The organism is Paenibacillus sp. SC116 (genome assembly GCF_024733555.1).
In the GTDB taxonomy this organism is placed as follows: Bacteria; Bacillota; Bacilli; order Paenibacillales; family Paenibacillaceae; genus Paenibacillus_B.
On the sequence record NZ_JANIOF010000009.1, the window covers coordinates 1 to 53,595 of the forward strand.

The window sequence follows — 53,595 nt, forward strand, 5'->3', positions numbered from 1 at the left end:
TCACTCGTTGTTCAGTTTTCAAAGAACAATTTCGCTCCAGATCACTCATCTTACGATTCGTTTTCTTTCGCTCTCGTTCGCCGTGTTTCTCAGCGGCGACTCTTATAATATATCATGTTTTCGTTTCAGTGTCAACATCTTTTTTTCAAAAACTTTTTCGTTGTCTTTCGACATCGTTTGTCTTTGTTTTTATGTTTTGTCCGAAGCGACGTTTATTAATTTATCACACACAAGCCCCCTCGTCAACTATAATAGAACTGCCATTTTAAGGAATACAATCCCCAATAATCCGGGTACACCTAATAACCCTACTGTTATTAGGGTAAGAGGGTTAACAGCCACCTCTACGTCCATTCCTAATCCTGTCGAATTAACTAAATACAACACAACAAACGCACCGATTGCATGCAGCATAAACCAGGACATCCTCTTACGTGCTTCTTTGTTTCTTAGGAGCAACCCTAACAAGAGCAGTAAGGACACAGCCAGTACAACGAATACAATCAACCTCACTACGAACACCTCTTTATCAATTGACGATAGGCATTCGTCCGAAGATTATTCTGCTTTGCTCTTTTCAGCAACATAGCTAACCGCTTTTCCGACGCCTCCATTGTAAAGATTGCATAATCCATTTCATCCATACCAAGGGCATATTCAAATCGCACTTGAGCTTGCTTCCACTCCATAAAAGCATCATCGAGATCTTCAATTAGACGCTGATGTTCGAGTTCAAGCTCAACCGATTTTGAATGATTCGTCTGCAAATTTGAATCAGCATGTCTTTTGAATACTTTTCGCACCTGTTTATTGATGTTGTCCCACCAAAGCTTGTTGAACATACTAACACCTCCATAAGCTCGTCTACTTTAAACTTATGGATGAAAACTTCTATATAGAACGAAAACCGATACATGGATTCATAATAGAATCTACGTACCGGTTTATATTAATGTACTGTAGCCACCAAGGTAGTTAAAAGCTATCTATAATTCACGACGTCCTTCTAACGCTTTTGATAACGTAACCTCGTCTGCATACTCCAAATCTCCGCCTACAGGCAATCCGTGCGCAATACGGGTCACTTTAATACCGAAAGGACGGACAAGGCGCGATATGTACATCGCAGTTGCCTCGCCTTCAATATTTGGGTTCGTCGCCAAAATAATTTCCTTAACTCGTTCGTCACTAAGACGTTTTAATAACTCCGCCAATTTGATGTCTTCCGGTCCAATACCCTCCATAGGAGAAATCGCACCTTGCAGCACATGATAATGCCCTTGGAATTCCTTCATTCTCTCCATCGCCACTAAATCTTTCGTTTCCTGCACTACACATATAACAGAAGTGTCCCTTGATTTGTCCTGACAAATTCGGCAAGGATCTGTATCCGTAATATTGCAGCAGACCGAACAGTACGTTAGATTTCGTTTGACGTTGACCAACGCTTTTGCGAAATCAATCACATCATCCTCCTGCATGCGAAGCACATGAAATGCAAGACGAGCCGCTGTCTTGGGTCCTACCCCTGGAAGGCGCGAGAATGCTTCAATTAGCTTCGCTATCGGTTCTGGATAATACATAATCCCGCTCCCTCTTGAACTTGTCCATGATACAAAATAGTGGTGCCCTGCATCCAAGATGGAGCGTGACACCACTATGATCGTTCATTTATTTAGCATTGCACCTAATATCCCTGAATTAGAACAATCCTGGAATTTTCATACCACCTGTGAATTTAGCCATATCATCATTAGCCATATCTTCTGCTTTAGTCAAAGCATCATTTACAGCTGTGATGATTAAGTCTTGAAGCATCTCAATATCGTCTGCATCTACTACTTCTGGCTTGATAGTAATGGAAAGAACTTTTTTGTGACCATTTACTTCAACGGATACAGCGCCGCCACCGGAAGTACCATTAGAGATTTTGTCAGCCAATCCCTCTTGTGCCTTCAACATTTGCTCTTGCATCTTCTTAACTTGCTTCATCATTTGATTCATATTGTTCATCGCCGTACACTCTCCTTTATTCTCCAATTAGGATGTTATTCTTTTATGATAACGAGTTCTTCTCCAAACATCTGGATAGCCTCGTCAATCCACTTTCCCTTTGTATCCTCCGCCCCTTCTTGTTCTAACTGAAATACTTCAGTTGGGGCATCAGAAGGTTTATCCGTCAATTCCCAGTCTTTGAGCATCATCGTATCCAAGCGATAAGGTTTGCCCAACACTTCCTGCAGCACACGCTCAATAACTTCACGATTGGAAGGCTTCTCAGTCGTGTCCCGATGAATTGTGTTCTTGAATGCAACCAGTAGACCATCTTCAAGTATAGATATCGGCTCACCATTAACAAGCCACGCGTGGATGGTTACACCCACTTCTTTAACTCGTTGGAGTACTTGACCCCACTGACCACGAACTTGTTGGAATTGCGGACTGTTACGATTTGCTACATATTGTTCGAACTGCGGCGGCTTTTTAGCATGTACAGAAGTCCGAGCATTCTGACGGACAGCAGCGGCCGTACGCTCACGTGTAGAACTTGCAGCGGACGAACCATCTGTATGAACACCTTGCTTCAAAGCATCATTTAACTTACTTTCAAGCGCGGCCACTTGGCGCTGGAGCTGTTGGACAATGCCAGAGGCTTCAACAGGAATACTTCCAGTTGGCGCTACCGATGAAGAAGCCGATACTGTACCTGAACGTTGAGTCGCAATATGCAATAGCGCAACTTCAAATAATGTCTGGGGCTGTGTCGCATACTTCATTTCCGTTTGATAACGATTCAACGTATCAATGACTACAAATAAGTCCGCAGCACCGTAAGACTCAGCGATATCACGGAACGTATTGACTTGTGTCAAACGCTCTGTCATCACTCCCCCATTGGGTACTAGCTTGACCATCAACAGGTCACGGAAGAAGTATAGCAAACTTTCCATGCATTTGTCCGCACTTTTACCTTCTTGCATCATCTGTTCAATTACAGTTAGTACGGTCGCTACATCTTGCTCACGAACTGCCAGAGCCAACTTAGCGAACTGTTCCTCAGGCATGCCCCCTGTAATATCAAGCACCTGTTGATAAGTGACACGCCCATCTGTAAAGGAAGCCGCTTGATCTAATAGGCTTATTGCATCACGCATGCCGCCATCGGACAATTTCGCAATATATTCTAAGCCGTCTCGATCCGCTTCTATCTTTTCTTCTGAACAGACTTGTGCCAGCCGATCTACTTGTTCCTCAAGTGATACTCGCCGGAAATCAAAGCGCTGACATCTCGATATAATTGTGGCAGGAAGCCGATGCGGCTCCGTAGTTGCCAAAATAAACATCACATGCGCAGGAGGCTCTTCCAATGTCTTCAATAGTGCATTGAACGCCTCAGTTGTCAACATGTGCACTTCATCGATAATGTACACTTTATGACGAACTTCAGTGGGAGCGTATTTAACTTTCTCGCGGAGATCCCGAATTTCTTCAACACCACGATTAGACGCAGCATCGATCTCTACGACGTCCATAACTGCTCCAGCCGTTATACGTCGGCACGCTTCACATTCATTACAAGGCTCAGTGCTCGGACCACGTTCACAGTTAACCGCCTTGGCTAATATTTTGGCCGCACTCGTCTTCCCCGTTCCACGCGGGCCGCTGAACAGATAAGCATGCGAAAAGCGCTGCTCCCGCAACGAATTCTGTAGCGTTTGAATTATGTGCTGCTGGCCAACCATGTCACCAAATGACTGTGGCCGCCATGCGCGATACAATGCGATATGACCCATACTGTAACCTCGAAACGTTTATAATAACATCACTTCTTGCGAAGTCTGTTATATTATACTATATCACAATTACAAAAAAAACAGCCACACCCTCTAACACCTGTTATTGGGTATTAGTAAGGTATGGCTATTGTAAAGGTTGTACCGTATCCTTTGGATGCAACACGGATACCGCCTCCCATATCAGAAATAATTCTCTGACACACGGACAATCCTAGTCCAGTTCCATTAGGTTTTGTCGTAAAGAAAGGATCGAATATTTTGTCTACAAGGAATCCTGGAATTCCAGGCCCAGAATCATGTATATCCACCAGAACACACTTACACGATTCATCTATTTTCAGATAGATTGATAAATGCCCACCATCAACCATAGCCTCAATCCCGTTCTTGGCTATGTTAAGGAATACTTGCTTCAACATCTCCCGATCAGCTACTACAGGCGGTAGCGGCACTGTATGTACCACACGAACATCGACGTTATGCATAACTGCTTCATTTCGGATAATGGGAACAATCTCTTCCATTACCTGTTCAATACGAAGTTGCTCGATGTTCAAATCTTTAGGCTTACTCAAAAGCAAAAACTCACCCACTAATTCATTGATACGATTCAACTCAGTAAGCATGATATCAGCGAACTCAACTTCTTTGTTCATACCGCGCTCCGTTAGTGTTCTTTTGAACATTTGAAGGAAACCTTTAATCGAAGTTAGTGGATTACGGATCTCATGAGCTGTGCCAGCGGCAATTTGTCCAACCATAGCCAGTCGATCATTGCGTTGAACTTGCTCTTCCAATGATTTAAGATTCGTAACATCCTTAAATAGTACATACGCCCCTAAAATATGCCCCTCTTCACATCGAACAACATTCGAATCCATTAACAGCTCATGACGGTAGGTTCCATTCTGCCAGGAAAAAGCATAGTTAGTAACAACTACTCCCCCTAAGAGCGATCGCTTAATCGGATGATGCTCCTTCGGCATCGCTCCAAACAACTCGTTGATACGGTGATTTACTACCTGCTCCCGACTCCATCCTAACAATTTGCAAGCCGTATCACTTATATCAACCAATCTAAATTGAAGATCTATGAGCAGTACGCCTAAATTGACATCACGTAAAAACGTATCAGCAAAACGCTGTAACAATGTCACAGCATCTCGTTCACCAGGAGTAGGAGCAGGAGTTCTTCGCCCTTCTGCCAGTTTCGAGACAGCTTCTTCCAGTGGTGTTGTAGGTCCGTTACGCACGCACTCACCCCATATATATATTTATTGAAGTGTATGTTCAATGATGCATGTTGACTCTGTAGAAACGCCTCTCATCAAGCTTTCATAACATCATTATTCTTATGTATCTTTCATTCACAACCAGTGCCCATCATATATTTACATATAAAAAAACACCGAGCAATATCGGTGTCAACGCGCTAGTCTAAATTATAATATAGAACCGTGCACCTGTTATTGATAATTGCGATCCAAGCGGCACTCCTATGCGACAGCTCAGGCCAGGCTTCCCTCCGGCACATATGCTAACTTACTTATGGCTGCTTCCTTCCGGACCTGACCAGATTCATAAGCGCATATTGCGAAGGACCAAACCGTCAACACCACACATAGGCTCCAGCCTCACATCGACAATACCTCTAACAGGAATTCAACCTCGCTACAGCGGATTGCGAGTTACAGGGCACCGCTACCTCCCCATCTAGCACGGCAACACCTAGTATAGACTATTTAAAGACAAGTTGCAACTCAAGTTAAACATTAACAACCTAATCAAACTATTAATGGTCATAAAAAGTCTTACAATCGTAGATTCTGCACGATCCATGTCAATTCAAGTATACTATCAAACTTCTTCACCACGTAATATTTCAAAATTCAGATTAAATGGATCATCAGGCAGTGTTTGATCCTCGTTTATATATGAATCAGTAACCGGAACCGATTTATCCACCTCTTCTATTCGAATACCATCAACCCAGATTTGACCCTCCCCGCTCAATAAAACGCCGAACGCAATCGCTTCAGCTAAAGAGTCGATATCAAGCACAACATCATATTGCGCCCAATCTTTCGTACCCATAACTGGACGATTCATCATATTGTCAAAGGCTAGCGGCTCCTCGTTCTTACCATCCACACGCATCCACAAGCCAGCCATGTGCACTTCTTTCGTCTTTAGAAATCCGGTTAGTCGCAAGCGTTTATCTTGATACTTTTTAGCCTTGAACATTTGCATCAACGTTCCAAATCCTTGTGGATTCGCATTAGCCAACCCTTTAACGGTTGCGGATACCGTACCGCGATGCACAATTAGTCGATCCAACTCAGCCTGATATTGATTAGGAAACATCCCTGTAAACATCCATCCTACTGGAAGCTTACTCTGAACATTCTGTGTTGCCTGTTGTTCTACATATTCATTGTAGTTTTGCCCGGAACCCGACTGATACTCATTTGTAGACATATAAGAACCAACCTCCTCCTGTGACCGCTGAAACGGCCTAAATCCACTACGATACTGCTGTGGAGTCATTTGATATTGATGCTTGAACGCTCGAGAGAACGAGTCTTGGCCCGCAAAACGATATTCTAAGGCAATGTCCAATATGCGCTTGTTCGTCGAGAGCAAATCCATTGCCGCCAAGGTCAACCTTCGCTCTCTAAGATAGGCAGATACACTAATCCCTACATGCTCCTTAAAAATTCGATGAAAATAGAATCTTGATACTGCTGTATGCTGGACAACGTCTTCGAACTCCACATCTTCTTTCAGATGAAACTCCATATAGCGAATCGCTTCTTGGACCCACTCTTTATGTTCCAGCCACATGAACAGCACCTTCTTTCGATCAAATCCATTCCACAGCATTATCATACATAATCAAGTAGAGATTGTTTTGACATTTTGTGCTTATTAAAAAATGGACAGAAAAAAACTCCCCTGCGCATACACACAAGGGAGTTTGTTCATATAAATTACATGCCGTATTTCTTTTTGAAACGGTCTACGCGACCACCAGCATCCAAGAACTTCTGCTTACCTGTGAAGAATGGATGGCAGTTGGAGCAAACCTCTACTTTAAGGTTTTCCTTAACGGAACCTGTTTCGAATGTGTTGCCGCAAGCGCAAGATACAGTCGTTACGTAGTATTTCGGTTGAATTGCTTCTTTCATCGAATTCACCTCTTTCCGCCCTGAGCCCTTTGCGTTCCCAGAGTTATAAATGACACATAGATGGATTATAGCACACCGATATAGGGTGCGCAACTTGCATTTTATGTTGAAAGGCTTACGTTTTTCGTCCCGATTCGCTCAATGTTATCGGAAACTCTTTTGCAAAAAATGAAGGGAATGCAATCCCATCAATACTTTGCCTTCGCCCGCTGTAATAATTCAGGAGGAACATGTGAGTAAGATCCAATGACGACATCTGGAAGCTCTTCCTTAAAAATATCGATCATGGTCTTCATGCCCAGAATATCACCTTTTGCCTTAGGAATGAGCTCCAAGTAGCTTTCAGGATCGATATTCAAATTACGCATTTGAATAAGGCGCAGCTTCGTGCGACGAGCAAATTCAACCATCGCTTCAACTTCTTCTTCACGATCTGTGACACCAGGGAACACAAGATAGTTAATAGACGTATAAACACCCTGCTCTGATGCGTAGCGAAGCGACTTCTCGACATTAGCCAAATTATAAGCACGAGGACGATAATAAGCATTGTAATGATCATCCAAAGCACTAATTGTACTAACGCGCATTAGATCTAGCCCTGCATCAACAATACCGCGGATATGATCAGTTAAACCAGCGTTTGTATTAATATTGATATAACCCAATTCCGTTTGACGTCGAACTTCCTTAATCGCTTCAATAATAATTTTAGCCTGAGTAGAAGGTTCGCCCTCACAACCCTGACCAAAGCTAATGATCGATTCCGGCGTCTTCAAATGTTCCATCATAATCTCTACAACTTCATCAACCATCGGTCTAAAGTTCATACGCGTCTGCGGAGCAGGGAAACCACTATCGTCCGGCTGTTCCGAAATACATCCATAGCAGCCAGCATTGCATGAATAAGATACCGGTACCGCCCCTTCCCAACGTTGTAAAAAGGTGTTGGAAGCAGTCAAGCATTCATATTGCAGTGCACAATGCGACAAGTGCTGATACAAACGATTGTCTGGATAGCGCTCCAATAACTCAGACACTTGCACACGAAGTTGTCTCGTATCACAATTCAACGGATCCCACTTATGAGGATCATCTGTTGCATGAGCTGCCACATAAAATCCGCCATCTTTCCAGACGACAGCCGTATAACCAAACAGCGGCAGTTTCTGTTCCTTATCTGTCTTCACATAGCTTGGTATGTGCAAGCGAGTATAACCTTGTGGTAGTAGAGCTCCTACTGCCTGTACATCACCTGGTATAACAACCATTTCACCTGTGTCTGGGTCAAGCCCAACTGGACGGGTACTTGGCAAGCCTACAAGCGTAGCCCCTTCCGGCAAAGGGATTAGCTCATCATCAAATATTTCTACAATCATTTCTCCACTACGGGCTAGTCCAATCAAATGATCATGATCGTACATATTCCCATCTTGGTCAGCATATACTACATACATTGTCAGCAAGTCCTCCCTATATATCGGTACATACGTCAGCTGACAGAGGAACTGCGTGTACGGCGAGTTGGTGTTGGATTTTCCTTAGAATCTAATGTTGCTAAGAACTCTTCATTTGTCTTTGTATCACGCATGCGACGAATAAATTGATCAACGAACTCTGGTGATTCATTCATGTTTTTACGAACCGACCATAGTTTGTCCAATTCATCCTTCGTCAATAACATTTCTTCACGACGCGTTCCAGAACGACGAATATCGATAGCTGGGAAAATACGACGTTCAGCCAATTTGCGATCCAAGTGAAGTTCCATGTTACCCGTACCTTTGAATTCTTCATAAATAATATCGTCCATACGAGAACCTGTTTCAACCAAAGCTGTAGCTAAAATCGTCAAGCTGCCGCCCTCTTCAATATTTCTAGCGGAACCAAAGAAACGCTTAGGACGATGAAAAGCAGCTGGATCGATACCACCACTTAGTGTTCTTCCGGATGGTGGAACAACTAGGTTGTAAGCACGCGCTAATCTAGTAATACTATCAAGCAAAATAACAACATCTTTCTTGTGCTCAACTAGACGCAAAGCACGTTCTAGCACTAGCTCAGCTACTTTAATATGGTTCTCAGGCACTTCATCAAATGTAGAAGCAACAACTTCACCTTTGACGGAACGCTGCATATCAGTTACTTCTTCTGGACGCTCATCAATAAGCAATACGAACAATTCAATATCAGGATGATTCGTCGATATGCTATTCGCAATTTCTTTCAATAGCAATGTTTTACCTGCCTTAGGAGGCGCTACAATAAGACCGCGCTGACCTAATCCAACAGGAGCAAGCATATCCATAGTACGAGTTGAAATCTTTTCAGGGGTTGTTTGCAATACGAGCTTCTTCTCCGGATATAGAGGAGTCAAGGCAGGGAAGTGCAGACGCTGTGAGGCTTCATCTGGATTTTCACCATTAACCGCATTAATCTGTAGTAGTCCAAAATATCGTTCATTTTCTTTCGGCGGACGACATTTTCCGGATACGAGATCACCGGTACGAAGGTCAAAACGGCGGATCTGTGATTGGGAAATATAAATATCCTCTGGGCTTGGCAAATAGTTAATAGGGCGCAAGAATCCAAATCCTTCAGGAAGAATATCCAAGACACCTTCCATGAACATAAAGCCGCCCTGTTCTGCTTGCGCGCGTAAAATTGCAAAAATAAGTTCTTTTTTCTTAAGTTGTCCGTAGCTAGGAATCTGTAGCTGCTTGGCCAGCTTATATAGCTCCGTCAATTTCTTCGATTCCAAATCGGAAATTTGCAAATCCATAAATACAACTCCTATTCTATTCAAGAAATAACATTGATGTCTAAGTGAAAACGAGAATGAACTCCACTAGTCGCTCTGTTCCTACTATAGAGCGTCCAATACATTCATTCCAATTATAAAACTTATGGTAGTCTGGATTGATGAAGGGAATAACGGGTACCTATTCGCCTAGTAGAATTCAATCATTCCAATAAGAATGACAGGCGATAGAATGAACAGCGTAGACTATTTATATATAATTACCCGAAATGTGAAAATTTATTCTTATTCCCTCCATATTTCTGCACCTAGCATTGTCAAGTTGGAGACAAGATTATCATACCCGCGGTCGATAAACTCAACACCCAACACCTCGGTCACACCATCTTCTACAAGTAGTCCCGCGATAACCAAAGCAGCCCCAGCACGCAAATCAGCAGCTTTGACTGTAGCAGCATTTAGCTTGGAGCGTTCAATAATGGCTGAACGTCCTTCTACACGAATCTTGGCTCCCATACGCATTAGCTCAGGAACATATTTAAAGCGGTTACTATATACATAATCCGTTAGCATACTCACACCCGATGCCTGTGTAAGCAGACTTGCCATAGGCGACTGCAAATCAGTAGCAAAACCAGGATATATTAGTGCTTTGACATCAATAGGCTCATACTCCGCCTTGCCAATAACACGAAGTGATTCACCTGATTCGATAATTTCCACACCCATTTCTTCCAACTTGGCAGTCAAGGCTTCCATATGCTTAGGAATTATATTGTCAACGAGAAGATCACCTCGTGTCGCTGCAGCAGCAATCATATAGGTTCCCGCTTGGATACGGTCTGGAATAATCGAGTGCCGACAACCATGCAAACTGTCAACTCCCTCGATACGAATCGTACCTGTACCAGCACCTTTAATCTTCGACCCCATCGCGTTAAGCAATGTGGCTACATCTATAATTTCAGGCTCTTTAGCCGCATTTTCAATCGTTGTAATGCCTTTAGCTCTTGTCGCCGCCAGCATAATGTTAATCGTAGCACCGACACTCGCTACATCTAAATAAACTTTAGCTCCGCGAAGCTCTTTCGCATAAATATGAATGGATCCATGGTCATTCGTGACCGTAGCACCTAATGCTTCAAACCCTTTAATATGTTGATCGATAGGACGCGGTTCAAAACTGCAACCACCAGGCATACCAATCGTTGCTTCTCCGAATCGTCCCAATAAGGCGCCCATCAAGTAATAAGAAGCTCTTAGCTTCTTTACAAGGCCATTGTGCATAGGCATAGAAATCATACGAGAAGGATCAATGTACATCGTATTTCCGTCCCAGCTTACATCCCCTCCTAATTCAACAAGGATTTCGCTGTACGTTTCTACATCGCTAATTACTGGCAAGTTCTCCAATACTACTTTTGTCTCTGCCAATATAGCAGCCGGAACGAGCGCAACTGCACTATTCTTAGCCCCACTAATCTGCACAGTACCACGCAACGGACGACCGCCCTGAATCATTATCTTTTCCATAGTTGTAAAATGCTCCTCCTACGCCTTGCATACCTGCTTACCCAGATTGCTCGAAATAACAACTCATATCGTGATCACAGCAACATACTTCTACGATACAACACAACGGAACCCATTACGCACATGTCACTGATTGTAATTGTTCCGTTCTCCAGTCTTCCCTATGAATTCGGTATCTCTACCTATATCTATACAATTGTACTACAATAACTAGCTTTATGAAAAATGTTAAATAAGTAGAAAATGGGAAGAACACTGGAACGTCCCAGTGTCATTCCCATATCCGTTAACGTGCGAATGCGATCATCGCTTGTTATGCTTGGTTGCTGCTTCCGAACAAACGGATTTTTTCACGAACGACTTCAACGATAGATTCACGTGCTGGAGTCAAGTATTTACGAGGATCGTAAACTGTTTCTTGCTTCGCAAGAGACTCACGAATTGTCTTCGTGAAGGAAACTTGGTTCTCTGTGTTCACGTTGATCTTACCTACGCCGCATGCAACAGCTTTTGTGATTGCATCATCAGGAACACCGGAACCACCGTGAAGAACGATTGGAACTGGAATCTTGCTTGTTACAGCTTCCATAATATCAAAGTGAAGCTTAGGCTCGCCTTTGTACATACCATGAGCAGTACCTACTGCGATTGCCAAAGCATCAACGCCTGTCTCTTCATAGAAGCGAATCGCTTCTTCTGGATCAGCCAATTGTGCATGTGCTTCATCAACTGTCAAGTCGTCCTCTGTACCGCCGATTGTACCCAACTCACCTTCAACGGATACGCCCATAGCGTGTGCAGCTTTAACAACTTCTTTAGTCAAACGGATGTTATCTTCGTATGCATGGTGGGAACCATCGAACATAACGGAAGAGAATCCTGCACGGATACACTTCATAGCTACTTCAAATGTGCTACCGTGGTCAAGGTGCAATGCGATTGGCAAGCCGGATTTCTTAGCAGCTGCTTCAGCCATTGCTACAGTGTACTCGATACCCATGTACTTCAACGCACCTTCGGAAACACCGAAGATAAGTGGGGAGTTCTCAAGCATACCAGCTTCTGTGATAGCTTGTACAAACTCAAGGTTGTTGATGTTAAACTGACCTACAGCAAATTTGTTTGCTTTAGCTTTAGGCAGGAATTCGTTCATCGATACTAATGGCATGGTTACTTCCTCCTATGGATTGTCGTCTGTTTCTGTTATGGCTAGCCGACATCTTTACAGTCGTTATTATACCACAATTGCACATCAAAAAATATACAAACTCTTGACAGCAAACGAAGTTTAAAGTCGACTTTGCCAAGGAGTATATGGTTAAAATGACCGTGTTTATATATAGATGGATATTAACCCTAATTATCTCACTAAACTGTATCTAAGTATGCCATTTATAGCGCTTACGAAGATATAGATACCGACGAACCTGAAGAACGCTCTAGTGTCATATTGACAGCAACACGCATTTCATCAATATCAAACGGCTTCGTAAAATGCATCAGTGCTCCAAGATCAGTCGCTTCCTTGATCATGTCGAGCTCACCATAAGCAGTCATCATAATGACATTTAAGTCTGGCTTCATTTCTTTAATTTGCTTCAATATTTCAAGGCCATCCATGCCGGGGATCTTCATATCAAGCAGCACAATGTCTGGTGTTTCGTTGCGCACAAGTTCTAAGGCCAACTTTCCATTGGATGCCTGATAGGTTAAATACCCTTCGCTGCTGAACACTTCCATGAGAAGAACACGTATACCGTTCTGGTCATCTACGATCAATACTTTCTTCTTATCCAACTGGTACCCCTCCCATTGTGTTTCACGAACGAGCAATGGTAGCCAAATGACTATCCCTCGCATGCCACGCCATCTCTTCTTCATAACGGGCAAAAACGTCGTAAAAGTACATATTCGCGTCTTCCCTTAAAATTCCTTCTTTGAAAAAGAAATCGCTTAAAGTTTCCAAAATAATATGAAATGACAACTTAATTGCTATAAAGCCTATGTAATAAAAAAGCGAGTGCATGCCCTCGTAATGACTAGGCAAACACTCGCTTCCGCACTATATATTTACATTAATAATTAACCGCGGTTCTTAATTGCAGCTTTGACGAATTCACGGAATAGTGGCTGTGGACGGTTAGGACGGGAGATAAATTCCGGATGGAATTGAACTGCCAAGAACCACGGATGGCCCGGAAGCTCCACAATCTCAACAAGACGCCCATCAGGAGATGTACCAGAGAATACAAAACCTGCACGTTCCATTTGCTCACGATATTCATTATTGAATTCGTAGCGATGGCGATGACGCTCGTAAACGAGCTCATCCTCGTAGCAATCCATTGCAAGCGTACCTGGTTGCAATTTGCAAGGATACAAACCAAGGCGCATTGTACCACCAAGATCTTCAATATCCTTCTGTTCTGGCAAAATATCAATAACAGGATACTCTGTAGCTGGATTAATCTCAGAGCTGTTCGCACCTTGAAGACCAACAACAGAACGAGCGTACTCGATTACTGCCACTTGCATACCCAAGCAAATACCGAAGAATGGAACCTTGTTTTCACGTGCATAGCGAATCGTAGTTACTTTACCTTCTACACCACGATCACCAAATCCACCTGGTACAAGAATACCGTGAACGCCACCAAGGTGTTCAGCTGCGTTCTCTTCTGTAATTAATTCTGCATCAACCCAACGAACCTTAACATCCGAGTTCGCTTCAAAGCCAGCATGAGACAACGCTTCTACAACAGACAAGTATGCATCATGCAACGCCACATATTTACCAACGATTGCAATCTCAACTTGCTCTTCGAGCGACTTAACACGATCAACAAGTTGCAACCAGTCACCCATATCTGGTTCTGGTGTTTGAAGCTTCAAATGATTAACAACGATATCATCCATGCCTTGTTCACGAAGCATCAATGGCACTTCATACAACGTAGAAGCATCTTGGCATTCTACAACTGCATTTGCATCAATGTCGCAGAAGAGTGCAATCTTCTTCTTCATTTCTTCTGTGATTGGCACCTCTGTACGCAATACAAGCATATTCGGTTGAATACCGATGCTGCGCAACTCCTTCACACTGTGTTGTGTCGGCTTCGTCTTCACTTCGCCTGCAACTTTAATGTAAGGAATTAGCGTTACGTGAATGTACATCACGTTTTCACGGCCTACATCACTCTTGATTTGTCGAATCGCCTCTAGATAAGGCAAGCTTTCGATATCACCAACAGTACCGCCGATTTCTGTAATGACTACATCAGAACCGGATTCTTTGCCTGCGCGGAACACACGCTCTTTAATCTCGTTCGTAATGTGAGGAATAACCTGAACAGTACCACCCAAGTATTCACCGCGACGCTCTTTGGAAATAACCGAAGAGTACACTTTACCTGTAGTTACATTGCTGTTCTTAGAAAGGTTAATGTCAATAAAACGTTCGTAGTGACCCAAATCGAGATCCGTCTCTGCACCATCGTCCGTCACGAATACTTCACCGTGCTGGTAAGGACTCATAGTTCCCGGGTCCACGTTAATGTATGGGTCAAACTTTTGGATTGTAACTTTCAATCCTCGATTTTTGAGCAATCTGCCCAGGGATGCAGCCGTTATCCCTTTACCCAAAGATGATACGACGCCGCCCGTTACAAAAATATACTTTGTCACTGGTGAAACCCTCCTATGATCAAGTGCATTCATGACAAGTCCTCGGGAGGCTTTGATTGCGAATCAGGTTCGATGACATTTGATGCATGTTGTTATCGTAACCCATTTGCAGGTGAAAAATTGATGCTGAGGGACATGAAATTTTTCAGGCCTTCTCCGCTCATTTCCACAAATCAATACCTATAAAAAACAAAAAAGTGACTCCCGTGGTCACGGGGCACTTTATACTCACAATATATATATAATTAATAGATAAATCCAAAGCCCATATGCTAGTTTACTCGTTAGGTTGTCCAATGTCAAGGGAAGGAGAAGGGGAAAAAATAAGTATAAAAAAGCCATCCAACCTACTTGGAGCAACAACGCCCAAATAGTTGGATGGCTCAAGAACAAATAAGGCTTTGTTACCTTTTATTGTTCTTCTTCCTCGTCATCAAATTCCTCTTCAGAGTCCTCATCTTCAGATGCTTCCTCGTCTAGATCTTCTTCTTCAATCATGACTTCTTCTTCTTCTTCTTCTTCGACTTCAGAATCTTCGTCTCTGAATGCATCTTCGCTGTCATCATCTGCGAAGTCAAAGTCCTCATTGTTATAGGAATCGTCTTCCTCTGCGTAGTCATCATCCTCTAGATCATCATCATCATCATTGATAATGCGTGGACGCTTCGTACCACCTGTAATATTCTCATCCGCACGGTCAACTGGATACCAGCGTTTCAAGCCCCACATGTTGCTTCCTACACAAGCGAATCGACCATCGATATTAATCTCGGTATATAACTGAGCGATGACATCAAGAATTTGCTCCTCTGTCAATCCACGAAGCTTCGCTACTTCATTCATAAGGTCACGGTAGTAGAAAGGCGTGTTGGCTGCTTTCAATATTTCAAAAGCAAGATCCACCATCGGCATTTCTTGTACTTTGTCGGGATCCAGCTTCAATTCCAACGGGGTGCTCATACGTACACATCCTCTCGCAAAAGTTCAATAAAACACTGCTTTATCTACAAACATATCCATGTTCACACCTTAGTAAAACCGATTTGAAGTGAAAATGCAAGTTTTCTTATTCCAAATGAGCCGATATGCCAATCTAGGACCATTTACGCTTAAATTCGTCAAAATAAAAGAAACGCGAAGGCTCCCCCTCGCGTTCGACTGTATCCGCGCCGGAGGGCAAGTTGCTGCTCCAGCTATGGCCTGCAGAGCCTAATAAAGCTCTACTCCATACTATGTCCTGAGTCTTCGATTGACACGGAATAAGGCCTAACTTCATTAAAAAAGGCAGCTATACCAGTCCACCTCGCTTCAAATCGCATACGATACATTCACAAGACCTGTCGGGAGGGGAATGCACATTGGATGTGTCTGTCTTTCTCCACCTATTACTTCAAGAGATCTCCTCTGGCGGACAAGGCTTACGCCCATACCTTATCGGCTTCAATGATCGGAGTCTCTACGAGCGCTGTCGGAAAGCCCTAAAAGAGCTACGCTATACCCATCCTGCATTGGCTCACATGGAAGAAAGGCCGATTATCTCCAGCCTGCGTTTTCATTTTCCAAAGGGGTTGGAACAGCGTTGGCGCCCTTTCAAACAAGCGCTCACTGTCGAAGAGGATACTCGTATGATGATCAACACCGCCTTCCGCACGACTTCCACTGGAGAAAGAGGTATTCCTTGGGGAGTGCGCCACATTAAAGCCCCTCTTGCATGGAGTACCACGACTGGTCATCGGATTCGGATCGGAGTTATTGATACCGGAGCTGATTACCACCACCCTGATCTGCGCCACTCACTCTTATCAGGGATCAATTTTGTTCAACCTGGACGCCCTCCACAAGATGATAACGGGCACGGCACTCATATCGCAGGAACAATCGCAGCCGCCAATCAAATGTACGGCATCATCGGAGTGGCGCCGCGCGCGCTCATACACCCCGTCAAATCGTTTGACGAGAATGGGTCAGCCTATGTGTCTGATATCGTGCAAGGCATCGAGTGGTGTGTGCGCAACAAGCTTCACCTTATTAATATGAGCTTTGGCATGAAGACTCGCAGCAAGTCACTGCTGCATGCCGTCACCCAAGCTACCAATGCCGGCATTGCCGTAGTAGCCTCCTCTGGCAATGATGCTAAGCGAAAAACAATCGATTATCCTGCCCGCTACAGCCAAACCATCTCTGTAGGAGCTACCGATAATAGTCGCCGTATTGCACCGTTCAGCAATCGAGGCACCTATGTTGATATATATGCACCTGGAGAGAAAATTGTATCGGCATGGCTTCACGGCAATTATCATGAGATGAGTGGAACATCAATGGCTACTTCCCATGTAAGCGGCGCTATCGCCTTACTGCTTGCGCTTAAACCAGATTTAAAGCCTCCCGAAATTAAGGCCCTGCTTCGTCGTACATCCAACCCTATTCATCCGCTTCGCGGACGCGCTAGCAGCAATAAAGAATATCCAGCAGGAGAAATTGATATTGCAAGATTGCTTAATGAATGTAGATAAGTACCCAACCAAATACCCGTCCCTGTTGGCCCAGTGACGGGTATTCGTTTTGCTTCATTTTTCTTGGATAGTATTCCTGCTATTCAAAAAACTTTGAAATTGGGTTGACTACAAACTTCTCTGCAATCACTTTGCCTTGTCCATTCATTTGGAACCATTGATAAAAATCGCTGCTAAAGTTCGATGTCTGCATCATGGTTTGCATCATAGATGGCCAAGCCTTAGCGTTCACTTGCTCCGCCGTCCAGTAAATGTGCATAAGCATACGATCTTTATGATAAGGATGCTTTACCATATAAGCCCCAGACGTATCTTTCAGCCTCACCACTTTGTTCCAATCCAGTTGAATTGCCTTTGATCCTTTCTGAATGCCCGGCTTCAATGCTTGAATAATCGGATTACTGCTTGGGCTGCCGATAGCAATAATATGGCTCTTCGAAAGTTCCTTTTCCATCTGCTTTTTCACTAATGAGCGCTCTTTTACGATTTTCACGTCAGCTCCACCCATTTGCATCATCGTTTGGATTTGTTCCGCCAACTGCTTTTGTTGTTCCATCGCCTTTTTCGATGCTCCATCGCTAAGCACAATCGTTACAGGTTCCCCATTGTAGGCACGATGATAGATACGAGCAAACACTTCTTGGGGCATGTTAGAGTTCCCATTAAAAATTTGATCATACGTCGACTTCATCATGAGCCCCATAAGACGCTGCTCTTCTTCAGGAGTTAGCTTATATTTATCCGAAATATCAAAGTTGGGTTCATATAACGCTTTGCGCATATGCTCCTGAATGTCTTTGCCAGCGATATCTCCGATAGTTTGCAGCCAGCCTGTGATCGAAGCGTTACCAAGTGCGTAGCGATTGTAATACTCCTGCATAATGCGATCAAACATTTGCTGCCCTACTTGGCGATACAACTCATATACAGCCAAGCGGCCACGTTCGTAATAAAGACCATGTGCATCTTGACCAGCCTCATCGTTCGGAGAAGCAATTGGCTTTTCCGAAGGAGCCGATGCCATACGCATACCGTTAAAGCCTTGCATTTCGTCCTTCTGCTCTTCGTAGAAGTATGAAGTTGCAAAGTTCGTTAGACCTTCATCCAGAAACCCTTCTGTCTCAGAGTCGTTACCGATAATAGCATGGAACCACTGGTGTGCGACTTCATGAATAAATACGGAATCGTCCTCCACCGATTGACGTTCAGAAATCTGACCCATTTGGATCACGCGTGTGTACTCAATGGCGACACCCTCTACATAGGTCTCCTGAATGCGGAAATCTTGATAGGGGTAGGCTCCGAATTTCTTTCCGAAGAAGTCGATAGCTTTTGCCGCTTGATCGATATAACGTTCAGCAACTGCATCTTTTTCCTTGCTATTTCCGAAATAGTACATTTCAATGTTTACGCCGTTCACACGCTTAGACTTCACTTTATAATTCGGACTAGCAAAGAACACAAATTCACGTGTCTTATCCGCGGTAGCAGTAACTACCTTTCGACCACCGCTGGCAACTGTCTCTTGCAGTTGCCCTGGCATGCTTACTTTATAGTTTTCCGGCACATTCAGACTTACTTTATAATCTGAAGACTCAAAATAATCTGTTTCCAATGTCGTGCTGTACGGCAGTCGGCTCCAATCATGCTTTGCCTCGTCATACATAGCTAGAACCGGATAGAAGTGAGCAGCACTAATCAGATCTTTATAATAAGCTAAACGCTGCATGCCAAATGGAAGGTCAACACTATAGTCGAGTTCAATAACAATCTCCTCACCCGGCTTTAAAGTCTTGCCAAGCTTAACGGACAGGGATTGGTTTGTATTTTCGAAAGATAGCTTTCCATCCCCAGACTTATCCGTTACTTGCTTGATGTCTATGCCCCCTAAGAAGTCCTCAGGCTTTTTATCCGAATGCTCCTTGGCAATTTCCTTATTGCGTGTCTGAAACATAGATGTCTGCGTATCGACTGAACGATAGGAATCCGCGAACGTATGGAATACAACCTCAGATAATTCATCTTTGGTTGTGTTGCGAAATAAAACAGACTGTGTACCAGATAGCTTCATTTGTTTCTCATCTAATTTTAGATCGATGGTGTATTGGATAGGGCTTGTCCGTTTCCCATCTTGAACGTACTTCCCTGTGCTTGAAGATACTGTATTACTGGATGCCGCCTTTACTTCTTTTAGACTATTTGAGGCTTCGATAATGGATTGTGGCAAAAGAAACTGCGAAGCGATCGTGATCGATAGTAGACCTGCTGCCATTCGCAATACTCGTGATGATTTATTCATTTTCATGAAAAGTTAACCCCCATGTATGTCGATCTAGTTGTAGATGTAATAAACATTTTCGTTGTACTTGTTGCCTTTATTATAGATGTGCCGAGCATGATGTACCTTAGATTATCCTTGCAGGAAGAGCTATGAAGCTTACATTACTGTCATGTAGGTAGCAAGCAGCTTTAGAAGCATACTCTGAAAGGGAAGTAGTTGGTGATCGCCCGCATTAGGCCAATGTCTATTGAATCAATAACGCGGGAGAGATAGACCTGTAAAGCAAACAGGGCATCTCCGAAGAGATGCCCTGTCAATCTAAGATGACTGTACCTGATGATATATGGTAATTTGGGGTTACCTTTAAGTCACTGATGCCTTTTCTAGTATCGGTCGTGGCATATTCCACATCTGTGTCCATTTCTTAATCGCAGAAATCATAATGATGATTCCAAGTACAAGCATGATGATGGACAATGCTGCGTTTAGAACGCTGTAGCCTTTTGCAGCTTCGTTCAAGTACACATTTTTAATCATCCAGAAGCCTGCATAGTTTACCGTAATGAACAAGTATGCAAGCGGGACGAGGCAAGTAAGTACATACCAACGCTTATCCGCAATTTTCAAAATAACCGTCGCTCCGATAATAAGACCAATCGATGCCATCAACTGGTTCGATACTCCGAACAATGCCCATACCGAGCCAATATCGCCGGAGAAGAGCAAGTAGCCCCACATGAAGCAAGCCAATGCACTTGCAAAGATTGCTCCCGGAACCCAATCTACACGCTTAAGCGGTTTGTAGATTTCACCAAAGAAGTCTTGAATCAAGTAACGAGATACGCGAGTACCTGCGTCAATCGCTGTTAGGATAAATACAGCCTCAAACATAATAACGAATTGGAAGAAGAACGCTGCCAAGTTTTCAAACCAAGGAATTTGAGTGAAAATATAAGTCATCCCTACCGCAAGCGTAACTGCGCCGCCTGTTCTTCCTTCTAGATCCAAGCCAATTTGCTGTGCCAATTCAGGCAAGTGTACGACTTCCATACCAAGTGTCTTAAACACTTCAGGTGTCGAGTTAATTGCAAAGTAGTCTGCTGGCTGCAATGCAGTTGCTGCAATAAGAGCCATAATCGCTACGATACACTCTACCAACATCGCACCGAAACCAACGCTCTTAATATCGCTCCAACGGTTAATCATTTTAGGCGTCGTTCCAGAACCAACAAAAGCATGGAAACCAGAAATCGCACCGCAGGCAATCGTAATCGAGATGAACGGCCATACCGGACCTGCCAGAATTGGACCGCCACCATTAATAAATTCAGTAACAGCCGGGAAAGGAATCGCCGGGTTGATAACAAATACACCGATAATCAAGGCGATAAATACGCCGATTTTCATAAAGCTGCTCAAGTAATCACGTGGTGCAAGCAAAAGCCATACTGGCAATGCTGCCGCAAAGAATGCGTATATCGGCAAGATGACTGCCAATGTGCTCGCATCAAGTGTTAACCAATCGCCAAGCACCGTGCCTTGAATGTAAGGACCAGCGAATACGCCGATCATCATCAAAATAAATCCGACTGTCGTTGCAAGCTTCAAGTTGCCCGTCTTCTTGTGGAACAAACCAACCCCGATTGCAATCGGAATCGTAATCGCAACCGCGAATGTCCCCCATGGATTGTTCTCCAATGCGTGAAGAACAACCATCGACAAACCTGCCATTGTAATCGTAATGATGAACAACATTGCTAAGCCTGTACAGAAACCAGCTACAGGTCCAAGCTCTTCTTTTGCTACTTCAGAAAGTGACTTTCCTTCTTTACGCATCGAAGCGAACAGCACGACCATGTCGTGCACAGCACCCCCGATAACCGCACCGATCAACAGCCATATCAAACCTGGCAAATAACCAAACTGGGCTGCTAATATCGGTCCAACGAGCGGACCTGCTGCAGCGATTGCTGCGAAGTGGTGTCCAAAGGTCACCCATTTATTAGATGGAACATAATCTTTGCCGTCATTTAATTCATGCGCAGGTGTAGGCTTGGAATCATCCAACTTCAATACCTTTGCTGCCATAAATGTTCCATACAAACGATAAGCTATCATAAGAATACATATAGAACCGATTACTATCGTTACCGCGTTCATGGAGATCGACTCCCTTCTAAACTTTCTATACTTGTATTTTATGAGATGAAAACAAAAATAAAGCGTTTTCAAAATAAAATGCGCAAGATTCGCTCCCACTTGCAAAATTCGAGGGTTGAGTTGCAATAAAGTTGAGCTGATATGCAAATATACTATTCAGCCAAATGGGGCGAGATATAAAAAAAGATCGAGATCAGATTCATGAATGAACCTGGACTCGATCTTTTGTTTCTACAATGCACATTTACTATGCAGCTCTCACACCTGCCGAGAAACTACATTTATGCTAGCTTCTATAACTACTTAGTTGAATAGCTACTATTAATGGAATGGGTACCAGAACGTTCCGAAACCCTGTACACGCGCTGTAATACATACAGCCAATATGACAGCACAGACAATGACGACGGCAATATCCACTCTTCCCCACGGAGAAGAGGAGTACCATGTCCGCTTCGCATTTTTGCCGAAGCCACGCAAGTCCATCGCATTCGCTACCGTATCGATACGCGCAAGTGAAGACTGCACAAGCGGGATTGCTATTGCTGCGAAATGCTTTAAACGCTGAACAATCGTCCCTTCCCCTCGCGCCAATCCGACTCCGCGAGCTTGGAGCGCGTTTGAGATACTGAGGAAATCTTGTTTCAGGTCAGGAATATAGCGGAACGCAATATTAAATGCATAAGCGATTTTGTAAGGCACACCTAAGCGGTTCAAGCTGCCAGCGAAGCGAGTCGGATGTGTTGTATAGACAAACAAAACCGAAATAGGCATCAGCGACATATATTTCATCGATAGTGTCAGTATATAAAATACAGTCTCTAGCGTTAGCACTTCATAACCTAAGTCAATAAGTACTGTCGTCGTACCGTTCACCTCACTGCCATATGCAGGCGAAACGAATATCGTAAAAATAGAGTTGAAGATATTAAATACGATAATCACCCATACGAGTAGCCTTATACGCTTCCAAGGAAGCTGAGCACTCATAAGGAGTACAAGCCCTATGATGAAAAGTACAATAAAGACACGAATGTCCTGAAACAAGAAGACGATCACTGTCCAGGCAAGCAGCATAATCAGCTTAACAGCGCCGTCTAATCGATGGAACAGTGTATCCTTCTCGATGTACAGCATTCCCGCTTTACTCATGCTCGCTCACCTGCTTCTTCTGTTTCTCATACTGGATAAAGTGGCGCACCAACGCTTCAGGAGTTGCCACCTCAGTCGAACGAGAAAGCATGCTCAAGGATGTCTCCTTTAAGTTCGCACGATTCATGATCTCCGTATTGGTCAGCACACTAGCTGTAGTACCCGACGCAATAATCTCGCCATTACAAAGTACAGCAGCGCGTTCTGTATACTCTAGTGCCAGATGCATATCGTGGGTAATAAAGAGCAACGAAACTCCTTGCAATGCTAATCGCGACAGGAAGTTCATAAATTGCGTATAATGCTTCAGATCTTGGCCAGCAGTTGGCTCGTCCACAATAATAAGCTTCGGCTCCGTCACCATAATCGAAGCGATCGTAACCCGCTTCTTCTGTCCGTAGCTAAGCGCAGATACAGGCCAATCACGATAGCTGTACAAGCCGCAAATTCGCAGCACTTCTTCTACTTTAGCTGTGATTTCCGCTTGAGGCACTCCTTGTATACGCAGAGCCAAGCCGACTTCATCCCTGATCATCGTTTGGGTAATCATATGATTCGGATTTTGCATCACGTAACCAATCTGCTCGCCACGGCGTCGGATCGACCATTGACGAATGGACTCTCCATTAAACAAAATATCACCTGATGTCGGTCTAACCATGCCTGTTAGCAACTGAGATAAGGTCGTCTTCCCCGCTCCATTGTTGCCAAGGAGCGCAATTCGTTCGCCTGCTCCAATTTTCAATGAAACACCTTTAATCACTTCAGTTCCTTCTCCATAGGCGAAACGAACATCTTGCAGCTCTACTAAGGAAGCATTATCTTTGTCAGTTGAAGAGTTATCGATCACTTCGATCCATTCTCCAAGCACTTGACGCACTTGCTCATTGTTACTCAATTTCTCCAAAGAAGACGGCTGAGCATCTGGCGTCAGCTCACAGCCCGCATACTTCAATGCCGAAATATACAGAGGCTCCCTAAGCCCATTTTCCTGCATCACATTCGATGAAAGAATCTCATCCGGCGTACCAACAGCGACGATTCTACCTTCTGCCATCACAACAATTCGGTCAATAGGCTGTTCGAGCACATCTTCAATTCGGTGCTCAATGATGATTATTGTCTTGCCACTGTCACGGTGAATGTCTTCAATTAACTTCATCGCATGTTTGCCGCTCGCTGGATCCAAATTGGCCAACGGCTCATCAAACAACAGGATATCAACTTCCATAGACATGACCCCTGCCAAAGAAACACGCTGTTTCTGGCCACCAGACAGCTCATGTGGGCTTTGATTCATGTGCTCCTGCATATCAACCATGCTAAGTGCTCGTGCTACCCGCGGCTTCATCTCCTCGGGAGCAACACAATCATTTTCGAAAGCAAAAGCGACATCTTCATCAACAGTCAATCCAATGAACTGACTATCCTGATCTTGCAATATCGTACCGACACTGCGGCTAATCTCAAAAATGCTTTGCTCTGCCGGGCAGCGACCCTTCAACGTATAATCGCCTGATATTTTCCCTTTGTGGGCGAATGGAATTAGCCCATTGATACAATGGGCTAACGTAGATTTGCCGGAACCGCTCGGACCAGCTATTAATATTTTTTCCCCTGGGTAAATATCGAGGCATATGTCATGAAGGGTAGGCTCAGCCAAGCTATTATATTGAAAGCTGAACTGATTAAAAGAAAGAATTGATTCTGCCATCTTATTCATTGCCCCTATTTGCCTTATTCATGGATTACAGCAATCCTATTACTTTGATACTTTGAGATTGGAATTGCTACGATTCATTTTCAACAAACCAAGTACAGCTCCAACACCTAGAATGACATGCACGGTAATGTTAGACAAAGAAGCCGCTATAAATTGCAACAACATTTTATCTGGCGCTTCTCCAAATAGATAAATATCAAGTACGCTAGAAATGCCGAAGCCGACAACCAATGCCAGTGATCCGACAATAGCTAGAGTGGCAATATTTCCTCCAGTTGCACGCCCTTCTTTAATGCTAAATGACTTGCTCATAAATACGAGTCCCATCCCTAGACCGCTAATCGCTGATCCCAATACCCATGACCACCAAATCGTGCCAGAAGATAAATCAAACACAATGTGACCGATAGCTCCGCTCAAAAAGCCAACGATAGGACCAAACAAAGCTCCAAAAACCGTCAAGATTGCAATTGCTGGACGCAGTCCAGTCTGTGGCGCCACCGGAATGGAAACCCAGTTAAGCAAACCGTACAATGCCGCCCCGATTCCAATCGCAACAACTGTCTTCGTGTCCAAGTTGAAAATGGATTGCTTCATCATCTTCACCCTTTCTTCTCCAATATGGATTTATCGCGCGCCTGCTTGAACAGGTAGCATCTTTGGTATACTACAATCTATATGCCGCTCTAGTTGTACATAAAACAAGCCACTGCCTTCTATGGGAAGTGGCTTAGATTGCAAGCATTATTATAGCAAGGCGCGTGTAATTATGCACCAATATTTTGGACGTCCATTTATAGACCAAGCTTCTGTTTCAAGTCTTTCACATACGTGCGGCTGACAGGTATACTTGCACCGTCTTTCATCTTCATCACATACGTAGAGTGGAACCAAGGCTCAATCTCTCTTACATAGTCTACATTGACTAAATAGGACCGATGCACACGAAGCATCGAAGGATGATTCAGCTTACGCTCCAGGACTGTCAATGCTTCACTTACCTTGTATCGCTGCCCTTCCGTCACAACGACTGCCTTGCCTTCTTCAGACTCGATATAAATAATGCGGTCAACATGCAGCACCGCAATTCGCTCATCTACGGTCACGGCTAATCGCTCCGTTCGCTCAGAAGCTTTAGTGGTAGCTGGTGCAGTAGAACCGCTAACCGCAGTAGGTTGAGACGCAGGTACGACTATCCGCTGAACAAGCTTCTCCACCGTTTGCTGTATACGTGCCTCTTCATACGGTTTCAAAATATAATCCGTAGCATTCAACTCAAATGCCTTCAGTGCATATTCATCATACGCCGTCGCAAATACGATAGCAGACTGGCATCCATCTTCCTTGAGCTGCTCTGCAATCTCAATACCTGTTGCATCCGACAACTGAATATCGAGGAAGATCACATCAGGTGTTGTTTCCTGAATACCATCCAGCGCCTCTTCATACGATTCAGCCTCTCCTACAACGTCCACACGCTTCGTTCTGCGAAGCAAATACATGAGCTCATCTCTTGCCAATGGCTCATCATCAACAATAAATGCTCTAATCACGCCTATGCACCTTCCTTCGTGTCATCTCGTGGCAATCTAATGACAACGGTAGTCCCTTCTCCTTGGCTGCTATTAAGCGTAAAAGAAGCTTGGCTGCCGTATATTTCTTGAATCCGACTCCGTATGTTGACAAGCGCCGTTCCCGTACCTTCTTGGGAGGGAACAACTTCCCTACCAAGCGCACCGATGGCATCTGCCGAAATCCCCTTGCCGTTATCTTCGGTTATAAGCACCATCGTATCTCCCTCAGCTTCCGAGCGAATACGCACATGCCCTGTTCCCTTGAAACCTTTGCCAAACCCATGCCGTACTGCATTCTCCACTAACGGCTGTAAAGTAAACGGTGGTACGAGAACTTCCTTTAAAGAAGGATCAATACAGAACTCTATAGTGTACTTGCCCGGAAAACGAGCTTGTTCAAGCGACAAATAAGCCTCTACATGCTCTAACTCTTTGTGAAGCGGAATTAGCATCGAACGAGCCCCTTGAAGATTGCTGCGGAAAAAGACACTGAGCTGCTGCAATAGCTTACGAGCTTGTTCCGGGTTCGTGCGACAGAGTACCGAAATAGTATTAATCGCATTGAATAAGAAGTGCGGATGCACTTGCGCCTGCAGCGCTTTAATCTCTGCGTCCTTTAACAATCTGCTCTGCAGCTCCGCTTCTGCCAACTCCAATTGATTGGAGAACAGCTTACCAAGACCTTCGGCAAGTTCTTTCTCTACCTGGTCTAAACGAGATGGACTTTTAAAATACAGCTTCAATGTCCCCACTGTTTTGTTCCTTACATGCAAAGGTAATACATAAGCCGCCTGCAACGGACATTGTGCACTGGAACATTGAATCTCTTCTCCAGAACTAGCTTTGTGTACAAGCCCCTCGTCCAATACTCGCTGAGTTAGTCTTGTTGTAATCGGCTGCAAAGCAATATGATGATCAACACCTTCGCCTACATGGGCGAGGATTCGTGTTCTATCCGTAATCGAAATGGCATCCGCATTCGTTTCTCTCAAAATAATGAGCGCTGCTTCGCGGCAAGGGCTGGCATTCAAACCTTGACGGAAATAAGGCAGTGTTTGATCCGCAATGTGCAGCACCTTATGAGTTTGTAATGCTCTTGAGCGTTCTTCCTCTTGGAAAATAGATTGGATAATGGTCATGAACAAATACGTTCCGAAACCATTTACCACGATCATCGGTACAGCAATAACCCGAACAAGCGACCATGCCTCCAATGAAGGTTCAGCCACTAGCAAAATAATGCCCATTTGGGCACATTCCATTAAAATACCGATTCCCGCTGCATGCCAAGGCGCATGCGGGTTGCGAATCCGGAATCTGCGTGCAATGAATCCGGTTACAACACCTGCCGCAATGGTGGAAAAGGCGCAGGCAATAGCGGTGAATCCGCCTAGGAATAAGCGATGCAATCCTGCAATCACACCTACACCTGATCCAACAAGCGGCCCTCCCAGCAAACCACCGATGACGACACCCATAATTCGAGTATTCGCGATTGCACTATCTGAATCAACAGCTACATTCCATGCCTGCGAAGATACGAGCTCATTGTATATATGCACCCCTGTATAGTTACTCACAACACCAAAAGAACCAAACACGACAATGAGCAGCACTTTCTCTTTCCATCCATGCTCATAATGAATAATTCGTCTGAAAGACTTCATCCGAGATAGAACGAAGGCGATAATGAGCAAGATACCTACTCTCTCTAGCATAAGAGGAAGTAATTGTAACATCGAATAGGCACCCCCATGCTTCTATTTAGTTTCTGTGACTTCATTATACAAGAACAGAACAAATGCGAGGAGGCTAAACGACAGGAGATATATGACAGGGGATATTTGGGTTAAAATAAACAATAAAAAACGATACCACCACTAAGGTGATACCGTTACATGATTCTATACATTTACTAGCCCGATGCTAGGATTACATACGCTCTGGTGCAGATACACCTACAAGACGAAGGACGTTCGCAATAACCGTGCGAACAGCACCGAGAAGTGCCAAGCGAGCTTGCGTTTGCTCTGCATCTTCTGTAATAACGCGCTCTGCCTTGTAATAGCTGTGAAGCATAGATGCAAGCTCATATACATAGCGGATTAAACGATGTGGTGCATAGTCGCGTGCTGCAACTTCGATTTCCGCTTGAAGTTCACCCATTTTGCGCAGCAAGTCAAGTTCATGCTCAGCTGTCAATGCGCTGAGATCGACTTCACTTAGTGGCTTCAAAGCAACACCCTGCTCCTCTGCTTGACGGTAGATGCTGCAAATACGCGCATGCGCATACTGTACGTAGAATACAGGGTTATCGTTGGATTTGGAAATCGCCAAGTCCATATCGAAATCAAGATGAGAATCTGTCGAACGCATCGTGAAGAAGTAACGAATTGCGTCTACGCCTACTTCATCCATCAAGTCTTCCATCGTTACGGCTTTACCCGTACGCTTAGACATCTTCACTTTCTCGCCATCCTGGAACAAGCTTACCATTTGTGCTACAAGTACGATCAGCTTATCTGGATCATTACCCAGCGCCTCCATAGCTGCTTTCATACGTGGAATGTAACCATGGTGGTCAGCACCCCAAATGTTCATAACACGATCGAAACCACGAGCATACTTATCACGGTGGTACGCGATGTCCGGCATCAAGTACGTGTACGTGCCGTCATTTTTAATCAATACACGGTCTTTATCATCGCCATACTCTGTCGTACGCAACCATGTAGCATCGCCTTCTTCAAACACTTTTCCGCGTGCTTTCAATTCGTCCAACGCTTGCGTAATTACGCCGCTCTCATACAACGAAGTTTCACTGAACCATACGTCGAAGTTTACTTTGAAGCGTGCCAAGTCACGCTTAATTTTGTCTAATTCTTTCTTCAAACCGAATTCACGGAAGAACTTCGTGCGCTCTTCTTCTGACAGCTGAAGCAAACGATCGCCTTCTTGCTCAACCAGCTCTTGAGCGAAGCCTTTAATATCTTCACCATGATAGCCATCTGCAGGCATCTCAGCATCAAGTCCAAGCGCTTGCTTGTAGCGACATTCAAGAGACAAAATCAAGTTTACAACCTGATTACCAGCGTCATTAATATAGTACTCGCGTGTTACTTCATAACCCGCAAAGTCAAGTACGTTACAAATTGCATCGCCAACTGCTGCACCACGAGCATGGCCTAGGTGAAGGCTTCCTGTTGGGTTCGCACTAACGAACTCCATTTGTACACGTTGTCCTTGACCTGCCGTAATACGACCGTAGTTATCACCTTGTTCCGCTACTTCTTTTACTACGTCATATAAATAGCTCTTGTTCATGCGGAAGTTAATAAAGCCGGGGCCTGCAATTTCCGCGCTATCAATGGAAGCTGATGCATTATCCAAGTTCTCGATAATCGCCTCTGCGATTTGACGAGGATTGCGCTTTGCAATACGAGTAAGCTGCATCGCTACGTTTGTCGCCAAGTCACCATGCGTTTTATCTTTTGGAACTTCTATGACAAAAGCAGGCATTTCCTCACGTGTTACGATACCCGCCTTCAAAATCGATTCTTCAATAGCCTTTATAACCCCTTGATTAATCCGTTCAATAACTCCAGTGCTCATATTCATTGCTCCCTCTCTGTTGTGCTCGACCAATCAAATGTCAATGCCAAAGCAAATTGGCCCACGCAGTCGTCTTCTATATATAAGTCGTATGCCCATGCGACATACTCTGGTAAATGTGCAATAACTCCGTTCTGTTCAACAGCTTGATCACGTCGTGTCCACTGCTTCGTATCTGTAACGAGTGGAAATCGTAATGCAGGAGAGCGATAGTAGCCGTTTAGACGCATATTGGGCGTAAAAGACATTTCCGATTCCACGACCCCACGCCGAGTCAGCTTCCATTCATTCGCACTAAGCTTTAGCATCACATTCGTAACCGGAGCTGATGTAACTTGCTCTTCTGCCGTATCAACCGAGCTACTTCGTCGCTTAACCGCCTGGGAACGATCTTCTTCAGCAGTCAAGATCGGCTCTTCATATCTAATGAAGATATGATTGCCCTTGCAGTATACGTCCGCATCCACAGTATGCTCAACTTGTTCCTTATTCTGCACACTCTTAATCGTAAGATGGGTGCGATATTTGTTCGCTGCCGCCGGATTCCCGTTCGACAAGTTCACCTTGTCTGCCATCGTGTAACTCCCATTTCCTTAAATAATCTGATTCCATCAATTATCCGGGAAACGACCGCAATTTGCAACCTTTTGGAGGCTTTTGCAGTCCATTTCTGCCTTACTGCCTATAATGCTCGAAAATAGCAGCACTCTAGGTTCGAAAGCGAATAAGATAATACACGCATGATCCTCTTGATCAATGAAGCTGTTCTATTTAGAAAATTAGATAAATTTTTTTGTATTTAATAGATTTTTAACCTATTTCATCATATTTCCTGATAAAATAAGTTGGTAAATTAAACCTTGATTTTTCGAGGTTCATCGTGCTCTTATTAAGAAGAAATACTCTATTTCATTTTATATTATAGATCCAGTATTTTGAAATATTTTTATAAATATATGTACATATATTTTAAATGGAGGGGACGTCATGTTCAACGTTAGCATGAAAAAAACCGTTATTGCTTCTACACTAGCACTAGCAATCGCTACTGGAAGCCTAACGGCAAGTGCAGCACCTAGCATCGTCATTAACTATGGTCAATCTACCACTAGTGAAGTGAACCCAATCGTCAAAAATGGAGTTTCCTTGGTTGAAGCACGCCCGCTCTTGCAGCAGCTCGGCTATAAGCTCAAATGGAGCGCAAGCAACAAAAGCTTAACGGCAAGCAAAGGTACGCAAACTGTTGTATTCCAAACGAATACAGCGAAGGTGAAACGATATAAAGAAAATACCGAGACTAACCATCAAATGCTTGCACCTGCTACTTTAGTAAAAGGACAGCTCTATGTTCCACTTCGTTCTGTGAGCGATATCCTTGGGCTCGAACTACAATTAGATAGCAAAAAACATACATATACACTGCATGATCCACAAGCCGCAGCACTAGAAGAGAGAAGACTTGAAGAAACAAAAGACTTCTTCACCAAATTAGCCGCGCACGAGAATAGCGGTGATCGAACTGCATACCTCGACATGTTCGATAAGCAGTCTCACTTTTATAAACTAATGGAGAAGAATCCAAATCAATATAGCCACAAACTTATAAAGACGAGCTATGAAGATATATTGGTAGCAGATATGAACGAAAATGGCGTTTCCGTCAGCTCAACTGTCGTATCCAGTGTTTATAACGGGGAGCAGGCGGTTGCATCTATGACCATGCCTTCTTCTTTCCTATTGAAGTTAGGTAAGAGCGACGAATCGCTAGAGAGTATTGTTTCCATGACACCAAATCTCGTGTCCTACCAATTGAAAGATGGCTGGGAGAAAACAAAAGCCACGCTGCCCGAGGCGGATCAAAAAGCTTTCAAGGAACTGACTAACACTGTAATAGAGTCCATCAATACCGAGGACTGGGAGAAGCTGAACAGCATGTTCACCGCTGATAATTATCTTGTAAAAATGATGCTGTCTAGCAAGTTTAAAACTTTGTTTGCACAAGTTGATATGAAAGCAGAGCTTAAGCAGCAGGTTGTGCTTGCCGCAGATGATAAACATGCCTTTTTCGCGACAGTTGAGAAATATACGATATTGAATCAAACTGAGACACCACCAATGGAATCAACTATGCTCTATTCGTTGGAACGAGGAGAAGATGGCAAATGGAAAATCTCTTCGGTCGACGAAATCTCATCTACGGTAATAGGCGGTGAATTATAATGCAGCTTCGTTCTATGCGCACGGTCATTAGCTTTTTCCTGACATTCGCCTTATTAGCAGGTATATTCGTCATTCAGCCTGATCAGGCATATGCAAATACGGAGGCAGTTTCAACTTCGCTAGAAGTTAAAAAAGAAGCTGCGGGGCTCATTGAAGAACATTACGGCATCACATTTACAGAAGAGCAAATTAAGAACAGCACGATGCAAGAATTAGCTGCTACGCTAAAGGATCCATTCTCCCGCCATATTACGGCTGAAGAGTGGGAGCAGATGAACAACTGGTCTGAGAGTGAAGAAATGGCTCATATCGGGATCACATTCGCGAAGCTGCAAGGGCAATACCGTATCGTTACCGTTACTCCGGGATCTCCTGCTGAGCAAGCAGGCCTTAAACAAGGAGATATGATCGTTTCTATTGATGGTAAAGCTGTTAAGAACCAAACGAAACAAGATATCTTCTCCGTTCTATTTGGCAAAAAAGATTCATCGATTAAATTCGTCGTGCAGCGTGGCAAGGACAAATTGACGAAAACGATTAAACGCGCGATTCTGCCAATGGCTGCTGTAGAAGGCCAAATGCTGGACAAGCGTACAGGATACATTCGCATCTACACCTTTATGGATCAAATGGTGTATGAGCAATTCGAAGCACACTGGAATGCACTGCGCAAACAAGGAATGCAATCCGTCATTCTCGATCTTCGTTACAACACAGGCGGTCTAATGGAAGAAACGAGACAAGTCGCTTCCTTACTGCGTGACAAAGGTGTATTTACTTATTACAAGAGCCCAGCTGGATTGGTGTCCACTTCTACCCTTGATAAAGGCAAGAAGCCAGATTACACGATGACAGTGCTTGTGAACGAATATACAGCGAGCTCATCAGAAGCCCTTACAGGCTTCCTGCAAGGTTATGATCTAGCAACTGTCGTAGGTACAAAAACATACGGCAAAGGCGTTATGCAAATGCCTTATGAGCTGAGTGACGGCTCTTACTTGATGCTAACGACACAAGAGTTCTTTGCACCAGACATGACAAAGATACAGCAGAAGGGCCTTCAGCCAGATGCGATTTCAAATGAGAAAAAAGCCGAGCTAAACCGCCTGCTTGTGAATTCAGGATTAATGAAAATATAAAAAGAAAAAATAGCCTCATACGTCTCCTAATGAACAATTATAACTAGACAAAATGCGCCCAGCATTCCTCTACCAAGATGGATATGCTGGGCGCTTCTATTTATTTTCAACTCTATCTACAGCATATTCATTCACTCGTTACCTACATTCCCTATGAAAACCATGCAAATATATCAGACTATTAGTCCAATCCCTTTTTATTTCATTGCATTTACTATAAGCAGATAAATAAGGAGGGGAACCACTGAAATATAAAGTGAACATGAAAGTTGTCAAACCTAGAAGTTCGACAAAAGGTCTGAAATCAGTTAGGGCTGCCCATGCAACAAAGCAGATTGTTAGGGTAAGGGCAAGCAATCCAGATGATATTCAAGATTTAAATGGCGGAAATCTTTATAGACTGGTTTATAACCGTATCCTTGCTCCTGGGGTATTTCATGAGTTCCTCTTTAATGGAAGACAAGTGGACGACAATAGAGTGTATAGACCTGTCAGTGGGGGCTGGTGGATTGAAGATAATAATGTGGATCTCCCAACTTGTACAACTAACTACTCCGCTTCCCAATTTCAATGGAATACGGTCCTCTACAATCCAAGCACGGAATCAAGAGAAGCCAGATTTGTTATCATCGCAAGAAGAACACAAAATTAAAGATAATAGACAACTTTCACTTTACTTTCCTATGTTTTATTTTATTCCAAACAACATAAACGGAGGGGTAACATATGAAAGTTAAATTCAACACAAAGGTGATTAAGCCTAGAGGCTCTGCAAAGACATTAAAAACAGCAAGATCAGCTAATACAGCAGTAAATATTCCCGACAATGCTAAGAAACAAAAAGTCACTGTTGCACCTAACGATGCAAAAACAACTCAAGATTTGGGTCAGGGCTTTTATCGATTCACATTTTTTTATGACCTTGATCCAGGCTCATTCTTCACGTTCTACTTCAGGGGAAGAGAATATAACAATTATAAGCCAATCAGTGGAGGATGGTGGGCAGTAAATAACTTAGCAGACCTCGTTATATGTAATTCCAACTATGCTGTTGACGACTATGACTGGATTACCGTCCTTTACAACCCTACCGACTACACACGTCAAGCAGCATTTGTCATTACCGCCAAGCAGTAGAAGGAACTTTTTAAATATGAACCCACAAGACTAAGCAGCTGCAGGCTGGCCCGCTACTCCCTCAGCCTACTCTATTGCTGGGCAGCCTATTCTTCTTTATCCATTTGAGATGTGGGCCTACACTCGAATTCAACTTACCTGTTAAAGCTTCTTTTGATTTCCGTAAAAAAACCACCCCTCTTCTATGCACACCAAGTACACAGTCAGAAAGGTGGTTATTCGTTCAAATCAACCTATTTTACGAAACCTAGCAGCATTTCACGAATAAGTTTGCTCGCTGCAATCTGCGTCTGTTCTGTCGGATCATAAATCGGTGCAACTTCAACCAAGTCACAGCCGACAATGCTCGCTTCCGAGCCAGCAATCAGATGAATAGCTTCCAGCAACTCTTTCGTCGTAATTCCGCCAATTTCCGCCGTACCTGTACCAGGTGCGCAGCTAGGATCCAATACGTCGATATCGATCGTTACATATACCGGACGACCAGCAAGCTCAGGAAGTACTTTGCGCAAAGGCTCAGCTACTTCATACGGATAGAAATTGATGTTCTCACGAGCATAAGTCCACTCCTCACGGGAGCCAGAGCGAATGCCGAACTGATAAATGTTCTTGCTGCCGATCAACTTCGCTGCCTTAAGCAGTGGTGTTGAGTGTGACAGTGGCTCACCTTCATAGTCTTCACGCAAGTCAGCATGCGCATCGATATGAATAATCGCGAGATCCGGGTACTTCTTATATACCTCTTGAATGACTGGCCACGAAACAAGATGCTCACCGCCAAGACCGACTGGGAACTTGTTGTCTTTCATCAAGCCCGCTACATACTCCTGAATAACATCCAAACTGCGTGCCGCATTACCGAATGGCAGCAGCAGATCGCCTGCATCGAAGTATGTTACTTCTTCCAAGCTCTTATCGAGATAAGGGCTGTATTCTTCTAATCCAACAGAAGCTTCACGAATACGGCCTGGGCCGAATCGGGAGCCAGGACGGAATGATACCGTGTAGTCCATCGGCATGCCATAAATGACTGCCTTGGATTCCTCGTAGTTGTCAGAGCTTAGAATAAATACGTTGCCTGAATATTTTTGATCCAATCTCATCGTCGTCTTCTCCTTTGCGCTCCGCTTACTTCGTCAAATCTTCAACGAACTTCGGCAAGCAGAATGCTGCATGGTGAAGGCGTGAGGAGTAGTATTTTGTTGGCATATCAGGGATTGCAGCCGCATCCACTTCAAGCGGATCATGCGTCTTGCTGCCCATTGTGAACGTCCACAAGCCACTTGGGTAAGTTGGAATGTTCGCACCGTATACACGCACGATTGGGAAGATTTCCTTCACGTCACGGTTAACTTGCTGAATCAAGTCCGCTTTGAACCAAGGGTTGTCCGTTTGTGCAACGAATAGACCGTCCTCTTTCAGAGCTTCGTAGATGCCTTGGTAGAAACCACGCTCGAAGAGCGGTGCTGCAGGGCCTACAGGCTCTGTTGAGTCTACCATGATCACATCGTACTCGTTTTTGTTGTTCAAAATATGCATGTAGCCATCGTTCACAATGACTTCTACACGAGGGTTGTCCAACTCGCCAGCGATTTCTGGCAAGTACTGTTTGGAGTACTCGATGACTTTGCCATCAATTTCAACAAGTACAGCCTTCTCTACAGAAGGGTGCTTCAAGATTTCGCGAATAACGCCACCATCTCCGCCGCCCACAACGAGCACTTTCTTCGGATTCGGATGCGTTACAAGCGCAGGATGAGCGACCATTTCATGATATACAAACTCGTCTTTTACTGTCGTCATGACCATGCCGTCCAGTACGAGCATCCTGCCGAATTCTTCGGTCTCCACCATCGATAAATGTTGGAATGGCGTCTGTTCATCTACATAAGTCTCGCGAACCTTTGCCGTAATGCCGAATGCCGGCGTTTGTTTCTCCGTAAACCACAATTCCATAACAATCAACCTTCTTTCTTCGGGTGATGGTATCGTTGGTCCCAGTTAGAAATGCTCGTAATGGTTCAGGTGTAACATTCGTAACACTTCATCTCCAATTTGCACCAAACAAAAGCTATTATATAGAATCCCCCCCAAAAAGCAACTATTTTATATGATCAATCTAATAATGTTCGTGATTACTTTATATGAAGCTTTGTTGTAGAATGGTAAAAGTTGCCTACCCCTATTCGGTAATTACGAATATGTGGCCCTCAATTCTGACTCTACTATGTCAAAAAGGAGAACACGATATCATGAAAAACAGGACCCGATTACTTATTCACATGTTGGTACTGATTCTATCTCTAGTTACTACCTCCTCAGTATTCGCTGAGTCAATTATCTCCGAAGAGGAAGAGCAAGCACCTGTATATTTCGACATTTCAAAGCTTGACCAGAAATACATAAAAGCTGCTGAACAGGCTGTGAAAGAGCATAGCAATGGCAAAGCTTTTCACCTAGAAAAAGCAGTTAAAGATGAGTGTACATACGGCGACAAAATAGAGTGCTTGTATATAGTGTCCAAAAATTTTGATGCTGTCATTAGTCTGGATATAAAATCAGCAAAGGTTGTTGATATATCGTTAAGCTTCTCCCAGAATGATATTTCGAACTATTTATCTAAGCATGCAGTTGTTATTGATGAGCAATTGAAAGTACTTGCCCCAACCCAATTTAATATTCAAAAAGTCCATTATTTGAAAGACTTTATTAATAAAGAGGAATTCTTCAGCTTTTATGAAATGAATAGCAATGAGTACGTTATGTTGGATGTAGCCACAAATAAGCTTAAATCCTACTATCTCGTCTATAACGTAAAAGAAATGGATTCACAATATACGAAGGCCGCACAACAAGCAATTAAACAACTTACACTCAAACAACCTCAACCTTTTAATCAAGTAATTCTTAATAAATATGTGAACGGAACAGAGTTTTGGAACTTCCAAACCATTAAGCCATTTGAAGAGGAGTATGATCTTTCCATAGACGTTGCTGATCAAATAGTGGGTTATGAGGCTCAATCTGTCCATATTAATGCAAAAAACGGGAAAGTGCTTTATGCCGGCATTTTAACAGAGGGTCTTTACGATACATCCCAAAATAAGGTCTTAACAAAAGCTAAAGCTATTGCCCAAGCGAAACCAATTGTAAAAAATGTGCTCGGTGTTGATATTTCTAGCTATACAGCTTCATTTAACAAAGATCTTCAATCACTTCGTTTTTATAAAAAAGGAGCTACCGCCATCACAGTGTACTTTAATTATTTCTCTAAGGTCGACACTGTTCATTTCGAATATTAGGATATTTTACAAGCCGATAGTGTCCATTTTTTAATCTATACAAAGGACAATGAATATCCTTAATGTTCCTTTTCCATACTGATTACTAAGATCAGCTGCGGCATCGTTGTCGCATTAGGAAAAGAGGAACTTGGGATGGCCGCCACAACTCAACGCAAAATCAAAAATCGCTGGCTCCGATGGTTGCTGACTGTCTTTATCGCTCTATTTGTACTAGGCCTAGGCACAACAGCAACCGTACTTGGCTACTTATATATGACAGACCTGCCCCCTTCGCAAATTCAGCAGGATTCCGAGCTGCTGGATCGAGAAGGCAAGCCTGTTGCTATGCTTACATCAGGATCAATGCAGAGGCAATCCGTCAAGATCGATCAGATCTCGCACTATGTCATTCAAGGTACCATCGCAACGGAGGACCGTGGTTTCTATCACCACTGGGGAATAGATGCCCGCGGCATCGCTAGAGCAACCCTTGTTAACTTAGAGCACATGTCAAAACGACAAGGAGCCAGTACGCTCACACAGCAGTTGGCGCGCAATCTGTATTTGACTCATGAACGGACATGGAAGCGCAAGCTGAAAGAGGCACTACTGGCTGTACAGTTAGAGATGAAGTACAGCAAAAATGAAATCTTGGAGTTGTACTTAAACAACGTTTACTACGGGCATGGTTCTTATGGGATCGAAGCTGCATCTCATATGTATTTCGGCAAGTCTGCCCATAAGCTCACACTTGCGGAAGGCGCAATGCTTGTCGGCATCCCGCGCGGTCCTTCCTATTACTCACCTTGGTTAAACATGAAAAATGCAAAGGATCGGCAGCAAGTTATCCTTCGCGGCATGGTTGAGCTAGATCAAATTACAGATACACAGGCAAAGGAAGCCTATGACGAAGTGCTTACGTTCCGTTCACGCGCCGATCGTTCCGAGCTGCTTGTTGCTCCGTTTTTCCGTGATTATGTGAAGAAAGAATTGAATGCATTAGGTATTTCTGAAGCTACGCTCTCCACAGGAGGTTTACGTATTTATACGACGCTGGATCGCCAGGTACAAGCAGCCGCTGACGCAGCAATAGCCAAGCATGTCCCGGAAGAGGGCGATTTGCAGGCGGCTATGGTCGCAATCGATCCTCGTTCGGGCGATGTAAAAGCGATGATCGGGGGCAAGGACTACCGCACCAATCAATACAATCGGGTATTTGCGGAGACAAGGCAGCCTGGCTCTTCGTTTAAGCCGATCGTCTATTTAGCTGCACTTGAGAAAAAAGCTATAACGGCAGCTACACGCTTCGTCAGCCAACCGACTTCATTCACCTATGACGAAGGCCGGAAAGTGTACAAGCCTAATAACTATGGAGATAAATATTATGGCGATATTATGCTTCGACAAGCCATCGCAGCATCCGATAACATTTATGCCGTAAACACTCTCATGCAGGTAGGCGCTGAGCAAGTCGTTAATATGGCGGAGAGATTAGGTATTCAAAATGGACTAAAGCCACTACCATCTTTAGCGTTAGGCACTTTTCCTGTCAGTCCTTTTCAAATGGCGACTGCCTATGCTGTACTTAGCAATGAGGGAAAACAAGTAACCCCGCGTACCGTGCTAGCGGTAACAGATGCTGGGGGCCGCCTATTGTATGAAGCGCCTGCACCTGTGGAGAAGCAAGTTGTTCTCCCTGAGGAGGCATACATTCTTACCAACCTTATGGAGAGTGTATTTGAGGCAGGAGGAACAGGCAATCGGGTGTCTACACTTATTAAACGACCTGTAGCTGGCAAAACGGGGACAACCGATTCAGACTCTTGGATCGTTGGTTATACGCCTGAGTTAGCCACTGCAGTCTGGGTAGGTTATGACAAGGGCAAAAGGATCACACAGTCAGACGCTCGTCGATCTGCGCCAATTTTTGCACAATTCACTGAAAAGGCATTGGCTAATGTGCCACCGAAGCTGTTCCCTGTGCCCGATAACATTGTAAGTACCTATATTGATCCGAATACCGGCAAGCTTGCTGGCGAAGGCTGTTCTGCAAAACAACTTGAAACCTTTGTCCGCGGTACAGAACCTAAAGAAATATGTAATGAGCATGATCAACAGCAAGTCCGCAACAAGTCTAAGTCAGAGACTGTATTACCTGAAGCTGAAGACAAGAAAAAATCTTGGTGGCAGCATTTCAAACGCTGGTGGTCAGAATAGCAGTGAAATTGTATGGTCTAAGCAGCAAGCCCTGAAGATGTAATATCTTCAGGGCTTTATTTTGTAGATTTTTTTTCAAAAGCAGCTTGGATATCAATATTAATCTACGTTTACTAACATCTTGTCAGCTATGATTTTTCCGTAGCGGTAGAGCTATTTAACTGTGCTGCATCAACCTTATGGTGCAATCCCGGCCAAAAGGCAGCACGCCCTAACACAGCGGTAATTGCAGGAACTAATAGAGGACGAACAATAAAAGTATCAAGTAGCACACCTAACGCAGTAACCGTACCAAACTGCACCAACACTTGTATCGGCAAAGAGGCCAAGACCGCGAATGTGCCCGCTAGTATAATTCCAGCCGAAGTGATGACCGAACTCGTCTCACTAACACCTTCACGAATAGCTTGCTTTAGCGGCAAATACCGACTCTTCTGCCAAATACGGGACACCATAAAGATGTTGTAATCCTCACCTAAGGCAACAAGAAAGACAAATGCATAGAGCGGTATTGCGCCTTGTATCGCCTCTACGCCGAATCCGTAATGGAAAATAATCCACCCAAGACCTAGTGCAGAGAAATACGACAAGACTACCGTAGCTATTAGATATATGGTTGCGACGATGGAGCGCAAATAAACGAGCAGCAGCAAGGAAATAAGGCCAATAACAACTGGAATAATAAGCTGTGTATCTCGTTGGCCTATCACCTTCGTATCATACTGTGCAGCAGTCTGACCGCCTATCCACACTTTTTGCTCAGCTTCCAATCCAGCTTGCTGAAGCGATAGCTCTACCACGGAACGAATGGCTGGTATATGCTCCATTGCCTCTGTAGAATAAGGATTTATATTCAACTCGACATTGTAAGCGATAATTTCTTTGTTTTCCTTTCCCACTTGTGGTTCGGAAACAGTGGATACAAACGGTAAGGCACGCAGAGCTTCTGCCACTGAGGTTGGCTTACCATTTGAATCATAGATGACTTGAACGGGAGCCAGCTTACCAACGGCAAATTGCTCTCCGATTACTGCAAACCCCTCTCTGGATTCCATGTTGGATGGAAATGAAGACAAAAGATCATAGGTATACTTGATTTGTGGCGAGAAGCTTGCAAGCCCACCTAGCAAGAGCAGCGTCGCGACAATAACACTCCAAGGTTTGTTCACGACAAGTCTGCCGACGCGACTGTCTGAAGGGTTAGCTTGCTTCTTTTGAGCGCGCCCTATCTTTCCAGTACGTTTCGCTCTCTCTTCTTGCATCTGCGGCGTGCGAGGAACGAATGGGAAGAAGGAAACCCTTCCAAGGATAGCAAGCATAGCAGGAACTAACGTCAAACTAGCTATACCCATAATAAGTATCGAAATGCTAAATGGCACGGCAAAACGATGATAAGGCCCATATTGAGCAAGCAGCAGAGCGAATAGCGCAAGCACAACCGTAAGGCCGCTCATTGCAATAGCACCTGCCGAACCACGGAAAGCAGCCACTAAAGCGCGAACTTTATTAGCTTCTATTGTCAACATCTGACGATAATGCGAAATTAGGAATAAGCAGTAATCTGTACCTGCTCCAAACAAGAGCACCGTCATAATGGAAATGGCTTGTGCATCCACCGTAATCCAGCCTTGTTGAGCCATATATCCTAATATTGGACTCGTAACACCAAAGGCAAACCCTACAGCTATTAATGGAATTAATGCAAGTATCGGCGAACGATAAATAAGCAGCAATATGACCACGACGAGCAGAACCGTTCCAATAAGCAAGGATACATCTGCATTTTTAAATAATCCTGTAGCATCAATTTGAATTCCAACAGGCCCCGTAATACGTGCAGACAGCTTCTCTTTATCATCTAAGCTTACGCTAAATGGATCATCAGCGAACTGATCTGTGACTTCCTGCTTTAGCTGTGTTATGCCCTCTTTCAATTGATCTGGATCTGCCTGTTCATCAAAAATAACCGGGAAGACAAGTGTAGAACGATCCTCCGATAACTGCGACATCACCGCAGGAATCGGAAGTTGATGTAAGGGTACAACCCTTTCCATATACGGCAAAGGACTTTGCTCCCATTGCTTCGTTAATGCCTGTAACTTTTGAATATCTTGGGCTTGGAGGCCAACCTCACGCTTCCATACGATCAGGGCTGGCGAGCCATCTTCACCTGGAAATTGTTTATTCGCAATTTGTTCCGCCTGAACGGACGGAGCCGACTCTGGCAAGCTTGGTTCATTATTTTTTTCTTGTGAATTTACGTTTGGCCAAATGAAGCTTAACACGAGCACCACAGCAATCCACACCGCAAGTGTTATCCATCTGCCATACTTTCCAGTAACCCATTTAGTCAGTCCACGATAACCTTCCATTATGCTCCTCCTTTTACGGTTACACGTATCTACCCTAGTTACGTCGTTCTCCGCCTATGCTGCGGGTGATTTTTACAGCTTGGAAAGGTATACTAGACCGTAACTACTGGCTAATTTCATCTGATGTGTAAAAAGTATTAACTTAGAACTCTAATATTATATATACCCGAAGGTTAATATTTAAACAACTACTTTTTTTATCAATAGATGCACGAAACGCAGAAATGGAGTGACCTATACATGTCGAAACAAAAACGAGCCGCTCGTACCCCAGGCAGACCAAAACTCAATGAACAAGAAATGCCGATACAGGAGATCATTATTCAAATAGCTGCCAAGGAATTTATGGAACAAGGATATGAATCTATCTCTCTACAGCAAATTGCTGCTATATGCGGCGTTACGAAAGCCACTATTTATTACTACTACTCCAACAAGGCTGAATTGTTCACCTCAGCTATCGAATATATGCTGACCATTGCACATAAGGCAACTAAGTCTCTTATGGACAGTGAGGGGCATCTGCGTGATCGATTGGCACGTGTCGCATATATAAAGATTGCACGGCCGCACAGCGACTTGGAAACCATGCTAAAAGAGGCCGAGAAACAGTTGTCTGAAGAACACATACAACGAATTCGTTCGGCTGAGCACTTGTTGTATGATTTACTTGCTTTCCATTTCGAGAAGGCTATGACAGAAGGCCAACTGCAATCAGGATCACCTATGCTGCTTGCCCATGCTTTCTCCTCATTACTCATGATGGGCAACCGTGATAGCGCACGTGAACTGTTCCCATCCCATGAACAGTTGGCTACATCCATCGTAGATCTTTTTTGGCAAGGAGCGATGAAACAGCAGTAACTAACGTTCCGTTGGAACGCTGTGGCGAATATGTGCGAACTTTGTCGAATTTTACCTATTGAACTCGAAAGCAAATTTTGCTAATATTTGTAACGTAGCCTTTGGACATGATTCACCATTGAATTAATGCTTTGGGTTACATTTTTGCGTTGAATTAAATCCCTTCATTAGGTAACAGACGTTTGCCCACCCCGCGACTTTACATTATGGGGTGGGTCTTTTTTTGCCCTTTTCCCCTACTAGCACTTTGTTCTAGCTCAAAGTTTTAAAGATAAACACGAAAAAACAACCCTCATTACTGCAGCATGCTGCGTAACAAAGGTTGTTTATTCATGACAGGATGCAACTGTAAACCTCTAACGAGTCGTTACGCTTCCAACTCCGCCTTAAACTCGTCTGGAGTACGCTCCCACCATTCTGCATTATGCGTCTCAAGCAATTGTCGAAGCGCTGCTTTTTCTTCAGCACCAAGTCCGTCAACGATAACACGGCGCTTCATCGCATAATCCATCTTATTTACATGGTCAGCAAGGATTTTCCATCCACGCTTTGCTTCTGTATCCACCAACATCTCACAAGCTGTCAGCCCTCCATAGAAAGAGCCTTCTGGTGAACGATCTACCGCAACCCAAACGATCCAACATTGGCGGCCGTTCGGCACATCTTCCTTATTCATAGAGAATTTAATGCCACGCTCTACTTTACTTTTTGCGTGCATAGCACCCATATCGATGTAAGCTCGACCCTCATCGATAATGACTGGTGATACACTGTTCAGATCGATGCTGCCTGCACCGAATCCTTTATGCTTATCATTGCTGCTTACAACATTGAATGCAAGCTGCTTCTTAGCTTTCTTTTCTTGTTCCATTGTCCATTACTCCTTCCTCGTATGCAAAAGCTCCCCCACTTATCTAGATAGCGGCATACAACCGGATCACAATCATTTTTTATTTTAGCTAATAATCGGGTAAAAGCCAACATATACATGCGGTAGATGCTTGTCAACGGGAGGTACGAATCAATGACCCGAGCTCACGCTTATCGCTCCGTCTTATCTGCTATCGTATTGATGACAACGGGGTTCTGCTTGCTAATATGGCTGCTGCCTAATGAACTAGTCCCTTCTGTCGGGCCTGAAGCAGCCGAACAGATTACGAGGAAAGAGGGGCCCACTGTCCCCCCTCCACCTCCAATCGATACTCCGCGCTCAGAACGGATTGCAGAGTATCACATTGATGTGAAACTGGACGAGGCGTCCAAGACCCTCTATGGGTTGCAAGCAGTCACCTGGAATAACCCAGGACGTAAGACCGTGAATGAGCTGTATTTTCATCTCTATCCAAATGCCTTTGAATCTGCGGATACCACTTTTATGAAGGAGTCCGGGGGAAAACTACGTGGAGATAAAATGCCTGCAGATGGTTACGGCAATATGCAAATCACCGCAATTCAGACGGAAGATGGCTTGCCTCTTATGAATCGACTGGAATACGTTCAGCCAGACGATGGCAATACCAAAGATCGAACCGTTATGAAATTGCGCTTGCCACAGCCGGTCAAAGCTGGTGGAAGTATTACGTTAAAAATGAAATATGAAGTTAAACTGCCACGTATATTTGCACGCATGGGTGCCACTGACAATTTCGTTATGGCAGGGCAATGGTTTCCGAAGCTAGCAGCCTATGAAAAGGCTGGCATAAGAGGACGAAATACGGATGGATGGAATGTGCATCAATACCATGGCAACTCCGAATTTTACTCGAATTATGGTATTTTCAATGTCCGCATTCAAGTTCCTGAATCCTATATCGTTGCAGCGACGGGGTTCCCAACGAAAACGCCTGTGACTGCAAATGGTAGTAAGGTGTATCACTTTTATGCCGACGATGTACATGATTTTGCTTGGGCAGCGTCTCCAAACTTTATCTATGTTGAGGAGCCTTTCTCGTCCAAAAATGTACCGGGTGTGCGTATTAAACTCTATTTAGATCCGAAGCACCAAGCGCTAAAGGAACGTTATATGTACGCCGCCAAAGCAGCCTTAAACCAATTTAGCCAATGGTATGGTGAGTATCCGTATTCAACTTTATCTATTGTTGTACCTCCGCTTGAGGCTAATGGCGCTGGGGGGATGGAATATCCTACTTTGGTGACGACATTCGGGGCTGGGGACGACAGTCCAGGCTATGATCTAGAACGAACCGTTGTGCATGAGATCGGCCACCAATATTTCTACGGCCTACTAGCTTCCAATGAATTTGAGGAGGCTTGGCTGGATGAAGGCTTTACGTCTTACGCTGAAGACAAGCTGATGGAATCGGAATTTGGGGTTACCCCGAATTTCATGGTGGAATCAAGCTACATTACTTCTCCTGCCCCGTTAAAGCAGTCAGCCTGGCAGTATCACAATCAAGAGCATTATGCAGAAAACGTATATGTGAGAGCTAAGCTTGTACTAGTCGCCTTAGAGCGTCAAGTAGGCGAAAAGACAATGAAGCGTATTTTAAAAACCTATACAGAAAAATATCGCTTTAAGCACCCGACCACTGCCGACTTTCAACGTGTAGTAGAATCGGTGACCAAGCGCAACTGGTCTTCATTTTTCAGTCAATATGTATACGATCGGCAGATGGCTGACTTTGCAGTAGAATCCATTGAACTAAACAAAACTGGCAACCAGTATGAATCGATCGTACATATTACTAAGCGTGGGGCCGATTATCCCGAAGTACCTATTGTATTCCGATTTGAAGATGGGAGCACAACGCGAAAAATATGGTCCGGTGAAGGAGATCGTATTCAATACAAGCTGACCCACTCCTCACCGCTCGCTTGGGTGTTCGTCGATCCATTACATACGATCGTGCTGGACAATAAGCAAATTAATAACTATATGAAGGCTTCTGTGAATGAGCCCGTACGCACTCGCGTCGATTGGACGGCAATGAAATGGATTGAAATGATGAGTAAGCTGTTAGGGTGGTGATCAGTTGATGACGATGAAACCTCATATTCGTGCGGGATGGGATTGGGTCAAGGAGCATCTATACATCTGGATTATTCTATTTATTTATCAGCTGTTATGGGGATTCTTCTTATACCGCTTCATTGATCATATTGTTGTTCCGTTGTTGCAACGCTATCCTGAGCCTGCTCCAACAGAGTTAAGCCGTTCTTTATTCCATATCGAAGCGCATTTTCAATTAACAAGAACAACGGAGTACGCGCCTTATTTATGGACAATCGTCGGATTTGTCGCCCTGCGTATGCTGCTTACTCCACTCATTCATGCCGGGCTGTTATACAGCATGTCTTATTCGCATCGTAATAGTAAAGGACTCGCATTCTTTCGCGGCATGAAAACACTGTGGAAACCGATGAGCTTACTATATGTATTCGAACTGGTTCTCGTTCTTCTCCCAGCATATTGGATCGTACCTAAATTAACCGCACTTCTAGCAAGCGCCATGAGTGCAACTGATCTCCTCCAACAGGTGGCACCAATGCTCATTCTCTGGCTTGTTGGTGGATGGATTGTACATCACTTATTCTTACTTATGCAATTTGGAAAGGCCAGCGAACAATCGATATGGTCAGCTTTGCTTACGGGTATGCGCGGTCTTCTACCGATACTCGGGATATCTTTATTCTTTCTAGTTATAGGATTCCTCGGAAGTGCATTAGTAACGGCAGCAGCTATGTTTTGGACAGGAATGACCGCACTTTTATTACAACAAGCTTATCCAGCTATAAGGACTTTGTTACAAATATGGAGCCTTTCCAGTCGGTTTGATTTGTGGCAAAAGATCGACAACAGGCCTTTTTAAAACAGATTGTATGCGTAAGATCGAGATATAGTAAGAAAATGAACAAAAAAGGGTGAAGAAAACGCTTGCTTGAGCCTAAATGATAGGTTTAAGCAAGTTTTTTTGCGTTTTTGGACATAAGCAATTTGTAAAATCGGAAAATGTCTGTTAAAATAAACCTTAGATTTATTACAAGTTTGTCATGAACTACGATGAATTTCTTGCAAAATTGTAATTACGTGTGACGGAAAGAAAGATGTCCTATTATGAAAGCCGAATTCCCGAGGACATCCGGGAAGCGGGGGAACCAAGTTTTTGGGTGAATTGATCTCGGATTGCACAGGGATCATAGGGAGACCTTCAACCGAACCCTACAGCTAACCTCGCAGGCACGGAAGGGGAACCTATACTTGAAGAAGAAATTAATCACAGCCGCACTGGCGACAAGCCTACTGCTATCATTCGGAGCAGGAAGTGCATTCGCAGCAACAACAATGGACGGCGCAATCGACAAAGTAATCGGCGTAGATTACAAATACGGCGGTACAACAACAAGCGGCTTTGATTGCTCAGGATTTACTAGCTACATATTCAACAAACTAGGCTTAGATTTGTCTCGTACGTCTGGCTCTCAGTTTGAAGAAGGCACTAAAGTTTCCAAAGACGATCTTCGCGCTGGAGACCTTGTATTCTTCAACACTAGCGGCAAAGGCGTTTCCCACGTTGGTATCTATGTAGGCGACGGTAAGTTCGCTCACTCTGCTACGAATAAGGGCGTTACAATCGACAAGCTTAGCATGAACTACTATGAGGAGCGCTATTTGGGTGCTCGTCGTGTAATGAGTAATACACAATACGAGAAATACGCTACAGAGTAATTATCTTTATTATAAGTTATACGTGATACCAAGCCCGGTGGGAGGTGATTAACACATCCTGTCGGGTTTTTATTTTCCCCTCACCTGTTATTCGAAAGGAGAATTTCCATGTACGTCTGGTTTCATAGGCGTGACTTGCGCACGACAGATATGCGATTATTCGATAAACTTCGCTCCCTGCACATGCCTGGCATTCATATACTCGTCCTAGATCCCATGCTGCTAGATGAAAACCGCGCTCGTGAGCACAGCGGCCGACATTTCTTGCACCAGGTTAGTCGCCTGCAACAAAACTACCAGCAAGCCAACCAACATTTAGTGATTGTCTATGGTTCACCTGATCAAGTTCTACTCCTGTTGGCCGCCAATTATCCACTACAAATAGTCGCTTTCCATGAGGATATGACTCCTTATGCCAAACAGCGTGATCAGACATTACTCGATACTGCTCGAGCCTGTGGACTAGAGACAATTACAGACATCGATCATATGCTTATTGATGCGGATTCCTTTGATCATTTCGCCAACCGCGATCAACCTTACAAAGTATTTACCCCGTTTTATAACAAATGGAAACAGGCTATGGATCTTTTTGCGGAACCACCTATGTTTACTTCGCTAAATGACCTTGTAACGGTACAAGTTTCGCCAAACATTGCAGAAGCTTTTTCGCTCCCTCTATGGATGTATGACGCTTTACAGTCAACATCCCCTTCAATTTCAACAGATGAACCGCAGAAAAAACTACAGCAGTTCTTAGTAGAAAAGCTTCCTGACTATGAACAAGGAAGAGATAGATATGGATGGAGCCATACCAGTCAAATGAGCGGATATATAAACACAGGGGCCATTTCCATTCGACAAGTATACGAACAAGCAGCTCAGGATGGGAGCGGATATAAAGATAGCTGGATTCGGCAACTTGCATGGCGCGACTTTTATCTCTACCAGGCTTTGCGGAACCAAGATTATTTCTCGTATGAGCGGAAATTTGATTGGTCCGGATTCGACACCGCTGCATTTGATTATTGGGCTGAGGCAAAAACCGGGATACCCATCATTGATGCAGCTATGACACAGTTAAAAGAAACAGGAGAAATGCCCAATCGCCTGCGGATGGTGACAGCCATGTTCTTAACGAAGCAGTTACTCTGCCCTTTTTTCTATGGCGAAGCTTATTTTCGAGACAAATTAGCCGACTACGATCATGTACTCAATCGAGGTGGTTGGCTGTGGAGCTCTTCGCTAGGCTATGATGCTGCACCCTATTTCCGCGTGATGAACCCAGTACGTCAATCAGAGACCTATGATCCGAGCGGTGCTTATATTCGCCGATGGCTGCCACAACTCGCTCATCTCTCTGACAAAGCGATACATCAATCACAAGCAAATGCCATTGTTGACTTGAAACAAGCTCGCATTCGAGCAATTGAGCAGTATGGGTTCCTTCTAAAGCAAAATAAGTAGAACAATGAAAAAAAACAGGCTTAACGGATTTTTTGTTTCCGTTAAAGCCTGCTTTTCTATGTGATCTATTACTATATCGATCTATAATTTTATTTAACGAAGTAAGCCTCATTATTACAAATAAAGCTTTCGACACATTCATTATTTCTCGCTAGTATTGCGTTCCGATTCGACATGTTTCTCGTGGAACAAATTGCTTTTTTCCCGCGTCAGCAGTCGTTTATCCGGAGTATCGACACGCTTTTGCACTTCCGCCATCTGAATGACAGATGGTGTAAATGGGACTGCTTGAGCCGATATCGTTGGTGCTAATAGCATCATCATGGAAAAGGACCACGCCGCTGCACTTGTCGATTTTTTCATTTTTCCTTCCACCTTTCCTAATAACACAACTTCTTATTTTTATTCTTAGTTTAATAATAGACAAATAGCTATATGTGATTCCCATACGTTATTAACCAGTTCATGATGGTTGAAGCAGCTTATTAGTCATTATGAAGGGTGAACCTGAAAATAAAATGAAATACACGTTAACTTTTCATTGAACGCAAATCCCATAAATATTCTATGACATGATAGGAATAACCTAGCATTGAAGAGATTAAGTGGCATAAAAAGCCAGACCAAGACGAATCCGATTAAATGATCGGCCATTCTGAGCGAGACTGTCTCAAAAAGTCGCGGGCCAAGTGGGGCATATTCGCCAACGCTGAACCTGATCAACTTCTCGGTATCATTGAAGCTTTCGAGTTCAATCAAAAAGTAAACGCAGTGACGATTGGTTATTTCTTGGCGGAATCGCAATGGGGGAAGGGGAGAACGACCGAAGCGGTGGGCATATTGATCGATTTTTTGCTTATGGATGTTGACGTCAATCACATTCAGGCTGAAGTGATGCCTCCCAATACCCCTTCTAAGAAAGTGCTGCTGAAAATAACTTTGTCTATGAAGGAACGCTAAGGCAGGCTTCCCAATGGTCAGGTAAAGGAATCGTCGATTTAGAAATATACAGTATCTTAAAAGAAGACTATGTAAAAGGGTAGACTTACGCGATCTCTTGCTCCATAGAAAAAAGTCGGCCAAAGATAAAGATACCGAGTTGGAGGATTGGGGAAGAATGGAGGACTCGGTTGACTTATAGGAGACGCGCCGATTGTCTGACAGAGGCCATAATCGTATCCTGCCGGACTTGTACTTGGGCTTGTAAATGAAGCGGACACCGGGATCGCACGTATACTTGTGCTCATGCTCATACTAATTGTTCACACTCCCGGAAGCATAACGAATGTACCTAATGTATACTATGCAACCGTCTAGATTTGGTATGGACTGATGTCACGCTTCGATTTTATATAACGATTCGATTGAAGTGAGTAGAGCGCTGGGCCTCGGGGGAAATGAACGAAGTAATGCGTTGGAGGATCGCAAAGGGTTGGAGTGTCATTTAGCGTTTTCATTTAGGGTCATCTAGAATCTATAACTCACAACCCTTGCGAAAGTTTTATTGGGTATTTATCGTTAGCGTCTGACCTGCATAAATATTTTCACTACCTAAGCCATTGAGCTGCATGATGGCTTGTTTGGTCGTACCATATCTTGCGGCAATGGAGTCTAGGGTATCTCCGAGTTGAACTCTATAGCTTATAGTAGGTCTCACTGGATAGTAAGCTTGCCAGTTTTGTTCTGGTAAGTTGGTGTCGCTTGTCTGGTAGTTGTACGGTGCAACGGGGGCGGCATTTTGGTTGTTGTATGGTATGAAGGCTTGTTGGAAAGTATTGTACCTGCCTGGGATTTGCAATTGCTGCCCTGGAGATACAGAATCATGGTCCATGTTATTAGCCTGCATAATCGCTTGCGTGGTGGTGCCGAATTGTCGTGCAATGGAGTCCATCGTATCCCCTCGCTTCACAATGTAGGTCAATCTAACCTCTAATTGCGTAGGGATGAACAGCCGTTGACCGATATAGATGGTATTATCGATTATCCAATTTGCCCCGACTAATGTCTGTACTGGAATATCGAAACTGCGGGAAATAGTGGACAAAGAATCTCCTTGTTGTACGATATACCACATCCTGATTCCTCCTTCATGATATAGATCGCTACATCGTGATATTATAGTGATTTTTAAGTAAGTATTTGGCCTGAGGCCACCCGCCCCATCTTTTGAAAGCTTTAGATGCCTCCTTATTTATTTCCTCTACACTCTTAATTGTTTTTATGCCGTTTGCAGAATTGGGGAAGATGATGTATACGATCCCATATTGGGTTGGCTCAGTAGGATTAACTTTCAGTTGCTTGCCTAGATAGATTGAACCTGTGCCTATTTTACCTGAAAACAACGTGCGAGCGGTGTTAAGTGTTATGCTTTCGTTTTTAGGGCCCCAATCTGCAAAAAGAGCATATGCAGCTGTTTTTTCCCTCGTATTGATGACCACTCCATAGTCTCCCAGGCTTACCCAGCTTATTGGATGAGGCATGATATAGAAGGGAGTCGATTCGCTCTTAAAACAATCGCCGCATGGGCTAATTTTTTGGTTGCAAATGGAGAAGCATTTCGTTGGTTCGACTACCATTCTACTCATAAAAAAATAAGCTGCTCTTGAAGTGTATATCGGAATACTTTTGTTAATATCTGTCTCTTTAAATACGGCGATTGGTTCGCCTTTCAAAGGCAACTGTTGCGGTATAGGCCATTGATCAGGGTCACCTGGTGTCTGAAGGGGGCCGGTGGTTATACTCCGCCAAGGAATGTGTTCGCTCAGTTCCTCCGATAGCGTTGTTACACCTGTCTCCGTCTCATGGCTTTCGTTCACCGAATGAGTGGGAATGATAAGCGATTGACCCGAAGTAACTGTAGGGTCTATCATTCGGTTTGCGGTCATTAGTCGCTCTACAGTAACTTGGAATCTGTGACAGATTTGTTGAATAGTTTCTCCTGGCCGTACTGTATAGATCAAGGTTTTATCCCCCCTCTCCATGTATTATTCAGTGGCTTTATAGGTGAGTGGAAACTTATCATACAAAGTACGAACCTGTTTCATCCCCCCCCATTTTTCAAATAATTCTGTTCCCCTTTTTTTAATCTGCTCAGACGTTTTGGGTGTACATGCATTTTCGCCGCTCTGTGCAAAAATGATATATAAAATTCCGTCTTCTGTCCCTCCTATTTTGGGATTTGCAAGAACCCCAAGTTCCTCGGCAAGAGCTATAGAACCGATTCCTAAAGAATCATCCGGTCCAACATCGCCTACGATTGCGTAGACGACTTTCCCATTCATCGTATTAATGACCGCGGCCAAATCCCCAATTTTAGCTCCCATCATATGACGAGCCGGAAGAGCTATGTAGGGAATTTCGGTGGCATTCAAATATCTGGTTGGATCAGTAACAGGCTTCTTGCAATCCGACAGAGCCGTTTTGGAAATATAGTATCCAGGAGCAGGATCCTTGTCTCCTTGCATGATAGGATTTCCGGAAGGGTCCGTGACCAGGCCCCACCAGTACCCCTCAATGCCGGCCGTACTTAGAAAGTCTAGTGCTAAATCATTATTTTGATGGTAAGCTTTGGGGTCACCTGCAGCAGTCACGGCCATTTTACTAACAAAGAAATAGGTAGGCTCTTTTTTGCTAGCTGCTTTCCATATGGTGATCGTTGCTTGCAAGCCGTTATCATGGAATGTACTTTCCTTTATTTTATAGGGTGCGATAGTGGGGGAGGAAGGTCTTTGATCAGTGGGATGCTGCATGGCAGTAACCTTTGTATTTATCGTTAATATCTGACCTGCTCTAATATTTTCACTGGCCAAGCCATTCAGCTGCATGATGACTTGTTTCGTTGTATCAAATTTTGCGGCTATGGAGTCCAAGGTATTCCCAATTTCTACTTTATATCTTATTGTAGGCCTCATTGAATACTCCGTTGGCAAGCTTAGTTTGGGTGAGACGGTTTCGCTGGTTTGATAGTTAGGTACAACAGATTGTTTGGGGAGATTGTATCGGCCCGGAATTGTCAGTACTCGCCCTGGAACGACAAAATCACTGTCTAAGCCATTGGCTTGCATGATCGTTTGCTTGGTGGTGCCGAATTGTCGGGCTATGGAGTCTAATGTATCCCCCGGCTTCACCGTATAGGTCAATCTTTGTTCGGGTGAGACGGTTTCGCTGGTTTGATAGTTAGGTACAACAGATTGTTTGGGGAGATTGTATCGGCCCGGAATTGTCAGTACT

General features: G+C 44.0%; 44 protein-coding genes, 1 other RNA gene, 1 pseudogene and 1 riboswitch. Of the genes and pseudogenes, 13 read left to right on the plus strand and 33 right to left on the minus strand.

The genetic code is table 11. The features are described 5' to 3' along the window. Positions 1-246: 246 nt before the first annotated feature. The 16 genes from NQ117_RS22755 to rpoE form a co-directional block, all read right to left on the minus strand. Positions 247-513, minus strand: a complete 267-nt coding sequence (locus NQ117_RS22755; protein WP_258280316.1) for a pro-sigmaK processing inhibitor BofA family protein — start codon at positions 511-513, stop codon at positions 247-249. After that, positions 513-842, minus strand: a complete 330-nt coding sequence (locus tag NQ117_RS22760) for a DUF2508 family protein (RefSeq protein ID WP_258280317.1) — start codon at positions 840-842, stop codon at positions 513-515. The genes NQ117_RS22755 and NQ117_RS22760 overlap by 1 nt, the downstream gene beginning before the upstream one ends. Before the next feature lie 144 nt (positions 843-986). Then, complete coding sequence (recR, locus tag NQ117_RS22765) at positions 987-1,583, minus strand: recombination mediator RecR (RefSeq protein WP_258280318.1); 597 nt, start codon at positions 1,581-1,583, stop codon at positions 987-989. A 118-nt stretch (positions 1,584-1,701) separates the two neighbouring features. Beyond that, complete coding sequence (locus tag NQ117_RS22770; protein WP_258280319.1) at positions 1,702-2,013, minus strand: YbaB/EbfC family nucleoid-associated protein; 312 nt, start codon at positions 2,011-2,013, stop codon at positions 1,702-1,704. 35 nt (positions 2,014-2,048) lie between these two features. After that, positions 2,049-3,794 (minus strand): DNA polymerase III subunit gamma/tau, encoded by a 1,746-nt coding sequence (gene dnaX / locus NQ117_RS22775; RefSeq protein WP_258280320.1) that lies wholly within the window; start codon positions 3,792-3,794, stop codon positions 2,049-2,051. Positions 3,795-3,907: 113 nt separating this feature from the next. Then, a complete protein-coding gene (locus tag NQ117_RS22780; protein WP_375163120.1) occupies positions 3,908-5,050 on the minus strand; it encodes an ATP-binding protein in 1,143 nt (380 codons plus the stop codon). Between the two features lie 202 nt (positions 5,051-5,252). Next, positions 5,253-5,519, minus strand: an RNA gene (gene ffs / locus NQ117_RS22785) — signal recognition particle sRNA large type. A 135-nt stretch (positions 5,520-5,654) separates the two neighbouring features. Then, the gene (locus tag NQ117_RS22790; RefSeq protein WP_258280321.1) at positions 5,655-6,641 is read right to left on the minus strand and encodes a helix-turn-helix transcriptional regulator; all 987 of its coding nucleotides are present in this window, start codon (positions 6,639-6,641) and stop codon (positions 5,655-5,657) included. Positions 6,642-6,787: 146 nt separating this feature from the next. After that, positions 6,788-6,985 carry a 50S ribosomal protein L31 gene (gene rpmE, locus NQ117_RS22795; RefSeq protein WP_028594973.1) on the minus strand — a complete coding sequence of 66 codons (198 nt, stop codon included), beginning with the start codon at positions 6,983-6,985 and terminating at the stop codon, positions 6,788-6,790. A gap of 188 nt (positions 6,986-7,173) precedes the next feature. Beyond that, positions 7,174-8,442, minus strand: a complete 1,269-nt coding sequence (locus NQ117_RS22800; RefSeq protein WP_258280322.1) for a radical SAM family protein — start codon at positions 8,440-8,442, stop codon at positions 7,174-7,176. A gap of 35 nt (positions 8,443-8,477) precedes the next feature. Next, positions 8,478-9,767: a transcription termination factor Rho gene (rho, locus tag NQ117_RS22805; RefSeq protein WP_258280323.1), complete on the minus strand. Its 1,290-nt coding sequence runs from the start codon at positions 9,765-9,767 to the stop codon at positions 8,478-8,480. Between the two features lie 264 nt (positions 9,768-10,031). Further along, positions 10,032-11,279 (minus strand): UDP-N-acetylglucosamine 1-carboxyvinyltransferase, encoded by a 1,248-nt coding sequence (locus tag NQ117_RS22810; RefSeq protein WP_258280324.1) that lies wholly within the window; start codon positions 11,277-11,279, stop codon positions 10,032-10,034. Between the two features lie 313 nt (positions 11,280-11,592). Then, positions 11,593-12,447 carry a class II fructose-1,6-bisphosphate aldolase gene (gene fba / locus NQ117_RS22815; protein WP_144995262.1) on the minus strand — a complete coding sequence of 285 codons (855 nt, stop codon included), beginning with the start codon at positions 12,445-12,447 and terminating at the stop codon, positions 11,593-11,595. A gap of 233 nt (positions 12,448-12,680) precedes the next feature. Further along, on the minus strand, positions 12,681-13,076 hold the full coding sequence (locus NQ117_RS22820; protein ID WP_258280325.1) for a response regulator: 396 nt from the start codon (positions 13,074-13,076) through the stop codon (positions 12,681-12,683). A 285-nt stretch (positions 13,077-13,361) separates the two neighbouring features. Next, positions 13,362-14,963 carry a CTP synthase gene (locus NQ117_RS22825; RefSeq protein WP_258280326.1) on the minus strand — a complete coding sequence of 534 codons (1,602 nt, stop codon included), beginning with the start codon at positions 14,961-14,963 and terminating at the stop codon, positions 13,362-13,364. Positions 14,964-15,374: 411 nt separating this feature from the next. Then, complete coding sequence (gene rpoE / locus NQ117_RS22830) at positions 15,375-15,923, minus strand: DNA-directed RNA polymerase subunit delta (RefSeq protein ID WP_258280327.1); 549 nt, start codon at positions 15,921-15,923, stop codon at positions 15,375-15,377. A 398-nt stretch (positions 15,924-16,321) separates the two neighbouring features. Here rpoE and NQ117_RS22835 point away from each other — a divergent pair, with 398 nt between their 5' ends. Beyond that, positions 16,322-17,476, plus strand: a complete 1,155-nt coding sequence (locus NQ117_RS22835; RefSeq protein ID WP_258280328.1) for a S8 family peptidase — start codon at positions 16,322-16,324, stop codon at positions 17,474-17,476. A gap of 79 nt (positions 17,477-17,555) precedes the next feature. Here NQ117_RS22835 and NQ117_RS22840 read toward each other — a convergent pair whose 3' ends face one another. The 9 genes from NQ117_RS22840 to NQ117_RS22880 all read right to left on the minus strand — a co-directional run bounded on the left by NQ117_RS22840 (position 17,556) and on the right by NQ117_RS22880 (position 30,553). After that, positions 17,556-19,781: a M1 family metallopeptidase gene (locus NQ117_RS22840; RefSeq protein ID WP_258280329.1), complete on the minus strand. Its 2,226-nt coding sequence runs from the start codon at positions 19,779-19,781 to the stop codon at positions 17,556-17,558. A gap of 339 nt (positions 19,782-20,120) precedes the next feature. Next, entirely contained in the window at positions 20,121-21,917 is a 1,797-nt protein-coding gene (gene cstA / locus NQ117_RS22845; RefSeq protein ID WP_258280330.1) for a carbon starvation protein CstA, read from the minus strand. Positions 21,918-22,238: 321 nt separating this feature from the next. Continuing rightward, positions 22,239-23,069, minus strand: a complete 831-nt coding sequence (locus NQ117_RS22850) for an energy-coupling factor transporter transmembrane component T family protein (protein WP_258280331.1) — start codon at positions 23,067-23,069, stop codon at positions 22,239-22,241. Then, positions 23,062-24,783, minus strand: coding sequence for an ABC transporter ATP-binding protein (locus NQ117_RS22855; RefSeq protein WP_258280332.1), 1,722 nt, complete (start codon positions 24,781-24,783; stop codon positions 23,062-23,064). Before NQ117_RS22855 ends, NQ117_RS22850 begins: the two co-directional genes overlap by 8 nt. Before the next feature lie 48 nt (positions 24,784-24,831). Then, a complete protein-coding gene (locus NQ117_RS22860; protein WP_258280378.1) occupies positions 24,832-25,392 on the minus strand; it encodes an ECF-type riboflavin transporter substrate-binding protein in 561 nt (186 codons plus the stop codon). A 194-nt stretch (positions 25,393-25,586) separates the two neighbouring features. Further along, entirely contained in the window at positions 25,587-26,345 is a 759-nt protein-coding gene (locus NQ117_RS22865; protein ID WP_258280333.1) for a LytR/AlgR family response regulator transcription factor, read from the minus strand. A gap of 2 nt (positions 26,346-26,347) precedes the next feature. Further along, positions 26,348-28,105: a sensor histidine kinase gene (locus NQ117_RS22870; protein WP_258280334.1), complete on the minus strand. Its 1,758-nt coding sequence runs from the start codon at positions 28,103-28,105 to the stop codon at positions 26,348-26,350. A 193-nt stretch (positions 28,106-28,298) separates the two neighbouring features. Beyond that, the gene (gene argS, locus NQ117_RS22875) at positions 28,299-29,978 is read right to left on the minus strand and encodes an arginine--tRNA ligase (protein ID WP_258280335.1); all 1,680 of its coding nucleotides are present in this window, start codon (positions 29,976-29,978) and stop codon (positions 28,299-28,301) included. 2 nt (positions 29,979-29,980) lie between these two features. Continuing rightward, a complete protein-coding gene (locus tag NQ117_RS22880; protein WP_258280336.1) occupies positions 29,981-30,553 on the minus strand; it encodes a YwiB family protein in 573 nt (190 codons plus the stop codon). 412 nt (positions 30,554-30,965) lie between these two features. On the opposite strand from NQ117_RS22880, the gene NQ117_RS22885 reads away from it, so the two are divergent. From NQ117_RS22885 to NQ117_RS22900, 4 genes are all read left to right on the plus strand, one after another. Continuing rightward, positions 30,966-32,198, plus strand: a complete 1,233-nt coding sequence (locus NQ117_RS22885; protein ID WP_258280337.1) for a copper amine oxidase N-terminal domain-containing protein — start codon at positions 30,966-30,968, stop codon at positions 32,196-32,198. Continuing rightward, complete coding sequence (locus tag NQ117_RS22890; RefSeq protein ID WP_258280338.1) at positions 32,198-33,337, plus strand: S41 family peptidase; 1,140 nt, start codon at positions 32,198-32,200, stop codon at positions 33,335-33,337. The genes NQ117_RS22885 and NQ117_RS22890 overlap by 1 nt, the downstream gene beginning before the upstream one ends. Before the next feature lie 262 nt (positions 33,338-33,599). Then, positions 33,600-33,989, plus strand: a complete 390-nt coding sequence (locus NQ117_RS22895) for a hypothetical protein (RefSeq protein WP_258280339.1) — start codon at positions 33,600-33,602, stop codon at positions 33,987-33,989. A 74-nt stretch (positions 33,990-34,063) separates the two neighbouring features. Beyond that, positions 34,064-34,474, plus strand: coding sequence for a hypothetical protein (locus NQ117_RS22900; protein ID WP_258280340.1), 411 nt, complete (start codon positions 34,064-34,066; stop codon positions 34,472-34,474). Between the two features lie 233 nt (positions 34,475-34,707). Here NQ117_RS22900 and speB read toward each other — a convergent pair whose 3' ends face one another. After that, positions 34,708-35,577: an agmatinase gene (speB, locus tag NQ117_RS22905; RefSeq protein WP_258280341.1), complete on the minus strand. Its 870-nt coding sequence runs from the start codon at positions 35,575-35,577 to the stop codon at positions 34,708-34,710. Between the two features lie 25 nt (positions 35,578-35,602). After that, positions 35,603-36,430: a polyamine aminopropyltransferase gene (gene speE, locus NQ117_RS22910; protein WP_258280342.1), complete on the minus strand. Its 828-nt coding sequence runs from the start codon at positions 36,428-36,430 to the stop codon at positions 35,603-35,605. Positions 36,431-36,726: 296 nt separating this feature from the next. On the opposite strand from speE, the gene NQ117_RS22915 reads away from it, so the two are divergent. Both NQ117_RS22915 and NQ117_RS22920 read left to right on the plus strand, forming a co-directional pair. Continuing rightward, on the plus strand, positions 36,727-37,776 hold the full coding sequence (locus NQ117_RS22915; protein ID WP_258280343.1) for a hypothetical protein: 1,050 nt from the start codon (positions 36,727-36,729) through the stop codon (positions 37,774-37,776). A gap of 135 nt (positions 37,777-37,911) precedes the next feature. Then, the gene (locus NQ117_RS22920) at positions 37,912-39,975 is read left to right on the plus strand and encodes a transglycosylase domain-containing protein (protein WP_258280344.1); all 2,064 of its coding nucleotides are present in this window, start codon (positions 37,912-37,914) and stop codon (positions 39,973-39,975) included. A gap of 128 nt (positions 39,976-40,103) precedes the next feature. Here NQ117_RS22920 and NQ117_RS22925 read toward each other — a convergent pair whose 3' ends face one another. After that, positions 40,104-42,347 (minus strand): MMPL family transporter, encoded by a 2,244-nt coding sequence (locus NQ117_RS22925; RefSeq protein WP_258280345.1) that lies wholly within the window; start codon positions 42,345-42,347, stop codon positions 40,104-40,106. Between the two features lie 240 nt (positions 42,348-42,587). Here NQ117_RS22925 and NQ117_RS22930 point away from each other — a divergent pair, with 240 nt between their 5' ends. Beyond that, on the plus strand, positions 42,588-43,211 hold the full coding sequence (locus tag NQ117_RS22930) for a TetR/AcrR family transcriptional regulator (protein ID WP_258280346.1): 624 nt from the start codon (positions 42,588-42,590) through the stop codon (positions 43,209-43,211). A gap of 367 nt (positions 43,212-43,578) precedes the next feature. On the opposite strand, the gene NQ117_RS22935 is transcribed toward NQ117_RS22930, so the two are convergent. Beyond that, positions 43,579-44,082 carry a YwhD family protein gene (locus tag NQ117_RS22935; RefSeq protein WP_258280347.1) on the minus strand — a complete coding sequence of 168 codons (504 nt, stop codon included), beginning with the start codon at positions 44,080-44,082 and terminating at the stop codon, positions 43,579-43,581. Positions 44,083-44,235: 153 nt separating this feature from the next. Here NQ117_RS22935 and NQ117_RS22940 point away from each other — a divergent pair, with 153 nt between their 5' ends. From NQ117_RS22940 to NQ117_RS22955, 4 genes are all read left to right on the plus strand, one after another. Then, positions 44,236-46,200, plus strand: a complete 1,965-nt coding sequence (locus NQ117_RS22940; protein ID WP_258280348.1) for a M1 family metallopeptidase — start codon at positions 44,236-44,238, stop codon at positions 46,198-46,200. Positions 46,201-46,207: 7 nt separating this feature from the next. Beyond that, positions 46,208-47,041: a carbamoyl transferase gene (locus NQ117_RS22945; RefSeq protein ID WP_258280379.1), complete on the plus strand. Its 834-nt coding sequence runs from the start codon at positions 46,208-46,210 to the stop codon at positions 47,039-47,041. A 240-nt stretch (positions 47,042-47,281) separates the two neighbouring features. Continuing rightward, positions 47,282-47,427: riboswitch (cyclic di-AMP (ydaO/yuaA leader) on the plus strand. A 3-nt stretch (positions 47,428-47,430) separates the two neighbouring features. Beyond that, positions 47,431-47,898: a C40 family peptidase gene (locus NQ117_RS22950; protein ID WP_258280349.1), complete on the plus strand. Its 468-nt coding sequence runs from the start codon at positions 47,431-47,433 to the stop codon at positions 47,896-47,898. Positions 47,899-48,006: 108 nt separating this feature from the next. Further along, positions 48,007-49,365 (plus strand): cryptochrome/photolyase family protein, encoded by a 1,359-nt coding sequence (locus NQ117_RS22955; RefSeq protein WP_258280350.1) that lies wholly within the window; start codon positions 48,007-48,009, stop codon positions 49,363-49,365. A 141-nt stretch (positions 49,366-49,506) separates the two neighbouring features. On the opposite strand, the gene NQ117_RS22960 is transcribed toward NQ117_RS22955, so the two are convergent. Further along, positions 49,507-49,728, minus strand: a complete 222-nt coding sequence (locus NQ117_RS22960; protein ID WP_258280351.1) for a hypothetical protein — start codon at positions 49,726-49,728, stop codon at positions 49,507-49,509. Between the two features lie 279 nt (positions 49,729-50,007). Here NQ117_RS22960 and NQ117_RS22965 point away from each other — a divergent pair. After that, a pseudogene (locus NQ117_RS22965) lies at positions 50,008-50,408 on the plus strand (GNAT family N-acetyltransferase); the annotation flags it as partial. Between the two features lie 458 nt (positions 50,409-50,866). Here NQ117_RS22965 and NQ117_RS22970 read toward each other — a convergent pair. The 3 genes from NQ117_RS22970 to NQ117_RS22980 form a co-directional block, all read right to left on the minus strand. Then, positions 50,867-51,439, minus strand: a complete 573-nt coding sequence (locus tag NQ117_RS22970) for a LysM peptidoglycan-binding domain-containing protein (protein ID WP_258280352.1) — start codon at positions 51,437-51,439, stop codon at positions 50,867-50,869. A 28-nt stretch (positions 51,440-51,467) separates the two neighbouring features. Continuing rightward, a complete protein-coding gene (locus tag NQ117_RS22975) occupies positions 51,468-52,325 on the minus strand; it encodes a LysM peptidoglycan-binding domain-containing protein (RefSeq protein WP_258280353.1) in 858 nt (285 codons plus the stop codon). A 24-nt stretch (positions 52,326-52,349) separates the two neighbouring features. Next, positions 52,350-53,595, minus strand: a 1,246-nt coding sequence (locus NQ117_RS22980) for a LysM peptidoglycan-binding domain-containing protein (RefSeq protein ID WP_258280354.1), incomplete at its 5' end; no start/stop codon positions are given.

Coding starts and splice junctions, on each gene's coding strand:
- NQ117_RS22760 (WP_258280317.1), bottom strand. CDS start 842: ATGTTCAACAAGCTTTGGTGGGACAACATCAATAAACAGGTGCGAAAA.
- recR (WP_258280318.1), bottom strand. CDS start 1,583: ATGTATTATCCAGAACCGATAGCGAAGCTAATTGAAGCATTCTCGCGC.
- NQ117_RS22770 (WP_258280319.1), bottom strand. CDS start 2,013: ATGAACAATATGAATCAAATGATGAAGCAAGTTAAGAAGATGCAAGAG.
- dnaX (WP_258280320.1), bottom strand. CDS start 3,794: ATGGGTCATATCGCATTGTATCGCGCATGGCGGCCACAGTCATTTGGT.
- NQ117_RS22790 (WP_258280321.1), bottom strand. CDS start 6,641: ATGTGGCTGGAACATAAAGAGTGGGTCCAAGAAGCGATTCGCTATATG.
- rpmE (WP_028594973.1), bottom strand. CDS start 6,985: ATGAAAGAAGCAATTCAACCGAAATACTACGTAACGACTGTATCTTGC.
- NQ117_RS22800 (WP_258280322.1), bottom strand. CDS start 8,442: ATGTATGTAGTATATGCTGACCAAGATGGGAATATGTACGATCATGAT.
- rho (WP_258280323.1), bottom strand. CDS start 9,767: ATGGATTTGCAAATTTCCGATTTGGAATCGAAGAAATTGACGGAGCTA.
- NQ117_RS22810 (WP_258280324.1), bottom strand. CDS start 11,279: ATGGAAAAGATAATGATTCAGGGCGGTCGTCCGTTGCGTGGTACTGTG.
- fba (WP_144995262.1), bottom strand. CDS start 12,447: ATGCCATTAGTATCGATGAACGAATTCCTGCCTAAAGCTAAAGCAAAC.
- rpoE (WP_258280327.1), bottom strand. CDS start 15,923: ATGAGCACCCCGTTGGAATTGAAGCTGGATCCCGACAAAGTACAAGAA.
- NQ117_RS22840 (WP_258280329.1), bottom strand. CDS start 19,781: ATGAAAATGAATAAATCATCACGAGTATTGCGAATGGCAGCAGGTCTA.
- cstA (WP_258280330.1), bottom strand. CDS start 21,917: ATGAACGCGGTAACGATAGTAATCGGTTCTATATGTATTCTTATGATA.
- NQ117_RS22850 (WP_258280331.1), bottom strand. CDS start 23,069: ATGAGTAAAGCGGGAATGCTGTACATCGAGAAGGATACACTGTTCCAT.
- NQ117_RS22855 (WP_258280332.1), bottom strand. CDS start 24,783: ATGGCAGAATCAATTCTTTCTTTTAATCAGTTCAGCTTTCAATATAAT.
- NQ117_RS22860 (WP_258280378.1), bottom strand. CDS start 25,392: ATGATGAAGCAATCCATTTTCAACTTGGACACGAAGACAGTTGTTGCG.
- NQ117_RS22870 (WP_258280334.1), bottom strand. CDS start 28,105: ATGTTACAATTACTTCCTCTTATGCTAGAGAGAGTAGGTATCTTGCTC.
- argS (WP_258280335.1), bottom strand. CDS start 29,978: ATGAGCACTGGAGTTATTGAACGGATTAATCAAGGGGTTATAAAGGCT.
- NQ117_RS22880 (WP_258280336.1), bottom strand. CDS start 30,553: ATGGCAGACAAGGTGAACTTGTCGAACGGGAATCCGGCGGCAGCGAAC.
- NQ117_RS22885 (WP_258280337.1), top strand. CDS start 30,966: ATGTTCAACGTTAGCATGAAAAAAACCGTTATTGCTTCTACACTAGCA.
- NQ117_RS22890 (WP_258280338.1), top strand. CDS start 32,198: ATGCAGCTTCGTTCTATGCGCACGGTCATTAGCTTTTTCCTGACATTC.
- NQ117_RS22895 (WP_258280339.1), top strand. CDS start 33,600: ATGAAAGTTGTCAAACCTAGAAGTTCGACAAAAGGTCTGAAATCAGTT.
- NQ117_RS22900 (WP_258280340.1), top strand. CDS start 34,064: ATGAAAGTTAAATTCAACACAAAGGTGATTAAGCCTAGAGGCTCTGCA.
- speB (WP_258280341.1), bottom strand. CDS start 35,577: ATGAGATTGGATCAAAAATATTCAGGCAACGTATTTATTCTAAGCTCT.
- speE (WP_258280342.1), bottom strand. CDS start 36,430: ATGGAATTGTGGTTTACGGAGAAACAAACGCCGGCATTCGGCATTACG.
- NQ117_RS22915 (WP_258280343.1), top strand. CDS start 36,727: ATGAAAAACAGGACCCGATTACTTATTCACATGTTGGTACTGATTCTA.
- NQ117_RS22920 (WP_258280344.1), top strand. CDS start 37,912: ATGGCCGCCACAACTCAACGCAAAATCAAAAATCGCTGGCTCCGATGG.
- NQ117_RS22925 (WP_258280345.1), bottom strand. CDS start 42,347: ATGGAAGGTTATCGTGGACTGACTAAATGGGTTACTGGAAAGTATGGC.
- NQ117_RS22930 (WP_258280346.1), top strand. CDS start 42,588: ATGTCGAAACAAAAACGAGCCGCTCGTACCCCAGGCAGACCAAAACTC.
- NQ117_RS22935 (WP_258280347.1), bottom strand. CDS start 44,082: ATGGAACAAGAAAAGAAAGCTAAGAAGCAGCTTGCATTCAATGTTGTA.
- NQ117_RS22940 (WP_258280348.1), top strand. CDS start 44,236: ATGACCCGAGCTCACGCTTATCGCTCCGTCTTATCTGCTATCGTATTG.
- NQ117_RS22945 (WP_258280379.1), top strand. CDS start 46,208: ATGACGATGAAACCTCATATTCGTGCGGGATGGGATTGGGTCAAGGAG.
- NQ117_RS22955 (WP_258280350.1), top strand. CDS start 48,007: ATGTACGTCTGGTTTCATAGGCGTGACTTGCGCACGACAGATATGCGA.
- NQ117_RS22960 (WP_258280351.1), bottom strand. CDS start 49,728: ATGAAAAAATCGACAAGTGCAGCGGCGTGGTCCTTTTCCATGATGATG.
- NQ117_RS22970 (WP_258280352.1), bottom strand. CDS start 51,439: ATGTGGTATATCGTACAACAAGGAGATTCTTTGTCCACTATTTCCCGC.